Source organism: Streptomyces sp. NPDC015139, assembly GCF_043079785.1.
Lineage (GTDB): Bacteria > Actinomycetota > Actinomycetes > Streptomycetales > Streptomycetaceae > Streptomyces > Streptomyces albidocamelliae.
This window is the reverse complement of record NZ_JBIBUW010000005.1, coordinates 452,521-509,097: the sequence shown is the minus strand read 5'-3', so window position 1 is coordinate 509,097 and position 56,577 is coordinate 452,521. Positions and strand designations below refer to the sequence as shown.

General features: G+C 73.0%; 51 protein-coding genes, 1 pseudogene and 1 riboswitch (2 of these 53 cut by a window edge). Of the genes and pseudogenes, 32 read left to right on the top strand and 20 right to left on the bottom strand.

The genetic code is table 11. The features are described 5' to 3' along the window. The 10 genes from ACF08B_RS17245 to cobI form a co-directional block, all read left to right on the top strand. Positions 1-465, top strand: the 3' portion of a protein-coding gene (locus ACF08B_RS17245) for a lysozyme (protein ID WP_392318087.1). Its footprint begins 438 nt before the window's first position; 465 of the gene's 903 nt are visible here — the last part of the coding sequence; the start codon falls outside the window, past its left edge; it ends in the stop codon at positions 463-465. Between the two features lie 156 nt (positions 466-621). Continuing rightward, positions 622-1,884 (top strand): anion permease, encoded by a 1,263-nt coding sequence (locus tag ACF08B_RS17240; protein ID WP_392318086.1) that lies wholly within the window; start codon positions 622-624, stop codon positions 1,882-1,884. Between the two features lie 34 nt (positions 1,885-1,918). Beyond that, positions 1,919-2,146 carry a hypothetical protein gene (locus ACF08B_RS17235; protein ID WP_073892368.1) on the top strand — a complete coding sequence of 76 codons (228 nt, stop codon included), beginning with the start codon at positions 1,919-1,921 and terminating at the stop codon, positions 2,144-2,146. A gap of 144 nt (positions 2,147-2,290) precedes the next feature. Then, positions 2,291-2,432, top strand: a riboswitch (cobalamin riboswitch). Positions 2,433-2,533: 101 nt separating this feature from the next. Further along, positions 2,534-3,478: a cobalamin biosynthesis protein gene (locus ACF08B_RS17230; RefSeq protein WP_392318085.1), complete on the top strand. Its 945-nt coding sequence runs from the start codon at positions 2,534-2,536 to the stop codon at positions 3,476-3,478. Further along, entirely contained in the window at positions 3,475-4,983 is a 1,509-nt protein-coding gene (locus ACF08B_RS17225; protein ID WP_392318084.1) for a cobyric acid synthase, read from the top strand. The genes ACF08B_RS17230 and ACF08B_RS17225 overlap by 4 nt, the downstream gene beginning before the upstream one ends. Then, a complete protein-coding gene (gene cobN / locus ACF08B_RS17220) occupies positions 4,980-8,630 on the top strand; it encodes a cobaltochelatase subunit CobN (protein ID WP_392318083.1) in 3,651 nt (1,216 codons plus the stop codon). Before ACF08B_RS17225 ends, cobN begins: the two co-directional genes overlap by 4 nt. Then, positions 8,627-10,630 (top strand): putative cobaltochelatase, encoded by a 2,004-nt coding sequence (locus tag ACF08B_RS17215; protein WP_392318082.1) that lies wholly within the window; start codon positions 8,627-8,629, stop codon positions 10,628-10,630. The genes cobN and ACF08B_RS17215 overlap by 4 nt, the downstream gene beginning before the upstream one ends. Further along, entirely contained in the window at positions 10,630-11,229 is a 600-nt protein-coding gene (gene cobO / locus ACF08B_RS17210) for a cob(I)yrinic acid a,c-diamide adenosyltransferase (RefSeq protein ID WP_392318081.1), read from the top strand. Before ACF08B_RS17215 ends, cobO begins: the two co-directional genes overlap by 1 nt. Beyond that, positions 11,226-12,584, top strand: coding sequence for a cobyrinate a,c-diamide synthase (locus ACF08B_RS17205; RefSeq protein ID WP_392318145.1), 1,359 nt, complete (start codon positions 11,226-11,228; stop codon positions 12,582-12,584). Before cobO ends, ACF08B_RS17205 begins: the two co-directional genes overlap by 4 nt. Further along, on the top strand, positions 12,581-13,312 hold the full coding sequence (gene cobI, locus ACF08B_RS17200; protein ID WP_392318080.1) for a precorrin-2 C(20)-methyltransferase: 732 nt from the start codon (positions 12,581-12,583) through the stop codon (positions 13,310-13,312). The genes ACF08B_RS17205 and cobI overlap by 4 nt, the downstream gene beginning before the upstream one ends. Before the next feature lie 14 nt (positions 13,313-13,326). On the opposite strand, the gene ACF08B_RS17195 is transcribed toward cobI, so the two are convergent. Beyond that, positions 13,327-14,061 (bottom strand): ZIP family metal transporter, encoded by a 735-nt coding sequence (locus tag ACF08B_RS17195; protein ID WP_392318079.1) that lies wholly within the window; start codon positions 14,059-14,061, stop codon positions 13,327-13,329. A 143-nt stretch (positions 14,062-14,204) separates the two neighbouring features. Between ACF08B_RS17195 and cobM the strand changes: the two genes are divergently transcribed. From cobM to cobC, 6 genes are read left to right on the top strand one after another with little or no spacing between them, the layout of a single operon-like run. Further along, positions 14,205-15,023 (top strand): precorrin-4 C(11)-methyltransferase, encoded by an 819-nt coding sequence (cobM, locus tag ACF08B_RS17190; RefSeq protein ID WP_392318078.1) that lies wholly within the window; start codon positions 14,205-14,207, stop codon positions 15,021-15,023. Further along, entirely contained in the window at positions 15,020-16,273 is a 1,254-nt protein-coding gene (cbiE, locus tag ACF08B_RS17185; RefSeq protein WP_392318077.1) for a precorrin-6y C5,15-methyltransferase (decarboxylating) subunit CbiE, read from the top strand. The genes cobM and cbiE overlap by 4 nt, the downstream gene beginning before the upstream one ends. Continuing rightward, positions 16,270-17,961, top strand: coding sequence for a precorrin-3B C(17)-methyltransferase (gene cobJ / locus ACF08B_RS17180; protein WP_392318076.1), 1,692 nt, complete (start codon positions 16,270-16,272; stop codon positions 17,959-17,961). The genes cbiE and cobJ overlap by 4 nt, the downstream gene beginning before the upstream one ends. Continuing rightward, positions 17,958-18,545: a precorrin-8X methylmutase gene (locus tag ACF08B_RS17175; protein WP_392318075.1), complete on the top strand. Its 588-nt coding sequence runs from the start codon at positions 17,958-17,960 to the stop codon at positions 18,543-18,545. Before cobJ ends, ACF08B_RS17175 begins: the two co-directional genes overlap by 4 nt. Next, the gene (locus ACF08B_RS17170; RefSeq protein WP_392318074.1) at positions 18,542-19,474 is read left to right on the top strand and encodes a sirohydrochlorin chelatase; all 933 of its coding nucleotides are present in this window, start codon (positions 18,542-18,544) and stop codon (positions 19,472-19,474) included. The genes ACF08B_RS17175 and ACF08B_RS17170 overlap by 4 nt, the downstream gene beginning before the upstream one ends. Then, the gene (cobC, locus tag ACF08B_RS17165) at positions 19,464-20,534 is read left to right on the top strand and encodes an Rv2231c family pyridoxal phosphate-dependent protein CobC (RefSeq protein ID WP_392318073.1); all 1,071 of its coding nucleotides are present in this window, start codon (positions 19,464-19,466) and stop codon (positions 20,532-20,534) included. The genes ACF08B_RS17170 and cobC overlap by 11 nt, the downstream gene beginning before the upstream one ends. A gap of 74 nt (positions 20,535-20,608) precedes the next feature. Here cobC and ACF08B_RS17160 read toward each other — a convergent pair whose 3' ends face one another. The 5 genes from ACF08B_RS17160 to ACF08B_RS17140 all read right to left on the bottom strand — a co-directional run bounded on the left by ACF08B_RS17160 (position 20,609) and on the right by ACF08B_RS17140 (position 25,287). After that, complete coding sequence (locus ACF08B_RS17160) at positions 20,609-21,517, bottom strand: SCO1860 family LAETG-anchored protein (RefSeq protein WP_392318072.1); 909 nt, start codon at positions 21,515-21,517, stop codon at positions 20,609-20,611. Between the two features lie 190 nt (positions 21,518-21,707). Continuing rightward, positions 21,708-22,799, bottom strand: coding sequence for an amidohydrolase family protein (locus ACF08B_RS17155; protein WP_392318071.1), 1,092 nt, complete (start codon positions 22,797-22,799; stop codon positions 21,708-21,710). Positions 22,800-22,817: 18 nt separating this feature from the next. Continuing rightward, positions 22,818-23,612, bottom strand: coding sequence for an amino acid ABC transporter ATP-binding protein (locus ACF08B_RS17150; RefSeq protein ID WP_392318070.1), 795 nt, complete (start codon positions 23,610-23,612; stop codon positions 22,818-22,820). Further along, positions 23,609-24,442, bottom strand: a complete 834-nt coding sequence (locus tag ACF08B_RS17145) for an amino acid ABC transporter permease (protein ID WP_392318069.1) — start codon at positions 24,440-24,442, stop codon at positions 23,609-23,611. The genes ACF08B_RS17150 and ACF08B_RS17145 overlap by 4 nt, the downstream gene beginning before the upstream one ends. Continuing rightward, positions 24,439-25,287 (bottom strand): transporter substrate-binding domain-containing protein, encoded by an 849-nt coding sequence (locus ACF08B_RS17140; protein ID WP_392318068.1) that lies wholly within the window; start codon positions 25,285-25,287, stop codon positions 24,439-24,441. Before ACF08B_RS17140 ends, ACF08B_RS17145 begins: the two co-directional genes overlap by 4 nt. Before the next feature lie 196 nt (positions 25,288-25,483). On the opposite strand from ACF08B_RS17140, the pseudogene ACF08B_RS17135 reads away from it, so the two are divergent. The 5 genes and pseudogenes from ACF08B_RS17135 (at position 25,484) to thpD (ending at position 30,451) form a co-directional block, all read left to right on the top strand. Further along, positions 25,484-26,574, top strand: a pseudogene (locus tag ACF08B_RS17135) (pyridoxal-phosphate-dependent aminotransferase family protein). Positions 26,575-27,329: 755 nt separating this feature from the next. Next, entirely contained in the window at positions 27,330-27,848 is a 519-nt protein-coding gene (ectA, locus tag ACF08B_RS17130; protein ID WP_392318067.1) for a diaminobutyrate acetyltransferase, read from the top strand. Positions 27,849-27,861: 13 nt separating this feature from the next. After that, positions 27,862-29,133: a diaminobutyrate--2-oxoglutarate transaminase gene (ectB, locus tag ACF08B_RS17125; protein WP_392318066.1), complete on the top strand. Its 1,272-nt coding sequence runs from the start codon at positions 27,862-27,864 to the stop codon at positions 29,131-29,133. 20 nt (positions 29,134-29,153) lie between these two features. After that, positions 29,154-29,558: an ectoine synthase gene (locus tag ACF08B_RS17120; protein WP_073892423.1), complete on the top strand. Its 405-nt coding sequence runs from the start codon at positions 29,154-29,156 to the stop codon at positions 29,556-29,558. A gap of 5 nt (positions 29,559-29,563) precedes the next feature. After that, positions 29,564-30,451: an ectoine hydroxylase gene (gene thpD / locus ACF08B_RS17115; protein WP_392318065.1), complete on the top strand. Its 888-nt coding sequence runs from the start codon at positions 29,564-29,566 to the stop codon at positions 30,449-30,451. Between the two features lie 91 nt (positions 30,452-30,542). Here the strand turns inward: thpD and ACF08B_RS17110 are convergent, their stop codons facing one another. Both ACF08B_RS17110 and ACF08B_RS17105 read right to left on the bottom strand, forming a co-directional pair. Continuing rightward, positions 30,543-31,604, bottom strand: a complete 1,062-nt coding sequence (locus ACF08B_RS17110) for an aminotransferase class V-fold PLP-dependent enzyme (protein ID WP_392318064.1) — start codon at positions 31,602-31,604, stop codon at positions 30,543-30,545. A gap of 95 nt (positions 31,605-31,699) precedes the next feature. Next, entirely contained in the window at positions 31,700-32,422 is a 723-nt protein-coding gene (locus tag ACF08B_RS17105) for a DsbA family oxidoreductase (RefSeq protein ID WP_392318063.1), read from the bottom strand. Between the two features lie 153 nt (positions 32,423-32,575). Between ACF08B_RS17105 and ACF08B_RS17100 the strand changes: the two genes are divergently transcribed. Next, positions 32,576-33,538, top strand: a complete 963-nt coding sequence (locus tag ACF08B_RS17100) for an SDR family NAD(P)-dependent oxidoreductase (protein ID WP_392318062.1) — start codon at positions 32,576-32,578, stop codon at positions 33,536-33,538. Positions 33,539-33,554: 16 nt separating this feature from the next. Here ACF08B_RS17100 and ACF08B_RS17095 read toward each other — a convergent pair whose 3' ends face one another. Together ACF08B_RS17095 and ACF08B_RS17090 are read right to left on the bottom strand one after the other, a co-directional pair. After that, entirely contained in the window at positions 33,555-34,163 is a 609-nt protein-coding gene (locus tag ACF08B_RS17095; RefSeq protein WP_093478694.1) for a DUF1349 domain-containing protein, read from the bottom strand. A gap of 50 nt (positions 34,164-34,213) precedes the next feature. Beyond that, positions 34,214-35,743, bottom strand: coding sequence for an aldehyde dehydrogenase (NADP(+)) (locus ACF08B_RS17090; RefSeq protein WP_392318061.1), 1,530 nt, complete (start codon positions 35,741-35,743; stop codon positions 34,214-34,216). Positions 35,744-35,899: 156 nt separating this feature from the next. Between ACF08B_RS17090 and ACF08B_RS17085 the strand changes: the two genes are divergently transcribed. The 3 genes from ACF08B_RS17085 to ACF08B_RS17075 all read left to right on the top strand — a co-directional run bounded on the left by ACF08B_RS17085 (position 35,900) and on the right by ACF08B_RS17075 (position 38,757). Continuing rightward, positions 35,900-36,673 (top strand): IclR family transcriptional regulator, encoded by a 774-nt coding sequence (locus tag ACF08B_RS17085; RefSeq protein ID WP_392318060.1) that lies wholly within the window; start codon positions 35,900-35,902, stop codon positions 36,671-36,673. A 65-nt stretch (positions 36,674-36,738) separates the two neighbouring features. After that, entirely contained in the window at positions 36,739-37,209 is a 471-nt protein-coding gene (locus ACF08B_RS17080) for a GNAT family N-acetyltransferase (RefSeq protein WP_392318059.1), read from the top strand. Positions 37,210-37,302: 93 nt separating this feature from the next. After that, positions 37,303-38,757, top strand: a complete 1,455-nt coding sequence (locus ACF08B_RS17075) for a peptidoglycan D,D-transpeptidase FtsI family protein (protein WP_392318058.1) — start codon at positions 37,303-37,305, stop codon at positions 38,755-38,757. A 69-nt stretch (positions 38,758-38,826) separates the two neighbouring features. On the opposite strand, the gene ACF08B_RS17070 is transcribed toward ACF08B_RS17075, so the two are convergent. From ACF08B_RS17070 to ACF08B_RS17035, 8 genes are all read right to left on the bottom strand, one after another. Further along, positions 38,827-40,278 carry an NCS2 family permease gene (locus tag ACF08B_RS17070; protein WP_392318057.1) on the bottom strand — a complete coding sequence of 484 codons (1,452 nt, stop codon included), beginning with the start codon at positions 40,276-40,278 and terminating at the stop codon, positions 38,827-38,829. Positions 40,279-40,468: 190 nt separating this feature from the next. Next, positions 40,469-41,266 carry an HAD family acid phosphatase gene (locus tag ACF08B_RS17065; protein WP_392318056.1) on the bottom strand — a complete coding sequence of 266 codons (798 nt, stop codon included), beginning with the start codon at positions 41,264-41,266 and terminating at the stop codon, positions 40,469-40,471. A 247-nt stretch (positions 41,267-41,513) separates the two neighbouring features. Further along, a complete protein-coding gene (araD, locus tag ACF08B_RS17060) occupies positions 41,514-43,247 on the bottom strand; it encodes an L-arabinonate dehydratase (RefSeq protein WP_392318055.1) in 1,734 nt (577 codons plus the stop codon). Beyond that, positions 43,244-44,155: a dihydrodipicolinate synthase family protein gene (locus ACF08B_RS17055; protein ID WP_392318054.1), complete on the bottom strand. Its 912-nt coding sequence runs from the start codon at positions 44,153-44,155 to the stop codon at positions 43,244-43,246. Before ACF08B_RS17055 ends, araD begins: the two co-directional genes overlap by 4 nt. Next, positions 44,152-44,829, bottom strand: a complete 678-nt coding sequence (locus ACF08B_RS17050; RefSeq protein ID WP_392318053.1) for a GntR family transcriptional regulator — start codon at positions 44,827-44,829, stop codon at positions 44,152-44,154. Before ACF08B_RS17050 ends, ACF08B_RS17055 begins: the two co-directional genes overlap by 4 nt. A 131-nt stretch (positions 44,830-44,960) precedes the next feature. Then, positions 44,961-45,722 (bottom strand): MBL fold metallo-hydrolase, encoded by a 762-nt coding sequence (locus tag ACF08B_RS17045; protein ID WP_392318052.1) that lies wholly within the window; start codon positions 45,720-45,722, stop codon positions 44,961-44,963. 273 nt (positions 45,723-45,995) lie between these two features. Next, positions 45,996-46,589 carry a TIGR03086 family metal-binding protein gene (locus ACF08B_RS17040; protein ID WP_392318051.1) on the bottom strand — a complete coding sequence of 198 codons (594 nt, stop codon included), beginning with the start codon at positions 46,587-46,589 and terminating at the stop codon, positions 45,996-45,998. 3 nt (positions 46,590-46,592) lie between these two features. Beyond that, on the bottom strand, positions 46,593-47,039 hold the full coding sequence (locus ACF08B_RS17035) for a DUF6010 family protein (protein ID WP_392318050.1): 447 nt from the start codon (positions 47,037-47,039) through the stop codon (positions 46,593-46,595). Positions 47,040-47,194: 155 nt separating this feature from the next. Between ACF08B_RS17035 and ACF08B_RS17030 the strand changes: the two genes are divergently transcribed. Beyond that, positions 47,195-48,427 (top strand): MFS transporter, encoded by a 1,233-nt coding sequence (locus ACF08B_RS17030; RefSeq protein ID WP_392318049.1) that lies wholly within the window; start codon positions 47,195-47,197, stop codon positions 48,425-48,427. On the opposite strand, the gene ACF08B_RS17025 is transcribed toward ACF08B_RS17030, so the two are convergent. Both ACF08B_RS17025 and ACF08B_RS17020 read right to left on the bottom strand, forming a co-directional pair. Next, the gene (locus tag ACF08B_RS17025) at positions 48,364-49,527 is read right to left on the bottom strand and encodes a hypothetical protein (protein ID WP_392318048.1); all 1,164 of its coding nucleotides are present in this window, start codon (positions 49,525-49,527) and stop codon (positions 48,364-48,366) included. The two genes, ACF08B_RS17030 and ACF08B_RS17025, sit on opposite strands and share 64 nt — an antisense overlap. Then, entirely contained in the window at positions 49,524-50,465 is a 942-nt protein-coding gene (locus tag ACF08B_RS17020; RefSeq protein WP_392318144.1) for a 5-dehydro-4-deoxyglucarate dehydratase, read from the bottom strand. Before ACF08B_RS17020 ends, ACF08B_RS17025 begins: the two co-directional genes overlap by 4 nt. 223 nt (positions 50,466-50,688) lie before the next feature. Between ACF08B_RS17020 and ACF08B_RS17015 the strand changes: the two genes are divergently transcribed. The 6 genes from ACF08B_RS17015 to ACF08B_RS16990 form a co-directional block, all read left to right on the top strand. Further along, positions 50,689-51,498: an NAD-dependent epimerase/dehydratase family protein gene (locus ACF08B_RS17015; protein ID WP_392318047.1), complete on the top strand. Its 810-nt coding sequence runs from the start codon at positions 50,689-50,691 to the stop codon at positions 51,496-51,498. Between the two features lie 295 nt (positions 51,499-51,793). Next, positions 51,794-52,564 (top strand): DeoR/GlpR family DNA-binding transcription regulator, encoded by a 771-nt coding sequence (locus ACF08B_RS17010; RefSeq protein WP_392318046.1) that lies wholly within the window; start codon positions 51,794-51,796, stop codon positions 52,562-52,564. Between the two features lie 86 nt (positions 52,565-52,650). Further along, positions 52,651-54,021, top strand: coding sequence for an ABC transporter substrate-binding protein (locus tag ACF08B_RS17005; RefSeq protein WP_392318045.1), 1,371 nt, complete (start codon positions 52,651-52,653; stop codon positions 54,019-54,021). Continuing rightward, positions 54,018-54,956 carry a carbohydrate ABC transporter permease gene (locus ACF08B_RS17000; protein ID WP_392318044.1) on the top strand — a complete coding sequence of 313 codons (939 nt, stop codon included), beginning with the start codon at positions 54,018-54,020 and terminating at the stop codon, positions 54,954-54,956. Before ACF08B_RS17005 ends, ACF08B_RS17000 begins: the two co-directional genes overlap by 4 nt. After that, on the top strand, positions 54,953-55,777 hold the full coding sequence (locus tag ACF08B_RS16995) for a carbohydrate ABC transporter permease (RefSeq protein WP_392318043.1): 825 nt from the start codon (positions 54,953-54,955) through the stop codon (positions 55,775-55,777). Before ACF08B_RS17000 ends, ACF08B_RS16995 begins: the two co-directional genes overlap by 4 nt. Continuing rightward, a protein-coding gene (locus ACF08B_RS16990; RefSeq protein ID WP_392171232.1) for a zinc-dependent alcohol dehydrogenase family protein crosses the window boundary here: on the top strand, positions 55,774-56,577 show its 5' portion. The gene runs 186 nt beyond the window's last position; the window shows 804 of its 990 coding nt (coding positions 1-804); it begins with the start codon at positions 55,774-55,776; the stop codon falls past the right edge of the window. The genes ACF08B_RS16995 and ACF08B_RS16990 overlap by 4 nt, the downstream gene beginning before the upstream one ends.

Below are 56,577 nucleotides of genomic sequence, written 5' to 3'. Positions count from 1 at the left end.
CGGGGCGCCTACCACTTCGCGCGGCCGGACCGGTCCTCCGGCGCCCGGCAGGCGGCCTACTTCGTGCGGCACGGCGGCGACTGGCGGGCGGACGGCTGGACGCTGCCGCCCGCGCTGGACATCGAGTACAACCCGTACGGGGGCACGGACAAGTGCTACGGGCTGGGCGAGCGGCGGATGGTCCGCTGGATCCGGTCGTTCAGCGACGAGATCCGGCGGGAGACCGGCCGCCGCCCGGTGATCTACACGACGACCCAGTGGTGGCGGCTCTGCACCGGGAACAGCCGCGCCTTCTCCTCCCACGCCCTGTGGATCGCCCGGCACGGCGGCTCGCGCCCGGGGAAGCTGCCCGGCGGCTGGCGGCGCTGGACGTTCTGGCAGTACGGGATCAAGGGCGGGCTGCCGGGTGACCAGAATCTCTTCCACGGCCCGGCGAGCCGGCTGCGGAGCTTCGCCCGGGGCTGAGACCCAAGGGGCGCCTGAGCCGACGCGGTCGGACGGGGACAAGCGGAACCCCGAACACTCGTTACAGTCACCATGGCGCCCGACCCAGTTCATCTTCCGTTCACCCAGGTTGCCTACGGTCGACCAGCCAATGACCTCGAACGATTGCCTGGGTAAATGGAAAGCTTCTCGCTGATCCTCGCGATAGTGGTTGTCACCGCTCTCGCGTTCGATTTCACGAACGGTTTCCACGACACCGCGAACGCGATGGCCACCACCATCTCGACAGGCGCTCTGAAGCCCAAGATCGCGGTGACCATGTCCGCCGCCCTCAACCTTGTGGGCGCATTCCTCTCCGTGGAGGTCGCGAACACGATCTCCAAGGGTCTCGTCGACGAGACCGGCATCCGTCCCGAGGTCATCTTCGCCGCCCTGGTCGGCGCGATCCTCTGGAATCTGCTGACCTGGCTGGTGGGCCTGCCGTCCAGTTCCTCACACGCCCTGATGGGCGGCCTGATCGGCGCCACCGTCGCCTCGGCCGGCTTCGGCGCGGTGCACGGCGAGGTCCTGGTGACCAAGGTGCTGCTGCCCGCGGTCGCCGCGCCGATCGTGGCGGGCCTCGCGGCCATGCTGGCCACCCGCTTCTCGTACGGCATCGGCGGCAAGGCCGAGGCCGAGGCCACGCGCAAGGGCTACCGCGCCGGCCAGATCGCCTCCGCCGGCCTGGTCTCCCTCGCCCACGGCACCAACGACGCCCAGAAGACGATGGGCATCATCACCCTCGCGCTGATCGCGGGCGGTGCCATCTCCCCCGGCTCCAACCCTCCCACCTGGGTCATCCTCTCCGCGGGTCTGGCCATCGCGCTCGGCACCTACATCGGCGGCTGGCGCATCATCCGCACCATGGGCAAGGGCCTGACCGACCTGGAGCCGCGCCAGGGCTTCGCCGCCCAGACCAGCGCCGCGACCGCCATCCTGGCCTCCTCCCACCTCGGCTTCTCCCTCTCCACCACCCACGTCGTCTCCGGCTCGGTGATGGGTGCGGGGCTCGGCCGCAAGGGCGGTGTGGTCCGCTGGTCCACCGCGACCCGTATGTTCGTCGCCTGGGCGCTGACCCTGCCGGCCGCCGCGCTGGTCGGCGCGGGCGCCGAGTCCGTCACGGACCTGGGTGACTGGGGCACCGCCGTCGTCGCGGTCTTCCTGGTCTCCGCCAGCGCCGCGATCTGGAAGCTCTCCCGCCGCGAGGTCGTCGACCACACCAACGTCGTCTCCGAGACCGAGGAGCCGGCCGGCGTGGTGACCACCGCCATCGCCGCCGTGATCCCGCCCCCGGCGGGCACGGTCGCCGAGGACCCGGCCGTCGCCTTCCCGCACCAGTCCACCGGCCCGGTCCGGGTCGCCGACACCGCCCCGGCCACCCCGCCGGCCGCCACCGTCTGACCCCGGCACCCCGGTTACTGAAGGAAGCATCCCCATGAAGATCGACTGGGCGGCCCTCGGCTCCGTCTTCGGCGTCAGCCTCGTGGTCACGGTGGGCCTGGTGGCCCTGTTCACCCTCGGCATCAAGGGTCTGGCCCGGCGCGAACAGGCCGCGGCCCAGGGCGACTCCGCCGCCCTCGCCGTCACCGGCGCGTACGTCTGCTTCGCCGCCTGCGCGGCCGCGGTGGCGTACGGCATGTACCTCATCGTCGCCAAGGCCTGACCCGGCGTCCGCCGCACGGCGGACGCGAACGAGCACCGCAGAGGCTCCCCTCCCCACCCGGGAGGGGAGCCTTCGGCATGCTCGCCCGCCCCACGATGTGGGGATCGGCACACTCTCCCCACGCAGGTCAAAGGCAAGTTGACGGCCCTTCCGGGCGCGTGGTGGACTGCCCAGGCCATGTACGGCGGCAAGAGAGGAAGCCGGTGCGAATCCGGCGCGGTCCCGCCACTGTGACCGGGGAAGAACCCCCGGGAGCCAGGAACTCTCACCGCCGGATCAGTCGAACCAGGGCGCGGACACCCTGAGTGAGGACACGTATCGCCATGCTCGGCTGCCGATCGAGGACCAGTACCAGGCCTGCCCCTGTGCCCACGGCCGGCTGAGCCGATGGGTGCCGATCGCTCCTACGCGTACGGCGCCGCCGCCGGCCTTCTCGGTGACCTGCTCCTCGGCGATCCCCGCCGCGGGCATCCCGTCGCCGCGTTCGGACGGGCGGCCGGGGCCGTGGAGAGCGCGTTGTGGCACGACCACCGCGGCTGGGGAACGCTGCACACCACCGTGTGCGCCGGTGGCGCCGTGGCCCTGGGCGCGCTGGCCGCGCACGCCGTACGCCCCTCCTTCGTCGCCTCCGCCGCGCTGACCGCCGCCGCCACCTGGTCGGTCGTCGGCGGGACTTCGCTCGCCCGGGAGGCCCGCGTCATCGGGCATGCCCTGGAGACCGGGGACGTCGACGCGGCCCGCGCACGGCTGCCCCATCTGTGCGGCCGGGACCCGCAGGCCCTGGACGCCGACGGGATCGCCCGGGCCGTGGTCGAGTCGGTCGCCGAGAACACGTCCGACGCCGTGGTGGGCGCCCTGGTGTGGGGAGCCGTCGCCGGAGTGCCGGGACTGCTCGGCTTCCGGGCGGTCAACACCCTGGACGCGATGGTGGGTCACAAGTCGCCCCGGTACCGGCGCTACGGCTGGGCCTCCGCCCGCCTGGACGACCTCGCCGGCTGGCCGGGGGCCCGGCTGACCGCCGTACTCGCCGCCGCGGCCGGCCCCGATCCGCGCGGTGCCCTGCGCGCCTGGAAGGCCGACGCGCACCGGCATCCGAGCCCCAACGCCGGGCCCGTGGAGGCCTCGTTCGCGGGCGCCCTCGGAGTGCGCCTGGGCGGGACGCTCTCCTACGGCGGGCGGGTCGAGCACCGCCCGGTGCTCAACGGCCGGTCCGGGCGCGCCGTCCGGGCCACCGACATCGACCGGGCCGTACGGCTCTCCCGCCGCGTCGGCCTGCTCGCGCTCGGCGTCACCGTCGCCGCGCGCCGACTCGTGAAGGGACGTGGGAAGTGAACGGGGGTCTCCTCGTCGCCGGCACCACCTCCGACGCCGGCAAGAGCGTCGTGACGGCCGGGATCTGCCGGTGGCTGGTGCGCCAGGGGGTGAAGGTCGCGCCGTTCAAGGCGCAGAACATGTCCCTCAACTCCTTCGTGACCCGTGAGGGTGCGGAGATCGGGCGGGCACAGGCCATGCAGGCGCAGGCGTGCCGGATCGAGCCGACCGCGCAGATGAACCCGGTGCTGCTGAAGCCGGGCGGCGAGCAGAGCAGCCAGGTGGTGCTGCTGGGCAAGCCGGTGGGCGAGATGAGCGCGCGCGGCTACCACGGCGGGCGCCAGCAGCGGCTGCTGGGCACGGTGCTGGACTGCCTGGCCGAGTTGCGGGGCACGTATGACGCGGTGATCTGTGAGGGGGCGGGCAGCCCGGCCGAGATCAACCTGCGCCGGACCGACATCGTCAACATGGGCGTCGCACGGGGCGCCCGGCTGCCCGTGCTGGTGGTGGGGGACATCGACCGCGGGGGCGTCTTCGCCTCCTTCTTCGGCACCGTCGCCCTGCTCTCCCCCGAGGACCAGCAGTTGGTCGCCGGGTTCCTGGTGAACAAGTTCCGGGGCGACGTCAGCCTGCTGGAGCCGGGGTTGGACATGCTGCACGGCCTCACCGGGCGGCGGACCTACGGCGTCCTGCCGTTCCGGCACGGCCTCGGCATCGACGAGGAGGACGGGCTGCGCGTCTCGCTGCGCGGCACGGTCCGGGAGTCCACCGTCGCTCCCCCGGTCGGCGAGGACGTGCTGCGGGTCGCCGTGTGCGCGATCCCGCTGATGTCCAACTTCACCGACGTGGACGCGCTCGCCGCCGAACCGGGTGTCGTGGTGCGGTTCGTGGACCGCCCGGAGGAGCTGGCGGACGCCGACCTCGTGGTGGTCCCGGGCACGCGCGGGACCGTACGGGCGCTCCAGTGGCTGCGGGAGCGCGGGCTCGCGCGGGCGCTCGCCAGGAGGGCCGCCGAGGGGCGTCCGGTCCTCGGCATCTGCGGTGGCTTCCAGATCCTCGGCGAGCACATCGAGGACGAGGTCGAGTCGCGCGCCGGGGACGTCCCCGGGCTCGGACTGCTGCCGGTGCGGGTGCGGTTCGCCCGCGAGAAGACGCTGACCCGGCCGGTCGGCGAGGCCCTCGGCGAACCGGTCGAGGGATACGAGATCCACCACGGGGTGGCCACCGTCGGCGGGGGCGAGCCCTTCCTGGACGGCTGCCGGGTCGGCCAGACGTGGGGCACGCACTGGCACGGTTCGCTGGAGTCGGACGGTTTCCGGCGGGCCTTCCTGCGGGAGGTGGCGGCCGCCGCGGGCCGCCGCTTCACACCGGCGCCGGACGTTTCCTTCGCCGCGCTGCGCGAGGAGCAGCTCGACCGGCTCGGCGACCTGATCGAACAGCACGCGGACACGGACGCGCTCCTTCGGCTCATCGAGTCGGGCGCGCCGCAAGGACTGCCTTTCATTCCACCGGGAGCGCCCGCATGAGCACAGTGTTGTTGTTGTCGACCGCCGACACGGACCTGCTGGCCGCCCGCGCCTGCGGCGCCGGGTACCGGATCGGCAACCCCACCCGGGTCGACGTCGCCGCCGAACTGCCGGGCCTGGTCGAGGGCGCGGACATCGCCGTCGTCCGGCTGCTGGGCGGCAAGCGCGCGTGGGAGGACGGGCTGGCCGCGCTGAAGGCCGCGGGCGTGCCGACCGTGCTGCTGGGCGGCGAGGCCGTGCCGGACGCCGAGCTGATGGCGGAGTCGTCCGTGCCGGCCGGTGTGGTGGCGGAGGCGCTGAAGTACCTGGTCGAGGGCGGCCCGGCGAACCTGCTGGAGCTGTCCCGGTTCCTGTCGGACACGGTGCTGCTGACCGGTGAGGGCTTCGAGGGCCCGCACAGCATGCCGGAGTACGGCGTGCACGGGGCGTACGAACTGCGCGCGGACCGTCCGACGGTGGGCGTGCTCTTCTACCGGGCGCACGAGCTGAGCGGCAACACCGGCTTCGTGGACACCCTGTGCGAGGCGATCGAGGCGAAGGGCGGCAACGCGCTGCCCGCGTACTGCGGTTCGCTGCGCGGCGCGGACGACGGGCTGTACGAGCTGCTGGGCCGGGCGGACGCGCTGGTGGCGACCGTGCTCGCGGCCGGCGGCACGCACGCCTCGCAGGCGTCGGCGGGCGGTGACGAGGAGGCCTGGGACATCGGGGCCCTCGCCGACCTGAACGTGCCCGTCCTCCAGGGGCTCTGCCTCACCTCCTCGCGGGCCGCCTGGGCGGAGTCGGACGCCGCCCTGTCCCCCATGGACGCGGCGATGCAGGTGGCGATCCCGGAGTTCGACGGCCGGCTGGTCACCGTGCCGTTCTCCTTCAAGGAGCAGGGCCCCGACGACGTCCCGGTGTACGTCGCCGACCCGGAGCGGGCCGCGCGGGTGGCCGGGATCGCCCTGCGGCACGCACGGCTGAAGCACAAGCCGAACGCGGAGAAGAGGATCGCCCTGGTCTTCACCGCGTACCCGACCAAGCACTCGCGCGTCGGCAACGCGGTCGGCCTGGACACGCCCGCGTCGGCGGTGCGCGTCCTGGACGCCCTCAGGGAGGCGGGGTACGGCCTCACCGAGTACCCGGACAACGGTGACGAGCTGATCCACCGGCTGATCGAGGCCGGCGGCCACGACGTGGAGTGGCTGACGGAGGACCAGCTGGCCGCGGCGCCCGCCCGGGTTCCGCTGGCCGACTACCGGGCGTGGTTCGAGAAGCTGGACCCGGAGCTGCGGGACGCCATGACCGAGGCGTGGGGCGAGCCGCCGGGCGGCCTGTACGTGGACGGCGACGACATCGTGCTCGCCTCCCTGCGGTTCGGGAACGTCGTCGTGATGATCCAGCCGCCGCGCGGCTTCGGCGAGAACCCGATCGCGATCTACCACGACCCCGACATGCCGCCCTCGCACCACTACATGGCGGCCTACCGCTGGCTGGACAACAGCTTCGGCGCCGACGCGGTCGTGCACATGGGCAAGCACGGCACGATGGAGTGGCTGCCGGGCAAGGGCCTCGGCCTGAGCGCCGGCTGCGCACCGGACGCGGTCCTCGGCGAGCTGCCGGTGATCTACCCGTTCATCGTCAACGACCCCGGTGAGGGCACCCAGGCCAAGCGGCGCGGGCACGCCACGGTGGTCGACCACCTCGTCCCGCCGATGGCGCGCGCCGACACGTACGGCGACCTGGCCAAGCTGGAGCAGCTGCTGGACGAGTACGCGCTCGTCTCCGACCTGGACCCGGCGAAGGCCCCGGCCGTCCGCGCGCAGATCTGGACCCTGGTCAAGGCCGCCGAGCTGCACCACGACCTGCACGTGGCCGAGCAGCCGGACGACGAGGCGTTCGACGAGTTCGTCATGCACATCGACGGCTACCTGTGCGAGATCAAGGACGTGCAGATCCGTGACGGTCTGCACATCCTGGGCGGCGGTCCGGTCGGCGAGCCGCGCGTGAACCTGGTCCTCGCGGTGCTGCGCGCCTCGCAGGTGTGGGGCGGGCAGGCGAACGCGCTGCCGGGGCTGCGGGCCTCGCTGGCCGCGTACTTCGGGCTGGTGGAGAAGGACCTGCTGGCCGAGCCGGGCGCCCCGGTGAAGGTGCCGGTGGAGCTGACCGACCTGGTGGAGGGACCGGCCCGGACCGCGTCCGACGCGATCGACCTGCTGGAGCAGCTGTGCCGGCGGATCGCGGAGCGGATGGAGGCGGGTGCCTGGGACGGCACGGAGGTGCCCGGCGTCCTGCGGGACGTGCTGGGCACCGAACTCCCGGAGGCGGCGGCCGTGCTGGAGTTCGCCTGTGCCGAGGTCGTCCCGCGCCTCGCCCGCACCACCGACGAGATCGGGCACATCCTGCGGGCCCTGGACGGCGGTTACGTCCCGGCCGGCCCCTCGGGCTCGCCGACCCGCGGTCTGGTCAACGTGCTGCCGACCGGCCGGAACTTCTACTCGGTCGATCCCAAGGCGATCCCCTCGCGGCTGAGCTGGGAGGTCGGGCAGTCGCTCGCCGACTCGCTCGTCGCCCGCTACCTCCAGGACACCGGCGCGTACCCGAAGTCGGTGGGGCTCACGGTGTGGGGCACCTCCGCGATGCGCACCCAGGGCGACGACATCGCCGAGATCCTGGCGCTGCTGGGCTGCCGCCCGGTGTGGGACGACGCCTCCCGCCGGGTGACCGGTTTCGAGGTGGTCCCGCTCGCGGAACTGGGCCGGCCGCGCATCGACGTCACGGTCCGTATCTCCGGCTTCTTCCGGGACGCGTTCCCGCACGTGGTCGGGCTGCTCGACGACGCGGTGCGGGCGGTGGCGGAGCTGGCGGAGCCGGCCGACCGGAACTTCGTGAAGGCGCACGCCGACGAGGACACCGCCGAGCACGGCGACCGGCGCCGCGCCACGGCCCGGATCTTCGGCTCGAAGCCGGGCGCGTACGGCGCGGGCCTGCTGCCGCTGATCGACGCCCGCAACTGGCGCTCCGACGCCGACCTCGCCGAGGTGTACGCGGTGTGGGGCGGCTACGCCTACGGGCGCGGGCTCGACGGGCGGGCGGCGCGCGGCGACATGGAGACCGCGTTCAGGCGGATCGCGGTCGCGGCGAAGAACGTCGACACCCGCGAGCACGACCTGGTCGACGCCGACGACTACTTCCAGTACCACGGCGGCATGGTGGCCATGGTCCGGCACCTGACCGGCGCCAACCCCGAGGCGTACGTGGGCGACTCGGCCGTACCCGACCAGGTGCGCACGCGCACGCTCGGCGAGGAGACCCACCGGGTGTTCCGGGCCCGCGTGGTGAACCCGCGCTGGATGGCGGCCATGCGCCGGCACGGCTACAAGGGCGCCTTCGAGATGGCGGCGACCGTGGACTACCTGTTCGGGTACGACGCCACGGCCGGCGTGGTCGACGACTGGATGTACGAGAAGCTCAGCGCGGAGTACGTCTTCGACCCGGAGAACCGGGACTTCATGAAGAAGTCCAACCCGTGGGCGCTGCGCGGGATCACCGAGCGGCTGCTGGAGGCGGCGGACCGCGGGCTGTGGGCGGAGCCGGACGCGGACACGCTGGAGCGGCTGCGCGCCACCTATCTGGAGCTGGAAGGCGACTTGGAGGACGACCAGTGACCACCCCGTTCCCGTTCACGGCCGTTGTCGGCCAGGACGATCTGCGGCTCGCGCTGCTGCTGAACGCCGTCTCGCCGGCGGTCGGCGGTGTGCTGGTGCGCGGCGAGAAGGGCACCGCCAAGTCGACCGCCGTGCGCGCGCTCTCGGCGCTGCTGCCCGAGGTCGACGTGGTGTCCGGCTGCCGCTTCTCCTGCGACCCGGCGGCACCGGACCCGTCGTGCCCCGACGGTCCGCACGAGCCGGGCGGCGGCGCCCGACGGCCCGCCCGGATGGTCGAGCTGCCCGTCGGCGCCTCCGAGGACCGGCTGGTCGGCGCGCTCGACATCGAGCGGGCGCTCGCGGAGGGCGTGAAGGCGTTCGAGCCGGGCCTGCTGGCCGACGCCCACCGCGGGATCCTGTACGTGGACGAGGTCAACCTGCTCCACGACCACCTGGTCGACCTGCTGCTGGACGCGGCGGCGATGGGTGCGTCGTACGTGGAGCGCGAGGGTGTCTCCGTACGGCACGCGGCCCGTTTCCTGCTCGTCGGCACCATGAACCCCGAAGAGGGCGAACTGCGGCCGCAGTTGCTGGACCGGTTCGGGCTGACCGTGGAGGTGGCGGCCTCGCGGGAGCCCGAGCAGCGGGTCGAGGTGGTGCGCCGCAGGCTGGCGTACGACGACGATCCGGCCGCCTTCGCGGCCCGGTGGGCCGAGGAGGAGGCCGCCGTACGGCAGCGGATCGTGGCGGCGCGACGGCTGCTGCCGCAGGTGCGGCTCGGCGACGGCGCGCTGCGGCAGATCGCGGCGACCTGCGCGGCCTTCGAGGTGGACGGCATGCGCGCCGACATCGTGATGGCGCGTACGGCGACCGCGCTGGCCGCGTGGGCCGGACGGACCGATGTGCTCGCCGAGGACGTGCGGCAGGCCGCGCTGCTCGCGCTGCCGCACCGGCGCCGGCGCAACCCCTTCGACGCGCCGGGCCTGGACGAGGACAGGCTGGACGAGACGCTGGAGCAGTTCTCCGGGGACGACGGCGGCACCGACGACGACCCCGATCCGGACGGCCCCGGTGGCGGCGGTGGGCGGCCGGCGCCCGACGGCGGGCCGCAGGACGACGCCGGCGGCGCCGCGCGGCCCGAGGCCGGTGAGGGCGGGCAGCCGCAGGCGTCCGGCTCGCAGGAGCAGTCGGCCGCACGGGCCTCCGAGCCGTTCCGGGCCAAGGTGCTGAGCGTGCCCGGCATCGGCGAGGGCGCCGCCGGGCGGCGGTCCCGGGCGCGGACCGAGCAGGGGCGGACGACCGGGGCCCGGCGGCCCCGCGGCGCGCTGACCAAGCTGCACCTCGCGGCGACCGTGCAGGCCGCTGCCCCGCACCAGCGGGCGCGCGGCCGGTCCGGGCCGGGTCTGGTGATCCGCCGGGACGATCTGCGGCAGGCGACCCGGGAGGGGCGCGAGGGGAACCTCGTGCTGTTCGTGGTGGACGCCTCCGGGTCGATGGCGGCGCGGCAGCGGATGGGCGCCGTGAAGGGCGCCGTGCTCTCGCTGCTGCTGGACGCCTACCAGCGGCGGGACAAGGTGGGTCTGGTGACCTTCCGGGGTGCGGACGCCGTGGTCGCGCTGCCGCCGACCTCGTCCGTCGACGCGGCCGCCGCCCGGCTGGAGTCGCTGCCGACGGGCGGCCGTACGCCGCTCGCGGCCGGGCTGCTCAGGGCGCACGAGGTGCTGCGGGTGGAGCGGCTGCGGGATCCGGCGCGGCGCGCGCTGGTCGTGGTGGTGACCGACGGGCGGGCCACCGGCGGCCCGGAGCCGGTCGCCCACGCGGAGCGGGCGGCGCGGCTGTTCGCGGCCGAGCAGGTCGCCTCGGTGGTCGTGGACTGCGAGTCGGGGCCGGTGCGGCTCGGTCTCGCGGGGCGGCTCGCGGGTGAGCTGGGCGGTGCGGCCGTCACGCTGGACGGGCTGCGGGCCGATTCGATCGCCGGTCTGGTCAGGGATGTGCAGGGGACGTCGAGGAGGGCCGCGTAGTGCCGCAGGGACAGCCGAGTGTCGTACCGGACGACGGCCTGACGACACGTCAGCGCCGGAACCGTCCGCTGGTCGTCGTGCACACCGGGGTCGGCAAGGGCAAGTCCACCGCCGCGTTCGGGCTCGCGCTGCGCGCCTGGAACCAGGGCTGGCCCATCGGGGTGTTCCAGTTCGTGAAGTCGGCCAAGTGGAAGGTCGGCGAGGAGAACGCGCTGCGGGTGCTCGGCGCCTCCGGCGAGGGCGGGACCGTCGACTGGCACAAGATGGGCGAGGGCTGGTCCTGGGTCCAGCGGGACGCGCAGATGGACAACGAGGAGAAGGCCCGGGAGGGCTGGGAGCAGGTCAAGCGGGACCTGGCCGCCGAGACGTACCGGCTGTACGTGCTGGACGAGTTCGCCTACCCGATGCACTGGGGCTGGGTGGACACGGACGAGGTGGTGGAGGTGCTGCGGAACCGCCCCGGCACCCAGCACGTGGTGATCACCGGCCGGAACGCGCCGGAGAGGCTGGTGGACCTCGCCGACCTTGTCACCGACATGTCCAAGATCAAGCACCCCATGGACGCGGGGCAGAAGGGCCAGAAGGGCATCGAGTGGTGACGACGTCGGTGCCCCGGCTGGTCATCGCCGCGCCCTCGTCGGGCAGCGGCAAGACCACCGTCGCCACGGGGCTGATGGCCGCGTTCGCCGCGCGGGGGCTCGCCGTGTCCCCGCACAAGGTCGGGCCGGACTACATCGACCCCGGGTACCACGCCCTGGCGACCGGGCGGGTGGGGCGCAACCTGGACGCGTACCTGTGCGGGCCGGAGCTGGTCGCTCCGCTGTTCCTGCACGGCGCCCGGGGCTGCGACCTCGCAGTCGTCGAGGGAGTGATGGGGCTGTACGACGGGGCCGCGGGCGAGGGGGAACTCGCGTCCACGGCCCATGTCGCCAAGCTGCTGCGGGCGCCGGTGGTGCTCGTCGTGGACGCGTCGTCGCAGTCGCGGTCGGTGGCGGCGCTGGTGCACGGGTTCGCGTCCTGGGATCCGCGGGTGCGGGTCGGGGGCGTGATCCTGAACAAGGTCGCCTCGGACCGGCACGAGTCGCTGCTGCGGGAGGCACTGGACGAGTCGGGAGTACCGGTGCTCGGCGTGCTGCGGCGGGCGGCCCCGGTGGAGACCCCCTCGCGCCACCTGGGTCTGGTGCCGGTCGCCGAGCGGCGCGCGGCCGCGGTGGAGGCCGTCGCGGCGATGGCCGCGACGGTGTCCGAGGGCTGCGACCTGGCGGCCCTGGAGGCGCTGGCACGCGCCGCCGGCCCGCTGCCGGCGGACTCCGCCCCCTGGACGCCCGGCGTCCGGCCCGCAGGAGGGCCGGGGCCCGTGGTCGCCGTCGCCGGCGGTCCCGCGTTCACCTTCTCCTACGCCGAGCACACCGAGCTGCTCGCCGCCGCCGGTGCCGAGGTGGTCACCTTCGATCCGCTGCGGGACGAGCGGCTGCCCGAGGACACCGCCGGGCTGGTCGTCGGCGGCGGGTTCCCCGAGGTGTACGCCGCGGAGCTGTCCGCCAACGAGCCGCTGCGCGAGGCCGTCGCCGAACTCGCGCTGAGCGGCGCCCCGGTGGCCGCGGAGTGCGCCGGACTGCTGTACCTGTGCCGGGAGTTGGACGGGCGCCCCATGTGCGGGGTGCTCGACGCCTCCGCGCGGATGAGCGAGCGGCTGACTCTCGGCTACCGGGACGCGGTGGCCGTAGGGGACGGTGTGCTGGCACCCGCCGGGACGCGGATGCGGGGGCACGAGTTCCACCGCACGGTCGTCGAGCCGGGCGCCGGGGCCGCTCCCGCCTGGGGCGTGCGCGCTCCCGTCCGGCGGGTCGAAGGTTTCGTACAGCAGGGCGTGCACGCGAGTTATCTGCACACGCACTGGGCGTCCGAGCCCGGTGTCGCCCGTCGGTTCGTGGAGAGGTGCCGGACGTCATGAGCAGCACGCTGGTCGGAGTCGGGGTCGGTCCCGGTGATCCGGAGCTGGTGACCGTCAAGGGAGTCAACGCGCTGCGTGCGGCCGAGGTCGTCGTCGTACCGGTGATGGACACCGGTGAGCGGGGGCGGGCGGAGGCGACCGTGGCGCACTACGTGCCCGCGGACCGGATCGTCCGGGTGGTGTTCGCGCTGAACGAGCGGTCCGACCGGGCGCGCCGCGAGGCGGCCTGGGACGCGGCCGGCGGACGGGTCGCGGAACTGCTGCGGCGGCACGGCTCCGTGGCCTTCGCGACCATCGGCGACCCCAACGTGTACTCGACGTTCACGTATCTCGCGCAGACCATCGCCGAGCTGGTGCCCGGGGTCGTCGTGGAGACCGTGCCCGGGATCACGGCCATGCAGGATCTCGCCGCGCGGTCCGGTGCCGTGCTGACGGAGGGCACCGAGCCGCTGACCCTCGTCCCCGTCACCGCCGGGTCGGCGGTGCTGAAGGAGGCGCTGGCCGGGCCGGGCACCGTCGTCGCCTACAAGTTCGGCCGGCAGGCCGCGGAGGTCGCCGAGGCGCTGCGGGAGACCGGGCGGCTCGGGGACGCGGTGTGGGGGTCGGCGCTGGGTCTGCCGGAGGAGTCGGTGCGGCCGGCCGCCGAGCTGGACGGGACGCCGCTGCCGTACCTGTCGACGCTGATCGCGCCCCCGTGCCGGGACGGCGGGCGGGGCGGGAAGCTGTGACAGCGCGCCCGTGGTCAGGCGCCGGAGAGGCCGACCACCAGCCAGATGAACGCGACCCCCGCGACCGTGAACAGCAGTGTGGAGCGGGCGGGGTGCTCGTGGTGGGCCTCGGGCAGGATCTCGGCGGCGGCGAGATAGAGCAGGACGCCGCCGAAGAGGCCCAGATAGCCGCCGAGCACCGGTTCGGGGATATGGAAGAAGGCGGTCGACAGCGCGCCCACGAGAGGGGCGCACGCGTCGGCCACCAGCATGCCGATGGCGCGTCGGCGCGCGTTGCCGTACAGGCTCGTGAGGGTGAAGGTGTTGAAGCCGTCGGCGAAGTCGTGCGCGATCACGGCGAGCGCCACGGCCGTGCCCATGCCGCCGCCCACCTGGAAGGCCGCGCCGATCGCCACGCCGTCCATGGCGCTGTGACCCACCATCGCGGCGGCCGCCGTGAGGCCCACCTCGGGCGCGCGGTGGTTGTGTCCCTCGGCGCCGCCGTGCGCGGCCTGCCGGGCGGCGAGGGTGCGCTCCACCAGGTGGGCCAGCAGGAATCCGGCCACGAACAGCAACAGGGCGGCGGGTACGCCGAACACCTCGCGGTCCGCCGCCCGCAGCGCCTCCGGCAGCAGGTCCAGGCCGACCACGCCCAGCATCAGTCCGCCGGCGAGTCCGAGGACGAGATGCCTGCGGTCGGTCACGCGCTGTGCCGTCCAGCCGCCGGCCAGCGTCATCAGGAACGCGCCGAGCGCGACGAAGACCGCCATAGGCCCTTGCTATCCGATGGAGGGGCCTTCGCGCACATCCGGCGTCGGCCGCACTCCCCCAGACCCTGACATTTCACCGATTCCGACTTGCGTTTCGCGCTTGCGTCTCCCGCTTGCGTCTCCCGTACGAGAGGACCCTTCCCATGGCCGATGCCCCCACCGGCAAGGTGACGTTCGTCGGTGCCGGCCCCGGCGCCGCCGACCTGCTGACGTTCCGTGCCGCGCGCGCGATCGCCGAGGCGGACGTGGTGATCTGGGCGGCCAGCCTGGTCCAGGCGGAGGTGCTCGAACACGCGCGTGCCGACGCGGAGGTCCTGGACTCGGCCACGATGTCCCTGGAGGACGTCGTCGCCGTCTACGAGCGGGCCCTGGCCGAGGGCCTGCGGGTCGCCCGCATCCACTCCGGCGACCCGGCGCTGTGGGGCGGCACCCAGGAGCAGCTGGACCGGTGCGCGGAGCTCGGGATCGCCACGGAGGTCGTACCGGGTGTGTCGTCGTTCTCCGCGGTGGCCGCGCTGGCGCGGCGCGAGCTGACGATCCCCGAGGTCGCGCAGTCCGTCGTGCTCACCCGGCTGGGCGGCGGCAAGACGCCGATGCCGCCCGGCGAGGAGGTCCGCGAGTTCGCCCGGCACGGCACCACCATGGCGGTGTTCCTGTCGGCGGCGCGCAGCGGGCAGCTGGTGCGCGAGCTGCTGGAGGGCGGCTACCCGACCGACACCCCGGTCGTCGTCGCCTACCAGGCGACCTGGCCGGAGGAGCTGGTCGTGAAGTGCACGATCAGCACGCTGGAGGAGACGGTCAAGGAGCACAAGCTCTGGAAGCACACGCTCTTCCTGGTCGGCCCGGCGCTGGACGCGCACGGCACCCGCTCGCACCTGTACCACCCGGGGCACTTCCACGGGTACCGCAAGGCCGACCCGCAGGCCCGGCGCGCGCTGCGCGAGCGGGGGGCGAACAGTTGATCACGGTCGTCGGTACGGGGACCGGGGCGCCGGTGCCGGACGGCGTGCTCGACCGGGCGGCGCTGGTGGTCGGCGGGCGCCGGCACCTGGACGCCGCGGCGCTGCCGGAGGGCGCCGAGCGGGTCGTGCTCGGGCCGCTGGCACCCGCCCTGGACACGATCGCCGGGTACGTCGGCAAGGAGCTGCCGGTGGTCGTGCTGGCCTCCGGGGACCCGGGGTTCTTCGGGATCGTCCGGGCGCTGGCCGAGCGGTTCGGGGCCGGTGCGCTGGACGTGCGGCCGGGCGTGTCCTCGGTGGCCGCCGCGTTCGCCCGGATCGGGCTGCCCTGGGACGACGCGGTCGTGGTCAGCGCGCACGGCCGGGATCTGCGCACGGCGGTGAACGTCTGCCGGGCGCGTCCCAAGGTCGCGGTCCTCACCGGGCCGGGAGCCGGCCCCGCGGAGCTGGGTGCCGCCCTCGCCGGTCCGGGAACGGATCCCGACGCGCGCGTCCTGGTCGTGGCGGTGGCGCTCGGTGACCCAGAGCGGGAGCGGGTGGAGCGGGTGACGCCCGCCGAGGCGGCGGCCCGGGACTGGGGCACGTCGGTCAGCGTGGTGCTCTGCCTGGACGAGCGCCGGGTGCTGGGGCCGGTCCGCACGGTCGCCGGCGTTCCGGCGGGACCGGACCGGTGGGCGCTGGACGAGGACGCGTTCGCGCACCGGGACTCGATGATCACCAAGTTCGAGGTGCGGGCGCTGGCCCTGGCCCGGCTGGGGCCGCGCCCGGGCGACCTGGTGTGGGACGTGGGCGCGGGGTCGGGCTCGGTGGCGGTGGAGTGCGCGCGGTTCGGCGCGGCCGTCGTCGCCGTCGAGAAGACCCCGGACGGGGTGGAGCGCGTCCGCGCCAACGCGCGGGCGCACGGTGTCGACGTGCGGGTGGTGCACGGTGTGGCGCCGGACGCGCTGTCCGGCCTGGCCGACGATCCCGACGCGGTGTTCGTCGGCGGCGGGGGGCGTGAGCTGCCGGCCGTCGTCGGCGCGTGCGCACGGCGGGCCCGGCGGACCGTGGTCGTCGCCGTGGCCGCGCTGGACCGGGTGCCGGCGGCGCGGGAGGCGCTGACGGCCGCCGGGTTCCGCTGCGACGGGGTGCTCCTGCAGTCGTCGCGGCTGGCGCCGCTGCCCGGGGACGTGACCCGGCTCGCGGCCACCAATCCAGTGTTCCTGCTCTGGGGCGACAGGCCCCGGGCAACCAGTGAAGGAGTAGCCCAGTGATCGGCCTCATTTCCGCCACCGCGGCGGGGGCGGCGGCGCGGGACCGGCTGGCCGCGGCCTGGCCGGACCGCACCCGGGTGTACGAGGGACCCGTCGGCGAGGCCGTACGGGCCGCGTTCGCGGAGTGCGAGCAGCTGGTCTGCTTCCTGGCGACGGGGGCCGCGGTACGGCTGCTCGCGCCGCTGCTCGGCGACAAGAGCGCCGACCCGGGCGTGGTGTGCGTGGACGAGGGCGGCCGGTTCGCGGTGTCCCTGGTCGGCGGGCACGGCGGCGGCGCCAACGAACTCGCCCGCGAGGTGGGCGGGTTGCTGGGCGCCGAGCCCGTGGTGACGACCGCGACGGACGCCGTCGGCCTGGCGGCCCTGGACACGCTCGGGCTGCCGTACGAGGGCGCGGTCGCCGCGGTCTCCCGTGCCCTGCTGGACGGCGAGCCGGTGGCGCTGGAGGCCGAGGTGGCGTGGCCGCTGCCGCCGCTGCCGTTCTCGGCCGAGGGGGCGTACACCGTGCGGCTCACCGACCGGGCGGTCGAGCCGGGTGGGCGTGAGGTGCTGCTGCGGCCGCCGTCCCTGGTGGTCGGGGTCGGCGCGTCCAGGGGCGCCCCGGCCGAGGAGGTCCTCGGGCTGATCGGGGAGGCGCTGCGCGCGGCGGGTCTGTCCGCCGGGTCGGTGGCGGAACTGGCCACCGTGGACGCCAAGGCGGAGGAGCCCGGCCTCGTGGCGGCCGCCGAACGGCTCGGGGTGCCGCTGGTGACGTACTCCGCCGGGGATCTTGCGGCCGTCGAGGTGCCCAACCCGTCCGACGCGCCCCTCGCCGCCGTCGGCACCCCGTCGGTCGCGGAGGCCGCCGCCCTGGCCGGTGGCGGCGAACTCCTCGTGCCCAAGCGGAAGTCCGGGCGCGCCGACGGGCGGCCGGCGATGGCGACCTGTGCCGTCGTACGGCGGCCGGGGCGCGGGCGGCTCGCCGTCGTCGGGCTCGGGCCGGGCGCCCGGGACCTGCTCACCCCGCGCGCGGCGGCCGAACTGCGGCGGGCGTCGGTGCTGGTCGGGCTCGACCAGTACGTGGACCAGATCCGCGATCTGCTGCGACCGGGCACCCGGGTGCTGGAGTCGGGGCTCGGCGCCGAGGAGGAGCGGGCGCGTACGGCCGTCGCGGAGGCCCGGCGCGGGCACGCGGTGGCGCTGATCGGCAGCGGTGACGCGGGCGTGTACGCCATGGCCTCCCCGGCGCTCGCCGAGGCGTCCGACGACATCGACGTGGTCGGGGTGCCCGGGGTGACGGCCGCGCTGGCCGCCGGGGCGGTCCTGGGCGCGCCGCTGGGCCACGACCACGTGTCCATCAGCCTGTCCGACCTGCACACCCCGTGGGAGGTCATCGAGCGCCGGGTGCGCGCGGCGGCCGAGGCGGACCTCGTGGTGACCTTCTACAACCCGCGCTCGCGGGGCCGCGACTGGCAGCTGCCGAAGGCGCTCGGCATCCTCGCCGGGCACCGGAATCCGGCCACACCGGTCGGCGTCGTCCGCAACGCCTCCCGGCCGGACGAGTCCAGCCGGGTCACCACGCTGGCCGGACTGGATCCGGCGACGGTCGACATGATGACGGTCGTGACCGTGGGCAACACGGCGACCCGTACCGTCGCGGGGCGCATGGTGACCCCGCGCGGCTACCGCTGGCAGGAGGGTGCCCGGTGAACCGAGTGGTCCACCCCATCGAGCAGGAGTCCTATCGGCGACTGCGCGCCCGCCTGGACACCTCGCACTTCGCGCCGCTGACCCGGGCGGTGGTGGAGCGGGTCGTCCACTCCGCCGCCGACCTGGAGTACGCGAGCGACCTCGTCATGGCGGAGGAGGACCTGGTGGCGGCGCACGCGGCGCTGCACGCCGGGGCGCCCGTCGTCGTGGACGTAGAGATGGTCGCGGCCGGCATCACCCGGCGGGAGTCCGTCTGCCGGCTGGGGGACGCCACGGCCGGCCCCGGGCTGACCCGTTCGGCGCACGGGATCCGGCTCGCCTACGAGCAGGTCGGGCCCGGCGCCCTCTGGGTGATCGGCAACGCGCCGACCGCCCTGGAGGAGCTGCTGACCCTGGACGCCTCCCCCGCGCTCGTCATCGGCCTGCCGGTCGGCTTCGTCGGCGCGGTCGAGTCCAAGGAGGCGCTGCGCGCGAGCGGACTGCCCGCCGTGAGCAACGTGTCCGAGAAGGGCGGCTCGGCCGTCGCCTCCGCCGCGCTCAACGCCCTGCTGTACCACCCCCTTTCGTCTGAGGAGACCTCGTGACCACCCCGCCCGCCCTGCTGATCGCCGGCCACGGCACCCGTGACGACGCCGGAGCCGAGGCGTTCCGCGACTTCGTACGGGAGCTGGGCCGCCGCCGCCCCGACCTGCCCGTCGCCGGCGGCTTCATCGAGCTGTCCCCGCCGCCGCTGGGCGAGGCCGTCGCCGAGCTGGTCGGCAAGGGCGTACGCCGGTTCGCGGCCGTGCCGCTGATGCTGGTGTCCGCCGGGCACGCCAAGGGGGACATCCCCGCGGCGCTGGCCCGTGAGAAGGAGCGGCACACGGGCATCTCGTACACCTACGGCCGCCCGCTCGGCCCGCATCCGGCGCTGCTGAACGTGCTGGAGCGGCGGCTGGACGAGGCGCTCGGCGGTGCGGCGCGCACCCCCGAGGACCGGGCCGACGTGACGGTGCTGCTCGTGGGGCGCGGCTCGACGGACCCGGACGCCAACGCCGAGGTGCACAAGGCGGCGCGGCTGCTGTGGGAGGGCCGTGGGTACGCCGGTGTGGAGACGGCCTTCGTGTCGCTGGCGGCACCGGACGTGCCGAGCGGCCTCGACCGGTGCGCCAGGCTCGGGGCGCGGCGCATCGTCGTCCTGCCGTACTTCCTGTTCACCGGCATCCTGCCGGACCGGGTACGGCAGCAGACCGAGGGCTGGGCGGCCGCGCACCCGGACGTCGAGGTGCGGTCGGCCGACGTGATCGGGCCGGAGCCGGAGCTGCTGGACCTGGTGATCGAGCGCTACGAGGAGGCCGTCAAGGGCGACCTGCGGATGAACTGCGACTCGTGCGTGTACCGCATCGCGCTGCCGGGCTTCGAGGACAAGGTGGGGCTGCCGCAGCAGCCGCACTTCCACCCCGACGACGACGGTCACCACCACGGGCACGGGCACCACCATCACGGCGGGCACTCGCACAGCCATGCGCACTGAGGACGCCGGACACGACCTGCGCCACCACGGGGACGCCGAGGTGCGGGACGAGGGGGCGGGGCTGGTCGATCTCGCCGTCAACGTCCGTGCCGACACGCCTCCGGTGTGGCTGCGGGAGGAGATCGCCAGGTCCCTGCCGTCGCTCGCGGCCTACCCGGACGGGCGGGCCGCGCGAGCGGCGGTGGCGGCCCGGCACGGGCTGCCGGTGGAGCGGGTGCTGCTGACGTCCGGGGCGGCGGAGGCGTTCGTGCTGCTGGCGCGGGGGCTGAAGGTGCGCCGACCGGTGGTGGTGCACCCGCAGTTCACGGAGCCGGAGGCGGCGCTGCGGGACGCGGGGCACACCGTGGACCGGGTGCTGTTGCGGGCGGAGGACGGTTTCCGGCTGGATCCGGCGGCCGTGCCCGAGGACGCGGACCTGGTCGTGATCGGGAATCCGACGAACCCGACCTCCGTGCTGCACCCGGCCGGCGCGATCGCCCGGCTGGCCCGGCCCGGGCGGGTGCTGGTGGTCGACGAGGCCTTCATGGACGCGGTGCCGGGCGAGCGCGAGGCGCTGGCCGGGCGGACCGACGTGCCCGGTCTCGTCGTGCTGCGCAGCCTGACCAAGACCTGGGGGCTGGCGGGGCTGCGGATCGGCTACGTGCTGGCCGACCCGGAGACCGTCGACGCGCTGGAGCGGGCCCAGCCGCTGTGGCCGGTGTCGACGCCGGCGCTGGCCGCCGCCGAGGCGTGCGTGGCGCCGCGGGCGCTCGCGGAGGCCGGGCACGCGGCGCATCGCGTCGCCGTGGACCGGGCGCATCTGGTGGCGGGGCTGGCCGCCCTCGCCGACCGGGGTGTGCGGGTGGTGGAACCGGCACACGGGCCGTTCGTGCTGGTCCGCATGGACCAGGCGGCCGCGGTACGACGGCGGTTGCGCGACCTCGGCTACGCGGTCCGGCGCGGGGACACGTTCCCGGGGCTCGGGCAGGAGTGGGTGCGGGTCGCCGTGCGGGACCGTGCGACGGCGAACGGCTTCGTGGACGCACTGTCGGCCGCGCTGACCGCACTCGGCCGACAGTGATCCGGGACGCGGACGGGTGAACGGGGCCCGGCCCGCCGGGCGGGTTCCCCCGCCCCGGCGGAGCCGGTCCGCCGTCAGCCCCTGCGGCGCCGTGCCACGGTCACCGCTCCCCCGCCGACCAGCAGCAGCGCCAGCGCGCCGCCCGCGATGTACGGGGTCGCCGAACTGCCGCCCGTCTCCGCGAGGTCGGCCTTGGCGGGCGCGCCCTGCGGGCGCACGTCGGCGGCCGGGTCGTGGCTCGGCGCCGGGTGCTCGGTGGGCGCCGCCATCGGGGACTCGCAGGTCGCCTTGGCGAGGGTGACGGTGCCTTCGACGTCGGCCACGTTGAGCTTCAACGGGTTGACGGACACCTTGAGTTGCAGGGCGGTCGCGGCGGCCGTACGGGTCGAGGTGCGCCGCTCGGCGAGGTCGAGCCTGACCTCGCCGACGCCGGGCACCTTCACCACGGTCGGGCCGCCGGCGGTCAGCGTGACGCGCTTGCCGAGGACGGTGACGGCGCCCAGGACGTTCGCGGTGGCCACGGGTGCCTTGCCGACCTCGCAGGTCGCCTTGGCGGTGACGTCGTCGGTCTCGATCACCGACAGCAGCGGCAGACCGGGCACGTGCAGTTTGGCGTGGACGAGCCGGACGGAGCCCTCGGCGCGCTTCGCGGTCACCGTGGCCTTCGCCGAGGCGACGTCCGCGGCGAGCACCGTGAACGGCTTCCCGCCGTTCACGCCGTCGAGCCGGGCGGACAGCGCCGTTCTGTCGGCGCTCTGCGGTGCCTGGACCTCGTTGAGCGAGACCGCGAGCGGGACGTTCACGGTCTTGTTGAGCAGGGACACGTCGAGCCCGGTGCGCAGGACGACGGCGGAGGCGCGACCGTGACCGCCGGTCGCGTGCGCGGCGCCCGCGCCCAGGACCGCGGGCGCCGCGGTGAGCGCGGTGACGGTGGCGACCGCGGCGAGCCGGCGGGCGGGCATGCGGAAGTTTTTGCTGTTCAAGGCGGTGGGACCCCCAGACGGAACATGCTTGGGACCCGTCAACCTTGTACGCACTGTGGGTGAACGGTCAGCTATCCTGAGTCACTTCACTCGATCGAGGTGTTTCAGCACATCTCTTCGAATCACCGGGCACAGGCGTTCCCCCGGCCCCCGCCGGACCCCGCCGCCCCACCGTCCGCCGGAGCGCCCGCTATTCGACGATCCGGCCGTCGAGCACCACGCGCCGCGGCGCCGCCAGCACCCGTACGTCGGCCCGCGGGTCGCCCTCGTACACCACCAGGTCGGCCGGTGCGCCCTCCTCCAGCCCGGGCCGGCCGAGCCAGGCGCGGGCGCCCCAGCTCGTCGCGGACAGGGCCTGCACCGGCGGGATGCCGGCGGTGACCAGTTCCGCCACCTCCGCCGCGACCAGCCCGTGGGCCAGGGAGCCGCCGGCGTCCGTGCCGACGTAGACCGGGATACCGGCGTCGTAGGCGCCGCGCACGGTGTCGTAGCGGCGTTCGTGCAGCCGCCGCATGTGGGCGGACCAGCGCGGGTAGCGGGACTCGCCGCCGGCCGCGAGGTGCGGGAAGGTGGCGATGTTGACGAGGGTCGGCACGATCGCGACACCCCGCTCGGCGAACAGCGGGATCAGGTCCTCGGTCAGGCCCGTGGCGTGCTCGATGCAGTCGATGCCGGCCTCGACCAGGTCGCGCAGGGAGCTCTCGGCGAAGCAGTGCGCGGTGACCCGGGCGCCCAGGCGGTGGGCCTCGGCGATGGCGGCCTCCACCGCCCCGCGGGGCCAGCAGGCGGCCAGGTCGCCGAGGTCGCGGTCGATCCAGTCGCCGACCAGCTTGACCCAGCCGTCGCCGCGCCCGGCCTCCTGGGCGACGTACGCCACCAGGTCCTCCGGCTCGATCTCCCAGGCGTAGTTGCGGAGGTAGCGGCGGGTGCGGGCGATGTGCCGGCCGGCCCGGATGATCTTCGGCAGGTCGGGGCGGTCGTCGACCCAGCGGGTGTCGGAGGGCGAGCCCGCGTCCCGGATCAGCAGGGTGCCCGCCCCGCGGTCGGTCAGGGCCTGCTTCTCGGCGGTGTCCGCGTCGACCGGGCCGTCCGCGCCGAGGCCGACGTGGCAGTGCGCGTCGACCAGTCCGGGCAGCGCCCAGCCGGTCACGGTGGTGATGTCGCGGGCGCCGGCGGGACGGTCGTAGGAGACCCGCCCGCCGACCACCCACAGCTCGTCACGGACGTCCTCGGGTCCCGCCAGGACCCGGCCCTTCACGTGCAGCACCGCGCCATCGCTCATGCACCGCACCCTAACGACCTAGGGCGTGTCCTCGCCCACCTGGTCGGAGGTCTCCTCCTCGACCTCGGCCATCGCCGGGTCGAGCAGCCGGGACAGGAAGTGCCGGGTGCGCTCGTGCTGCGGGTCGCCGATGACCCGCTCGGGGCTGCCGTCCTCGACGACCACCCCGCCGTCCATGAAGACGACCCGGTCGGCGACCTCGCGCGCGAAGGTCATCTCGTGCGTGACGACCATCATCGTCATGCCCTCCTCCGCGAGCCTGCGCATCACGGCGAGGACGTCCCCGACCAGTTCGGGGTCGAGCGCGGAGGTCGGCTCGTCGAACAGCATCACCTGCGGGCCCATGGCGAGGGCCCGGGCGATCGCCACGCGCTGCTGCTGGCCGCCGGAGAGGGAGGCCGGGTAGGCGTCCGCCTTCTCGGACAGGCCGACCCGGGCCAGGTTCTCGGCGGCGACCTTCGCGGCCGTCGCCCTGTCCCGCCCGAGGACCCGGCGCTGGGGCAGCGCGAGGTTCTCGGTGACGTTCAGGTGCGGGAACAGGTTGAACTGCTGGAAGACCATGCCGATGCGGCGGCGTACGGCGTCGATGTCGACGTCCGGGTCGGTGACCTCGGTGCCGCCGACGAAGACCCGTCCCTCGGAGGGCTCCTCCAGCAGGTTCACGCAGCGCAGCAGCGTCGACTTGCCGGAACCGGACGGGCCGATGACACAGACGACCTCGCCCTGGCCGATCTCCAGGTCGATGCCGCGCAGCACCTCGTTGGCGCCGAAGGACTTGTGCAGTCCGCGTACCTCGATCTCCGGGCGGCTCACCGGATCGCCTCCTGGGCCTTGGATTCCATACGGCGGACGACGAAGCTGAGCGGGATGGTGACCAGCAGGTAGCACAGGCCCGCGACCAGGATCGGCGTGGAGTTGGCGGTCGTGCTGGCGAGGTCGCGGCCGAACTTGGACAGCTCCCGCTCCTCCAGCGTGACCCCGAGGAACAGCACCAGCGAGGAGTCCTTGAAGAGCAGGACGAGTTCGTTGGTGAGCGGCGGCAGGATGATCCGGAACGCCTGCGGGACGATGATCGAGACCATGGCCTTCGCCGGCGAGAAACCGAGCGAACGGGCCGCCTCCATCTGTCCCTTGGGCACGGCCTGGATGCCGGCCCGGATGGTCTCCGCCATGTAGGCGGCCGAGACCAGGCCGAGCGCGATGGCGACCTTGCCGTACGTCCCGCCGGGGATCTCCGTGCCGGGGAAGGCGAGGGGTACGGCCACGCCGACGAAGATGAAGATCAGCAGGGCGGGCAGGCCGCGGAAGATCTCGATGTAGACGCCCGCCAGCCAGCGGTACGGGCCCACCGAGGACAGCCGCATCAGGGCGACGACCATGCCGAGGACGAGCCCGACGACGAAGCCGGACAGCGTGTAGAGCACGGTGTTCTTCAGCGCCAGCGTGATGACGTCCGGGAACATCTGCTTGGCGATGTCGGCCTGGGCGAACTGGTTCTGCAGCCGGCCCCAGTCCGCCGAGACCGCGAAGGCGATCACGGCGGCGACGAAGACGGCGTACTGCACCCCGCGGGACACGGCGCGCTTCTGGCGCCGGGTCAGTCCCTTCCTCTTCGGCTGGAGGGTCGTGTCCGTGTCGGTCATGAGGCCGCGGGAGAGGCGACGGAGGAGTCGTACGGGCCGATCCACTGCTCGTACAGCTTCTTGTAGGTGCCGTCGGCCTTGGCGTTCTTGATCGCCTTGTTGATGGCGTCGCGCAGCGCGGTGTTGCCCTTCTTCACGGTGAAGCCGTACTGCTCACCGGTCTTCAGGTTGTCGACGACCTTGAACTTGTCCGCGTTCGCCTTGTCCTTGAGCCAGCCCTGGACGACCGGGTAGTCGATGACGACGGCCTGGACCTGGCCGGTGCGCAGACCGTTGAGGACCGCGTCGGAGGACTCGAAGGAGATCGGGTCGTAGCCCTTGCCCTTGACGTAGTCCTCGCCGGTGGTCTGCGCCTGGGCGCCCAGCTTCTTGCCCTTGGCCTTGACGTCGGCGAGCGAGTTGACGCCGCTGCTCTTGTCGACCAGGACGGCCTGGGTGGCCTCGAAGTACGGGTCGGAGAAGTCGACGTTCTTCTTGCGCTCGGCGGTGATGGTCATGCCGGCGGCGGCCAGGTCGCACTGCCCGGAGTTGAGGAAGGCGCCGGTCTTGAAGTTCTCGAACGGCGTGTCGAGGATCTGCTGCTTGACGCCCAGGTCCTTGGCGACGAGGTCGATGAGGGACACGTCGAAGCCCTGCACCTTGCCGTCGACCTCCGACTGGAACGGCGGGTACGGCAGGTGGGTGCAGGTGGTCAGCTGGCCGCCCTTGGCCAGGTGGACGCCCTTGACGGTGGTCTTGCCGCTCCCCGAGTCGCTGGAGGAGCAGCCGGCCACGACGAGCACGAGTGCGGCGGTCGCGGTGGTGGCGGCCAGAAGGCGGGTCCGGCGCCCGAGGAGCGTATTCATGGGGGGATCTCCTATGGGGGAACTGTGGGTTCCGATTATAAGGAGATGTTTGGGTCACTCAAACCAAACCGATGGCATCCAAGCCGTCCGGCCTGAGAAGTCGCCGGTCGGCGGGCGCGGATGTGGTGAGGGTTACGCTCGTGTGCGTCGGCCTCCGGCCGGCCCGTGAACCCTCGTGAGCGAAGAGAGCACCGCCGTGACCCACCCGTTCCTCGATCTGCCCCCGCTGAGTGCCGAGCGCTTCGCCGCCATCGAGGACGGGGTGGCCCGGCTGCTGGACACCCGGCAGGACGTGCTGATCACGCAGGGCGAGGCGCTGCTGCCGCTGGAGGGCGCGATCCGCGCGGCGGCCGGTCCCGGCACGGTGGCCCTGAACGTGATCACGGGCCCCTACGGGCAGACCTTCGGCAACTGGCTCCGGGACTCCGGCGCGACCGTGCACGACATCTCCGTGCCCTTCCACACGGCGGTGACGGCCGGGCAGATCCAGCAGGCGTTCGCCGAGCACCCGGAGATCGACTTCGTGTCGCTGGTGCACGCCGAGGCGGCCACCGGCAACACCAACCCGGTCGCGGAGATCGGCGAGGTGGTACGGCGGCACGGCGCGCTGTTCTACCTGGACGCGGTCGCCTCCGTGGGCGCCGAGCCGGTGCTGCCGGACGCGTGGGGCGTGGACCTGTGCGTGATCGGGGCGCAGAAGGCGATGGGCGGTCCGGCGGGCGTGTCGGCGATCTCGGTGAGCGAGCGGGCGTGGGCCCGGATGGCGGCGAACCCGCACGCGCCGCGCCGCTCCTACCTGTCGCTGCTCGACTGGAAGGACCGCTGGATCGACGCCGGCCGCAAGGTGCGCACGCTCCCGCCCAGCTGGAGATGCTGGCCCTGGAGGCGTGCCTGGAGCGCATCGGGTCGGCGGGGCTGGACACGGTGATGGCCCGGCACCGGGGCGCCGCGCTGGCCACGCGGGCGGGTGCGGTCGCCCTCGGCGGAGGTCTGGAGCCGTACGTGTACGAGGTCGCGGACGCGGCGCCGGTCGCCACGACGCTCCGGGTGCCGTCGGACCTGGTGGCCTCGGAGCTGGTGGCGCGGGCTCTGGAGAGCGACCCGGCGCTGCCCCTGGCCGCGGGCGGCGGCGCCCTGGCCAAGGAGATGATCCGGGTCAACCACTACGGCCCCGACGCCACCCTGGACACGGTCCGCCGATCCCTGACCGCGCTGGGCGCCGCGCTGACCGAGGCGGGGGCACCGGTGGACACCGAGTCGGCCACCCGAGCGGTGAACGCGGCCTGAGCGCGCCTCCCCGAGAGGAACCGGCCGCCGAGCCCCGGACGGTCCCGTCGGCGGACGGGGCCCGGGCGCGACACCGGGCGAGTCGGGAACTCCGGTGGATACCGAATCGCCCACCCGAGCGGCAAACGCAGCCTGCCCCTCCGAGCACACCTCCCCGGGAGCAGCCGCCCACCGAGCCCCGACGGCCCACCGGCGAGCGGGGGCCCGGGCGCCGCACCGGGCCTGAGCCCTCCGAGCACACCTCCCCGGAGCAGCCCGCCGCCGGCGGGCCCACCGCGGGCAAAGGCGCAGACACGGCCGGCCGAGGCGCGGTCGCAAGGCCTCCGGTCGCCCACTGGCGCGATACGGCACCGCCAGGGTGCGTCGGCCCGGGAGGGCGGGAAGGCAGAGGCGGCGAGGGGCGGAAGCCGTTCGCCGGGCGGAGCCGGGGAGTACGCCCGGTACGGCGGGCGCGCCCGCGGATTCTGCGTGAACGAATCGGCGAAACCATCGGCTCGTGAATTCAATTTAATTTCACAAACTCCGCCGATTCTTCGGACGATAGCTTCCCGTCTTCTTCTGCCCGCTTTCCGCGGAGCTAAACGGGGAAGTTTTCCGGCGCGTTTCGGACGGTTTCCGTGTTGTGACACACTCCACAACGAGACACCTTTGTCCCGATTTTCCGTGGGGTAATACGGGCATTCCCCCCGACCCCCTGCGCGGCACAGCGGAACCGCCCGTGCAATTTCTAATTCGCCTCGCTAAATTCGTGCCGCATGACTGCCGCACCCGCAGACCTTCTCATCGACCGACCGGCGATGACCGACGGAGCCACGCTCTGGCGTCTCGCCAAGGACTCGAAAACCCTCGACCTGAACTCTTCGTACAGCTATCTGCTGTGGTGCCGGGACTTCGCCGGCACCTCGGCGGTGGCGCGTGGTGCGGACGGAGAGCCGGTCGGCTTCATCACCGGCTATGTGCGACCGGACCGTCCCCGGACGCTGCTCGTCTGGCAGGTGGCCGTCGACTCCGCCCACCGGGGTCACGGCATCGCCGCGGCCCTGCTCGACGGGCTGACCGCACGGCTCACCGCCGAGCACGGCATCACGGAGGTGGAGACCACGATCACCCCCGGCAACACCGCCTCCGAGCGCCTGTTCACCTCGTTCGCCGCCCGGCACGGCGCACAGGTCGACCGCGAGGTGCTGTTCGGCGCCGACCTGTTCCCGGACGGCCCGCACGACCCCGAAGTCCTGTACCGCATAGGCCCGCTGACCGACTCCACCCCCCACTGAGGAGCGAATCACCGTGACCATCACCCAGCCCGACCTCAGCGTGTTCGAGACCCTCGAGTCCGAGGTCCGCAGCTACTGCCGCGGCTGGCCCGCCGTCTTCGACCGTGCCCAGGGCAGCCGCATGTACGACGAGGACGGCCACGCGTACCTCGACTTCTTCGCCGGCGCCGGCTCACTCAACTACGGCCACAACAACCCGGTACTGAAACGGGCGCTGATCGACTATCTGTCCCGGGACGGGGTCACCCACGGCCTGGACATGTCGACCACGGCCAAACGGTCGTTCCTGCAGACCTTCCAGGACCTGGTGCTGCGCCCGCGCGACCTGCCGTACAAGGTCATGTTCCCGGGCCCGACGGGCACCAACGCCGTCGAGTCGGCGCTGAAGCTGGCCCGGAAGGTGAAGGGCCGCGAGGCGATCGTGTCGTTCACGAACGCCTTCCACGGGATGTCCCTCGGCTCCCTCGCCGTCACCGGCAACGCCTTCAAGCGCGCCGGCGCCGGCATCCCCCTGGTGCACGGCACCCCGATGCCGTTCGACAACTACTTCGACGGCAAGGTCCCGGACTTCCTGTGGTTCGAGCGGCTGTTGGAGGACCAGGGCTCCGGCCTGAACAAGCCCGCCGCCGTGATCGTGGAGACCGTGCAGGGCGAGGGCGGCATCAACGTCGCCCGGCCCGAGTGGCTGCGCGCGCTGAAGGAGCTGTGCGAGCGGCAGGACATGCTGCTGATCGTCGACGACATCCAGATGGGCTGCGGCCGCACGGGCGCCTTCTTCTCCTTCGAGGAGTCGGGGATCACCCCCGACATCGTCACCGTGTCCAAGTCGATCAGCGGCTACGGCCTGCCCATGTCGCTGTGCCTGTTCCGGCCCGAGCTGGACGTCTGGGAGCCCGGCGAGCACAACGGCACCTTCCGCGGCAACAACCCGGCGTTCGTCACGGCCACCGCGGCCCTGGAGACGTACTGGACCGACGGCTCCGCCATGGAGAAGCAGACCCGCACCCGCGGCGAGCAGGTCGAACAGGCGCTGATCTCCATCACCGAGGAGAACCTCGCCGATGTGAAGGAGTACCGCGGACGGGGACTCGTGTGGGGTCTCGAATTCCGTGACAAGGACAGGGCTTCGCGGGTCGCCCGCCGCGCCTTCGAGCTCGGGCTCCTCATCGAGACGTCCGGCCCGGAGGGCGAGGTCGTCAAACTGCTGCCCGCCCTCACCATCACCCCCGACGAGCTGGACGAGGGGCTGAGCATCCTCGCCCGTTCCGTCCGCGAAACCGTCTAGCAAGGAGGAAGTACAGCACCGTGATCGTCCGATCGTTCAAGGACATCGAAGGCACCGACCGGCACGTCAAGGCGAAGTCCGGCACGTGGGAGAGCAAGCGCATCGTCCTCGCCAAGGAGCGGGTCGGCTTCTCCGTGCACGAGACCATCCTGTACGCCGGTACCGAGACGTCGATGTGGTACGCCAACCACATCGAGGCCGTCGTGTGCACCAAGGGTGAGGCCGAACTCACCGACCACGAGGCCGGGAAGACGTACACGATCACGCCCGGCACCATGTACCTCCTCGACGGGCACGAGCGGCACACGCTGCGCGTCAAGGAGGACTTCCACTGCATCTGCGTGTTCAACCCGCCGGTCACCGGGCGGGAGGACCACGACGAGAACGGCGTCTACCCGCTGCTCACCGAGCCCGAGGAGGTGTGACACCCATGACCACTGTCACCGACCTGTACCCCACCCGCGGCACCAGCGAGGTGACCGTCCCCCGGCAGGACCCGGTCGTCTGGGGCTCCCCGGACACGCCGGGCCCGATCCCGACCGCCGATCTCCAGGCGTACGAGCGGGACGGTTTCCTCGCCGTCGACCAGCTGATCACCCCGGACGAGGTCGAGGTGTACGGGCGTGAGCTGGATCGCCTGGTCACCGACCCGGCGATCCGCGCCGACGAGCGTTCGATCGTCGAGCCGAAGTCCAAGGAGATCCGCTCGGTCTTCGAGGTGCACAGGATCAGCGAGGTCTTCGCGAACCTGGTGCGCGATCCCCGGGTGGTCGGACGGGCCCGGCAGATCCTCGGCTCGGACGTGTACGTCCACCAGTCCCGGATCAACGTCAAGCCGGGATTCGGCGCGAGCGGCTTCTACTGGCACTCGGACTTCGAGACCTGGCACGCCGAGGACGGCCTGCCGAACATGCGCACGGTGTCCGTCTCGATCGCGCTGACCGAGAACTTCGCCACCAACGGCGGGCTCATGATCATGCCGGGCTCGCACCGGACGTTCCTGGGCTGCGCCGGCGCCACGCCCGAGGACAACTACAAGAAGTCGCTGCAGATGCAGGACGCGGGCACGCCGTCCGACGAGGCGCTGACCGAGCTGGCGAGCGAGCACGGCATCCGCCTGTTCACCGGCAAGGCCGGCTCGGCGACCTGGTTCGACTGCAACTGCATGCACGGCTCCGGCGACAACATCACGCCGTTCCCGCGCAGCAACGTCTTCATCGTGTTCAACAGCGTGGAGAACACGGCGGTGGAGCCGTTCTCGGCTCCGGTGCGCAGGCCGGACTTCATCGGCGCGCGCGACTTCACCCCGGTCGGGTAGACCCCGGTGAAGTGACCCCCCGAGCACCGGGCCGGGGCCTCCTCGTGTGGGACGGGAGGCCCCGGCCCGGTCATGTCCGGGTCCGGCCGGATCAGCCGGACAGGGCGTCCAGCAGGCAGTCCACGTCCGTGGCCGTGTTGTAGAGGTGGAAGGACGCGCGCAGGTTGCCCGCGCGGTCCGAGATCTCGATGCCCGCCTCGCTCAACTCGGGCTGCCGAGCACCGAGTCCGGGCACCGAGACGATCGCCGAGCCGGGGGCGGGCACGGGCTTGTGCCCGAGGTCCGCGAGCCCGGTCCGGAAGCGGTCGGCGAGGGCCACGTCGTGGGCGTGGATCGCGGACACCCCGAGTTCCTCGACGAGGTCCAGGGAGCGGCGCAGGCCCGCGAGGGTGAACAGGGCGTGGGTGAGGTCGAACCGCCTTGCGGAGCGGGCGAGTTCGTCGACCGGGCCGTAGCAGCTCTCCCAGGGCCTCTCGCCCGCCGTCCAGCCCGCGAGCACCGGCCGCAGCCCGCCGAAGTCCTCGGGAACGGTGAGGAAGGCCGTTCCGTGCGGGCCCATCAGCCACTTGAAGGAGACGGAGGCGGTGAAGTCGTACGCCCCCGCGTCCATCGGCAGCCAGCCCGCCGCCTGGGAGAAGTCGACGTAGGTGCGTGCGCCGTGCTCGCGGGCGGCCGCGCGCAGGGCGGGCAGGTCGGCGAGGCGGCCGTCGGCGGACTGGGCGGCGCTGACCGCGACGAGCGCGGTGCCCGGCCGGACGGACTCGGCGATCCGCTCCAGCGGGACCGTGCGGACCAGGAGGTCGCCCCGGACGTGGAACGGGTTGAGCACGGAGGTGAAGTCGTCGTCGGCGGTGAGGACTTCCCCGCCCGCGGGCAGCGAGGCCGCGATCACCCCGGTGTGCGCGGCGACGGAGGCGCCCAGCGCGACCCGGCCGGCCGGTACACCGGCCAGCCGGGCGTACGCGGCCCGGCAGGCCTCGACGTCCTCGTACAACGGGGTCAGCGGCCGGCCCTCGGCCCGCAGCAGCGCCGCCTCGTGGAGGGCGGCCACGGTACGGGCGGGCAGCAGGCTGTTGCTGGCGGTGTTGAGGTAGGTGCTCTTCGGGGCGAACTCGGCGCGGACGAGGCTCTCGAACGTCTCCGTGGTCTCCATGGGACCACTCTGCGGTCCCACGAAGTCCCCGTCCATTGCGAAATTTTGCGTGGATCCGCTTAGGGATCCTTATACATACCCTCCGACCTGCGGTTTCAGCCGTGCTGCGGGACCGCGCAGCCGTCCGGGCCGCACGCCTGGGCGTCGTCGCCCTCGTCGATCAGCCGCAGCGGGGAGCGCTCGCCCCAGGCCTGGCTCAGCGCCTGGGTGAAGACCTCGGCCGGCTGCGCGCCGGAGACGCCGTAGGTGCGGTCGAGGACGAAGAAGGGCACGCCGTTGGCGCCGAGCTGGGCGGCCTCGCGCTCGTCGGCGCGGACGGCGTCGGCGTACGCGTCGGGGTCGGCGAGCACCGCGCGGACGCGGTCGGCCTCCAGTCCGGCCTCGACGGCCAGCTCCACCAGGCGCTCGTCGCCCTCGGTGAAGACGGACCGCTCCTCGGCGAAGTTGGCCCGGTAGAAGGCCTGGATCAGCCGGTCCTGCCTGCCGTGCTCCTTGGCGAGGTGCAGCAGGCGGTGCATGTCGAAGGTGTTGCCGTGGTCGCGGTCCCGGGTGCGGTAGTCCAGGCCCTCGGCGGCGGCCTGCGCGCCCAGGTTGTCCTCGCCGGCCTGGGCCTGCGCCTCGCTCATGCCGTACTTCCCGGTCAGCATGGTGATCACCGGCTGGACGTCGCCCTTGGGCCGGCCCGGGTCCAGCTCGAAGGAGCGGTGCACCACCTCGACCTCGTCGCGGTGCGGGAAGGCGGCCAGCGCCTTCTCGAAGCGGGCCTTGCCCACGTAGCACCACGGGCAGGCGATGTCGCTCCAGATCTCGACGCGCATTCTTCGGCTCTCTCAGGTCGTACGGGCATGGAGGCTCTCTCCGCCCGGTGCATGAACCTTCAAACAGCGCGCTGCATTCCCCGGCCCGCCTCACCCGTCCGGCCCGGGGCTCCGCTTGACTTCGAGAGCACTCCAATTCGTAGCGTTCCGGGCATGAGCACTGCACAGCACAAGATCGGTTCCGGTTTCGGCGCCACCAGCACCGCCGACGACGTCCTGCGGGGCGTCGACCTGACCGGGAAGCTCGCCCTCGTCACCGGCGGCTACTCGGGCATCGGCCTGGAGACCACCCGCGCGCTGGTGAAGGCCGGCGCGCACGTGGCCGTGCCCGCCCGCCGCCCGGCCACCGCCGAGCAGGCGCTGGCCGGACTGTCCGGCGTCGAGCTCGACGAGCTGGACCTCGGCGACCTGGACAGCGTGCGCGGCTTCGCCGAGCGGTTCCTCGCCTCCGGGCGGACCCTCGACATCGTGATCGACAGCGCCGGGATCATGGCGTGCCCGGAGACCCGGGTGGGGCCCGGCTGGGAGGCCCAGTTCGCCACCAACCACCTCGGTCACTTCGCCCTCGTCAACCGGCTGTGGCCGGCGATCGCACCGGGCGGCGCCCGCGTCGTCTCCGTGTCCTCGCGCGGCCACCACTTCTCCGGCATCCGCTGGGACGACGTCCACTGGCGGCGGGGTTACGACAAGTGGGAGGCCTACGGCCAGGCCAAGACCGCCAACGTCCTGTTCGCCGTCCATCTCGACCGGCTCGGCCGGGACTCCGGTGTGCGCGCCTTCGCCCTGCACCCCGGCGGCATCATCACCCCGCTGCAGCGGCACCTGCCCAAGGCGGAGATGGTCGAGCGCGGCTGGATCGACGAGGACGGCAACCCGCTCAACCCCGAGGGCTTCAAGACCCCGCCGCAGGGCGCGGCCACCCAGGTGTGGGCGGCGACCTCCCCGCAGCTGGACGGCCTCGGCGGCGTCTACCTGGAGGACTGCGACATCGCGGAGCCCGCCACCGAGGGCGAGGAGCGCACCGGCGTCAAGGCCTGGGCGACCGACCCGGAGCAGGCGGCACGGCTGTGGGCGCTGTCGGCCGAACTGACGGGCGTCGACGCGTTCGCCGCCTAGCGGACGGCAGGGGCCTTCAGCTGCCGTCTCTCAGGTCGCTCGGCCAGGCGGGACGGAACTCGACGTGGTCGTAGGTGACCACGCAGCCCTCCCCCAGCGGGGACTGGGTCATGAAGCCGACCAGCGCGGCGCCCGTCTCCTTCTCGTCGCCCAGGGTGAAGAGCCGGACGAAGGTCCAGCGCCGGCCGTCGCGGGAGGCGTGGAAGGCGAACGACCGGCCGGTCCGGCTGACCCGCAACCACGCCGAGCTGCCGTCCACGGTGAAGGAGTTGGCGTCGTCGGAGTGTCCCCGGGTGACCACCGTGCAGACGGTGGGCACGTCCGGGGAGTACTCCAGGCACAGCTTGGCCCAGGCCCGTTCACCGACGTGGACGTAGAGGACCCCGGCGTCGAACGCGGCGCGGAATCCCACGGTGACGCGGGCGATCAGCTGGAAGTCGCCCTCCGGCGCGCCCAGCAGCCGGGGCGCGTCGGAGGCCGGGTCGAGGGCTTCGCCGGTGGGCGTGACGAACCGGTCCTGCCGGGGGCCCGCCCATCCGGACAGCACACCGTCCTCGTGGAACCAGTGCCCGTCGGGCCCGTACGTGCGAAGCGGGAAGGGCAGTTCGGGAAGTTCCACGTCCATCGTCCGATTGTCGCAGCAGCACGTTCGCGCCGGGCCGGGCCCCCGCGGGCCTACCGCTCCAGCACCCCGTCGAACCGCCGGGGCAGTCCGAGGGGGTTGTCGTCGCGCAGTTCCCTCGGCAGCAGGGCCTGCGGCGCGTTCTGGTAGACCACCGGCCGCAGCCACCGCTCGACGGCCGTACCCCCCACGGAGGTGGACCCGGAGGTCGTCGCGGGGTACGGACCGCCGTGGTGCTGGGCCGGGGCCACCGCCACGCCGGTGGGCCACGCGTTCACGACCACGCGCCCGGCCAGCGGGGTCAGCTCGGCGAGGATCTCCGGGCCCCGCCCCTGGCCGGCGGCCTCCTCGGAGGAGAGCTGGACGGTCGCGGTGAGGTTGCCCGGCAGCCGGGACAGCAGGGTCGCGGCCTGGGTCTCGTCGGAGTAGCGCACGACCACGGTGACCGGCCCGAAGCACTCCTCCAGCAGCAGGTCGTGGTCGCCGCCCTCGGTCAGCCGGTCCGCCGGCACCGTCAGGAACCCGGCGCTGACCGTGTGCTCGCCGCCCGCGCCCGGGAGCACGGGGGACTCCACGCCCGCCAGGGCGGCGCGCTCGCTCACCCCGGCGACGAAGTTGTCCCGCATCCGGTGGTCGAGCAGCACCCCGGCGGCGGTGTCGCCGACCGCGTCGGTGAGGGACTTCACCAGCCGGTCGCCGCCAGCGCCGGACGGCACCAGGACCAGACCGGGCTTGACGCAGAACTGGCCGACGCCGAGGGTCATCGACCCGGCGAGCCCGCCGCCGATCTCCTCGGCGCGCTCGGCCACCGCCGCCTCGGTCACCAGGACCGGGTTCAGCGAGCCGAGCTCACCGTGGAACGGGATGGGCACGGGACGCGCGGCGGCCGCGTCGAACAGGGCCCGGCCGCCCCGGACGGACCCGGTGAAGCCGGCGGCGGTGACCAGCGGGTGCTCGATCAGCCGGACACCCGCCTCGAAGCCGTGCACGAGTCCGACGACGCCCTCGGGGATGCCGTGCTCGGCGGCGGCCCGGCGCAGCACGCCGGCGACCAGCTCGGACAGGGCCGGGTGGTCGGGGTGGGCCTTCACGACGACGGGGCAGCCGGCGGCCAGGGCGCTGGCGGTGTCGCCGCCCGCGACGGAGAAGGCGAAGGGGAAGTTGGAGGCGGAGTAGACCGCGACGACGCCGAGCGGGACCTTGTAGCGGCGCAGGTCCGGGACGGGCGGGGTCGCGGTGTCGTCGGGGTGGTCGATGATGACGTCGAGGAAGGCGCCCTCGTCGACGATGTCGGAGAAGGCCCGCAGCTGGTGGGCGGTGCGGGCGAGTTCTCCGGTGAGCCGGACCGGGCCGAGGGCGGTCTCGGCGTCGGCGGTCCCGATCAGGACGTCCTTGGCCGCCTCCAGGCCCGCGGCCGCCGTGCGCAGGAACGCGGAGCGGACCGCGCGGTCGGCGAGGGCGGCGCGGGCGTCGTGGGCCGCGCGGACCGCCGCGTCCACCTCCTGGGCCGTGGCCTCCACCCCGACCTGTTCACGCTGCTTCCCGGTACGCGGGTCGACACTCCAGACTGGTGCTGCTGTCACCGCGGGTCCCTCCCAGTAAGGCCGCAATTCCTCGGTCACCCATCAGCCGCGTTCGATATACTGAACACTGTCTCTGATGATGAATTTCCTGCTCGGAGACTATATATCTGGGTCCTCACATATCCAGGTCCTCGTCGAACGAAGGGGTCAAGGGCGATGACGGCAGGCGACGCAGGCGGCGGGGCGCAGGTCAAGTCCGCGGTACGGACCGTGGAACTGCTGGAGTACTTCGCCGGCCGGCCCGGCATGCACTCCCTCGCGGCCGTGCAGGAGGCGGTGGGGTACCCCAAGTCCAGCCTGTACATGCTGCTGCGCACCCTGGTGGAGCTCGGCTGGGTGGAGACGGACGCGACGGGCACGCGGTACGGCATCGGGGTGCGGGCGCTGCTCGTGGGCACCTCGTACATCGACGGCGACGAGGTGGTGGCCGCCGCCCGGCCGACCCTGGACCGGCTCTCCGACGACACCACGGAGACCATCCACCTGGCCCGCCTCGACGGCGTCAACGTGGTCTACCTGGCCACCCGCCAGTCCCAGCACTACCTGCGCCCCTTCACCCGCGTCGGGCGCCGGCTGCCGGCCCACTCCACGTCCCTCGGCAAGGCGATCCTCGCCACGTACACCGACGAGCAGGTGCGCAAGCTGCTGCCGGAGACGCTGCCCGCGCTCACCGAGCACACCCTCACCGACCGCGAGGAGCTCATCGAGGAGCTGCGCCAGGTCCGGGAGCAGGGCTTCGCGGTCGACCGCGAGGAGAACACCCTGGGCCTGCGCTGCTTCGGCGTGGCGATCCCCTACCGCACCCCCGCCCGCGACGCCATCAGCTGCTCGGTCCCGGTGGCCCGGCTGACCTCCGCCCACGAGCAGCTGATCAAGGACGCGCTGTTCGACGCCCGCGACCGGCTCGCGCTGGCGACGCGCAGGCTCTGAGGGGACGCCGGCCGGGCCCGCGGGGTCGTAGGTCCGGGCCGGGTCACGTCGTAGGCTCGGGAGCCATGGAGATCGCGCTGCGGGCCGTGGAGGACGCCGATCTGACGGTGTTCTTCCGGCAGATGACCGACCCGGAGGCCGCCCGGATGGCCGCGTTCGGCACACCCGATCCGGGTGACCGGGACGCCTTCGACGTCCGCTGGAAGCGGCTGCTGGCCTCCTCCGACGTGGTGCGCACGGTCCTGGCCGACGGACGGGTGGCGGGCAGCACGGCGGTCTACGGCGAGCCGGGCGAGCGCGAGGTGACGTACTGGATCGACCGCGCGTACTGGGGGCGGGGCGTGGCCACGGCCGCCCTGCGCGCCCTGGTCACCGAGGTGCCCGAGCGGCCCCTGTACGCGCGGGCGGCGGCCGACAACGCGGCCTCGCTGCGGGTGCTGCAGAAGTGCGGGTTCCGTGAGACGGCCCGCGCCCGGGGGTACGCGAACGGGCGCGGCCGGGAGATCGACGAGGTCGTCCTGGTCCTGGCGGACTGATCATCGCCGTACGGGGCCGGGTGTCTGAAGCCTCGATGAGAATGCGGTGAAATCGGGAACGCCCGACCCGGTCCCACTCGTCTTCCGAGCGGGATGAACAAGACGATCAGGCGGGCGTCCGTCTTCACACTGCTGCTCGTGCTCGCTCTGCTGGGCAGGGCGACATGGGTGCAGTTCTACGACGGCAAGGCCCTCGCGGACGACAACGACAACCGGCGGAACGCGATCGAGACCTACTCGCGGCCGCTCGGGAACATCATCGTGGCCGGCGACGCGATCACCGGTTCCACCCGGACGAAGGGCAGCGACCTCGCGTACAAGCGGACGTACAAGAACGGCAGTCTCTACGCGGCCGTGACGGGCTACGCCTCGCAGGCCTACGCCCCCACCCAGCTGGAGGGCATCTACACCGACCTGCTCAACGGCACCGATCCGCAGCTGAAGACCGTGATGGACACGGTCACCGGCCGGCGTGCCGAGCCGGGCGACGTGCTGACGACGATCGACCCGGCCGTGCAGAAGGCGGCGTACAGGGCGCTCGGCGGCAACAAGGGCGCGGCGGTCGCGATCGACCCGAAGACCGGCAAGATCCTCGCCTCGGTCTCGACGCCGTCGTACGACCCCGCCTCGCTCACCGACGCGAACACGGCCGGGAAGGCCTGGAAGTCCCTCAACGCGGACAAGGACAAGCCGCTCACCAACCGCGCGCTGCGTCAGCCGCTGCCGCCGGGCTCGACCTTCAAGCTGGTCGTGGCGGCGGCCGCGCTGGAGGACGGGCTGTACAAGGACGTGGACGTGCCCACCGACAGCCCCGACCCGTACACCCTGCCGGGCACGGTGCGCGAACTGCCGAACGAGAGCAAGTCGGCGCCGTGCAAGAACGCTCCGATCCGTCAGGCGCTGCGGTACTCGTGCAACAACGTCTTCGGTCACATGGCGGTCCAGCTCGGCCAGGACAAGGTGAGGGCCATGGCGGAGAAGTTCGGCTTCAACGACCAGGAGCAGGACGTCCCGGTACGGGCCCACCCGAGCGTCTACCCCTCGGACATGGACGAGGCGCAGACGGCGCTGTCCGGTATCGGCCAGTTCGACGTCACCGCGACCCCGTTGCAGATGGCGATGGTGTCCGCGGCGATCGCCAACGGCGGCAAGCTGGTCTCCCCGCACATGGTCTCGAAGATCACCGACAGCGGCGGCGAGGTGCTGAAGGACTACGACGACAACGCGGACAGCGAGGAGATCGTCAGCTCCTCGACGGCCGAGCAGCTCCAGTCGGCCATGGAGACGGTCGTCAAGGAGGGCACGGGCACGAACGCGCTGATCGACGGGGTGACCGTCGGCGGCAAGACCGGTACCGCCCAGCACGGTGAGAACAACAGCAAGACGCCGTACGCCTGGTTCACCTCGTACGGCAAGTCGGACGGCAACGGCAAGGAGGTCGCCGTGGCGGTCATGGTGGAGCAGTCGGACGCGGCGCGCTCCGAGGTCTCCGGCAACGGTCTCGCGGCGCCGGTCGCCAAGGCGATGATGCAGGCGGCGCTGAAGTAGCGCCCCGTGGCGGGTGGGCGCGATCGGCCACGGCGGACCGTGGCCGATCGCGCGGCTCGCTCACGTCCCTCACTTCACCCCGAGGATCTGCTCCACCGGGTCGATCGCGAAGTACACGAGGAACAGGGCCGAGACGCCCCACAGCAGCCAGTTGACCTCCCGTGCCTTCCCCAGCACCGCCTTGATGACGACGTAGGACAGGAAGCCCGCGCCGATGCCGTCGGTGATGGAGTACGTGAACGGCATCGCGGCGATGGTCAGGAACGCCGGGATGGCGATCTCGTAGCGGTCCCAGTCGATGTGCTTGACGTGGGTCATCATCAGGAAGCCCACCGCGATCAGCGCGGGTGCCGCCGCCTGGAGCGGGACGATGGTGAGCAGCGGGGTGAGGAAGAGGGCGAGTCCGAACAGGCCGCCGGTGACCAGGTTGGCGAAGCCGGTGCGGGCGCCCTCGCCGACGCCGGCCGCGGACTCGATGTAGGCGGTGTTGGAGGAGGCCGAGCCGACACCGCCGGCGACGGCGGCCGCGCCGTCGATGAACAGCACACGGCCGATGCCAGGCACCTGGCCCCGGTCGTCGAGGAGTCCGGCCTCGGCGCTGATGCCGACGATCGTGCCCATGGCGTCGAAGAAGTCGGACAGGATGAGGGTGAAGACCAGCAGGACGGCGGTGAGGACGCCGGCCTTGGCGAAGCCGCCGAACAGACTGAAGTGACCGACGAGTCCGAAGTCGGGGGCGGCGACGATCGTGTCCGGGACCTTCGGGGTGGTAAGGCCCCAGCTCTTGATGTCGGCGGCGGCGTCGATGACGATCGCGACGACGGTCATCGTCACGATGCTGATGAGGATCGCACCCTTCACCCTGCGGGCCAGCAGGGCGATGGTGAGCAGGACGCCGAGGCAGAAGACGAGGACGGGCCAGCCGGTGAGGCGTCCGACGGCGCCGAGCTGTACGGGCACGGTGGTGTGCGCGGCGTCCGGGATGCGGCTGACGAAGCCGGCGTCGACGAAGCCGATGAACGCGATGAACAGGCCGATGCCGACGCCGATGGCCTGCTTCAGCTGCTGCGGGATCGCGTTCATGATGGCCTTGCGCAGGCCGGTGAGGACCAGCAGGCAGATGACCAGGCCTTCGAGGACGACCAGGCCCATCGCGTCGGACCAGCTCATCAGCGGGGCGAGTTGGAAGGCGACGACGGCGTTGAGGCCGAGGCCCGCGGCGATCGCGAGCGGGAGGTTGCCGCCGACGCCCATCACGACGGTCATCACACAGGCCACCAGCGCGGTGGCGGTGACGAGTTGGCCGGTGTCGAGGGAGTGGCCGAACTTGTCCTTGGCGCTGCCCAGGATGATCGGATTCAGGACAAGGATGTAGGCCATGGTGAAGAACGTGGCGAAGCCGCCGCGTATCTCCCGGCCGAACGTGGATCCCCGCTCGGAGATCCGGAAGTACCGGTCGACGCCGTTGCGGGCGGGTGGCGCGGTGCTGGGACGCTGATCCACCTTCTGCGACTCGGACATGGTCCAACTCCTCGGTGCCTGGTGAGCGGTGTGCGGGTGCTGGCTGGATTGTTCCCGCGCCACATCTGTTTCAGGTTGTCGCCGTGTTACGGAATGGACAGCGGGCGGCCCCCGTCACCGGCACGGTGGGCCGGTGACGGGGGCCGGGCACGAGCGTCCGCTCAGGACCTGCGGCAGGCCGCCGGGGCGGTCAGGAGACGAAGTACGTCGGGTTGGGCAGCTTGTACCTGCGGTCGGCGTGGCCGCCGTCCAGGTCCGAGTACTGGTCGCCGAAGTTGGCGATGATCTCGTAGCCGAGGTCGTCCTCGATGTGCTTGCGGGTGCCGCCCTTGTACTGCACGGTCGTGCAGTTCCAGGTGCCCGGGGTGGCGCAGTCCTTCAGGTAGGCCGGCGGGTTGGCCTTGTCCTTGAGGAACATGTGGGCGGCGTCGAGGTTCACGTCGGCGCCGACCTTCTTCAGGTTCTCCACCGCGCCGGCCCGCTGGGCCTCGCTGAGGCCGGAGTTGTAGAAGACCTCGACGCCCTTGGACTCGGCGTACCGCACGAGCTCGGGGCTGCCGAAGACGGCCGGGCGGTCGGCCTTGTTCACGTAGTCGTTCCACGTGGTGGAGTTGTACGTGTAGTTGTAGCGCTTCTCGTAGTCGAGGCTGAGCAGCAGCGTGTCGTCGATGTCGAACACGACGGCCGGCTTCTCGCCGTGGCGGTGCGCCTTGCGGGCCGCCTTGTCGATGTAGCGCTTGGCGTCGGCGTCGATGCCCGCCAGGTCCTTGGCGTACGGGCTGTCCGGGGACGCCTGGTAGACGCCGTTGCTGTCGGCGGTGGTGCCGTAGTAGGTGTCGATGTCCTTGACCAGGAGCCCGATGTTGTAGGGCTCGTGAGTCGAGTTGGCCGTGGACTGACCGGCGGTGGCCGCGCCCGCGCCGTACAGGGCGGCACCGGCGACGACGCAGGCGGCGCCGGCGGCGGCCGCTCTGAGGGACTTCCGCATGGATTCTCCGGATCTGGTGAAAGTACGTGATGTACCAGGTCAGAGATTGTCTACGCGCATCACAACCACATCGCGAGCCCTGTTACCCGATCGATACGCACCCCCGCCGCCGACCGCACCACCACCGACCTGGAGCATTACATCCCCCTTGCCCCCACATGGCGTTCACTTGACCGACCGCGCCCGGTTCCACAAGTGCCGGTCGCCATCGTGCCGTTCGACGGCGGGACGCGAGCGCGGCGGGGGCTCAGCCGGCGTACGGGTCCGGTGTGCTGCCCGGGCGGGTGAGGAACTCGAAGTCGCAGCCCGTGTCGGCCTGGGTGATCTGGTCGTCGAAGAGGGCGCCGTAGCCGCGCTCGTACCGGGCGGGCGGCGGGGACCACTCGGCCCGGCGCCGGCGCAACTCCTCGTCCGTCACGTGCAGACGCAGGCTGCGGGCGGCGACGTCCAGGGTGATCAGGTCCCCGGTGCGAACCAGCGCCAGCGGTCCGCCGACGTACGACTCGGGTGCCACGTGCAGGACGCAGGTGCCGTAACTCGTGCCGCTCATCCGGGCGTCGGAGATCCGGACCATGTCCCGCACGCCCTGCCCGAGCAGATGGCCGGGGATCGGGAGCATGCCGTACTCGGGCATGCCGGGGCCGCCCCTGGGGCCGGCGTTGCGCAGCACCAGGACGCTGTCGGCGGTGATGCCGAGCGCCGGGTCGTCGATGGTGCGCTGCATGGTCCGGTAGTCGTCGAAGACGACGGCCGGGCCGGTGTGCCGGAGCAGGTGCGGGGACGCGGCGATGTGCTTGACGACCGCGCCGTCCGGGCAGAGGTTGCCGCGCAGGACGGCGACCCCGCCCTCGCTCGCGACCGGATCGTCCCGGGTCCTGATGACGTCGTCGTCGTGCACGACGGCGCCCGCGATCTGCTCGCGCAGGGTGTCGCAGGTGACCGTCGGCCGGTCCAGGTGGAGCAGGTCGGGGATCCGGGACAGGAATCCGGGGACGCCGCCGGCGAAGTGGAAGTCCTCCATGAGGTACGTCCGCCCGCCGGGCCGGACGTTGGCGAGGACGGGCACCGTGCGGGCGATGCGGTCGAAGTCGTCGAGGGTGAGCCGCACCCCGGCGCGGCCCGCCATGGCGATCAGATGGATCACGGCGTTGGTGGAGCCGCCGAGGCCGAGGACGGTGGTGACGGCGTCCTCGAACGCCTCGCGGGTGAGGATGTGGCTCGGCTTCCGGTCCCGGTGGACCAGTTCGACGGCGGTCATCCCCGCCCTGGCCGCCATCCGGTCGTGCCCGGAGTCCACGGCCGGAATGCTGGACGCACCCGGCACGGTCACCCCGAGCGCCTCGGCGGCGGCGGTCAGCGTGGACGCCGTGCCCATGGTCATGCAGTGGCCGGGCGAACGGGCCAGTCCGCTCTCCAGCTCGGTCATCTCGCAGTCGCCGATGAGGCCGGCGCGCCGCTCGTCCCAGTACTTCCACATGTCGGTGCCCGAGCCGAGGACCTCGCCGCGCCAGTGCCCCGGAAGCATGGGTCCGGCCGGTACGAACACGACGGGCAGGTCGGCGGAGGCGGCGCCCATGAGGAGCGCCGGGGTCGACTTGTCGCAGCCGCCCATGAGCACCGCGCCGTCGACGGGATAGGAGCGCAGCAGTTCCTCGGTCTCCATCGCGAGCAGGTTGCGGTAGAGCATGGGGGTCGGCTTCTGGAAGGTCTCGCTGAGGGTGGAGACCGGGAACTCCAGCGGGAAGCCGCCCGCCTGCCACACCCCGCGCTTGACGGCCTGCGCGCGGTCGCGCAGGTGGACGTGGCAGGGGTTGATGTCGGACCAGGTGTTCAGGACGGCGATGACCGGCTTGCCGAGGTGTTCCTCGGGGAGGTAGCCGAGCTGGCGGGTGCGCGCCCGGTGGCTGAAGGAGCGCAGTCCGTCGGTGCCGTACCACTGGTGGCTGCGCAGTTCCGCGGGGTCGCGGCGCGGTGTGCTCATGTCGGCCATCCGGCGACGACGGCGGCGACCTCGGCACGCTCGTCCTCGGGCAGCGGACTGCTCGGCGGGCGGACGTCCCGGCGGCACAGGCCGAGCGCGGCGAGGGCCTCCTTGACGACGGTGACGTTGTCGGCGGAACGGTGGGCGGCGCGCAGTTCCTCGAAGCGGCGGATCCGCTCCCAGACCTTCATGGCGGCCGGGTAGTCGCCGGTCCGGAGGGCTTCCAGCATGTTCCGTGAGACGGCCGGGGCGACGTTGACCAGTCCGGAGGTGAAGCCGGTGGCGCCCGCGGAGAAGTAGGACGGGGCGTACGGTTCGGCCAGACCGGCGACCCAGACGAAGCGGTCGAGGCCGGCGTCCCGGGCGAAGGCCGCGAAGCGTGCCGCGTCGGGGACGGCGTACTTCACACCGATGACATTGGGGCAGTGGCCGGCGAGTTCGGCGAGGCGCGCGCCGGGCAGCCCGGCGTCGCGGACGTACGGCACCACGCCCAGCCCGGGTACGGCCTCGGCGACGGCGCGGTGGTAGTCGACCCAGCCGGCGGCCGACACGTAGGGGTGCACCGGCTGGTGGACCATGACCATCCGGGCGCCGAGGTCGCGGGCGTGCCGGGCGGATTCCGTCGCCGTGGGGAGGTCGTGCCCGACCCCGACGAGGACGACGGCGCGGTCCTGCGCCTCCTCGAGGGTCGTCTCGGTGACCAGGCGGCGCTCCTCGGGGGTGAGCGCGTAGAACTCGCCGGTGTTGCCGTTGGGGGTGAGGGTGGTGACCCCGCCGTCGAGCAGGCGGCGCAGCAGCGCCCGGTGGGTGCCGGTGTCGACGGAGCCGTCCGCGGCGAAGGGGGTCACCGGGATGGCCACCACGTCGGCCAGGGCCGCCCGTTGCGTCTGGAAGGTGTGGGTGCTCATCGTCGGCCCTCCTCCGGCCGGGGCCCGGCGTCCGGGGGGAAGGCCCGCTCCACGAACGAGGCGATGTGCGCGTGCAGGGCGCTCGCGGCACCGTCCGCGTCGCCGCCGAGGGCGAGCCGCAGGATCTCGCGGTGCTCCGCGGCCTCCCGCTCCCAGGACGGGTCGGCCGCCCAGGCGGCGGCGGAGACGAGCGCGGCCTGGTCGCGGACCTCGTCCAGCATCCGGCCGAGCAGCGGGTTGCCGCACGGCAGGTAGAGGGCGCGGTGGAACTCCCGGTTGGCCAGGGAGCGTTCGGCGGTGTCGCCGGCCTCGTCGGCGCGGGTCAGCGCGTCGCGGGCGGCGTCGAGGGTGGTTCCCCGCCGGACGGTCCGGCGAAGGGCCTCGGGTTCCAGCAGCAGCCGTACGTCGTACACCTCGCGCGCCATGTCCGCGTCCACCGTGCGCACGGCGACGCCCTTGTACTGGTTCATCACGACGAGACCGGTCCCGGCGAGGGTCTTCAGCGCCTCCCGAACGGGGGTCTTGGACACCCCGAACCGCGCGGCCAGTTCCGACTCGACCAGCGCCCGGCCGGGCGTCAGTTCTCCCGTGAGGATGCGGTGTCTGATCGCGTCCAGCACGTACTGCGTGCGGGAGGGGATCGGTGGGGGCACAGAGGCCGTGCGGGAGGTCATGCGGTCCTCTCGGATCTCACCTGCGCGTCTCATATATGACGTACGAAGTACGACGCGTTGAAGGTAGGAGGGGGCCCGGCATTCGTCAATGCCTCTGACAAAAGGAAGCCGGCCCCGTACCGGGAGGACGCTCAGAGGGTGTGGAGGTCGCCCTCGACGGCCATGCGCGTCGGCCGTCCGAAGACGGCGCCGGCGCGGGCTGTCGCCGACTCGCGGGTCAGCGTGGGGCCGACATGGGTGACGAGCAGTTCGCGCACCCGGGCGTCGTGGGCGACCCGGCCGGCGTCCTCCGGCGTCAGGTGCACCGGGTGCGGGCGTCCGCCCTCGCGATGCGCGTCGACGTCCGCCTCGCAGAGGAACAGGTCGGCCCGGGCGGCGATTTCGGCGAGGGCGGGACAGGGTCCGGTGTCCCCCGAGTACGCCAGCACGCTGCCCTGGGACTCGGCGCGCAGCCCGTACGCCTCCGTGTCGTGGACGACGGCCCGCGCGGTCAGGCGGAGGTTCCAGTGCCGGACGTCGCAGCCGTCGTACAGGGCCCGGAAGTCGAAGACGCCCTTCAGGAAGTCGACGTCGGCGCGGCCGAAGAAGCCCGCGAGGCGCCGCGCGCAGTCCCGCGGGGCGTACAGCGGGATCGGCGCGGGCGGGGTCACGCCGCCGAACGCGAACGCGTAGGCGGCGGACAGCAGGTCGGCGCTGTGATCGGCGTGCAGGTGAGAGATCCAGATCGCGGTGAGCCGCGCCGGGTCGGTGTGCCGCTGCAGCGCGGCGAACGTCCCGGGCCCGGCGTCCACCCACACCTCGGCGCCCCCGCCGGACACCAGGTACCCGGAGCAGGGCCGGTCCGGCCCCGGGTGGGGCGAGGCGGTACCGAGGACGGTGAGGGTGAGCGGCATGGGAGGGAGCGTACGACGCCGACCGCCCGGAGCCCGGCCACTCCGGCAAACGGAACACCGGTTGCCGGATCGGGCGGATCCCGGCGGTGGTGTGCCGCAGGGGGGACGCGGCCCGGCCGGTCGGGGCGCGCGGAGGGTGAACACCAGGACCGCTCGTCCCCGGCCGGCGCGCCCCGGACCGTCGTGCGGTGCGGTGTCGTCATGGGGTCGGTGAACCGGCGCCGGGTGGCCCACCGCACCGGTCCGGGTACTCATGCCGAGCCGAGCGGACACTCAGCCGCGCGCCCCCGGCCGCCAATCCGGGTCCCGCCCGCTCAGGCCTACCGCCCGGTCCAGCAGCGGTGCGTCCGCCGGGACCGGGACGACCGGGCCGAAGATGCCGCCGCCGCGGCTCGGGTCGTCGGCCGCGGCCTGCAGGAAGACGTGGGCGGACGCGAGGGCGTCCGGGTCGGGGGCGTAGGGCACGCCGACGGCACGGGCCAGGTCCCAGCCGTGGATCACCAGTTCGTCCGCGACGACGGCGCCCGCCACCGCACCCGGCAGGTCCACCCCGCCGGCCCGGGTGTCACCGGTCCAGGCGGCCGGGTCGCGCCAGGCGTCGGCCAGCTCGTCCAGCGCCTTGGGCAGTTCCGCGCGCCAGCCGGGGCCGATGTCCGGCAGGGTGGCGTTCGGGCTGGTGTCGGTCGTCGCCCCGAAGTCCTTGCGGGCGGCGTCGCGGAAGGCCACGGAGAGATGCAGCAGATGGCCGAGCAGGTTGCGTACCGCGAGGTCCGGGCAGGGGGTGGCGTCCGCCAGCCGGTCGTCGGACACGGACTCGGCGAGCCCCGCGAGGATCCTGGTCTGCGGGCCGAGGTCCACCATGGTCATGGCTCACTCCTTCGAAGGTGCGGTACCCGTACCCAGTGCTGACCGGGCGGCGGCCGGGAACTCATCGGTGCCGCGCCCCCAAGTCCACGGCGCGCGTCCGCCGCGGAGGCACCACAGGGCGATCACCGGGTCGCACAGCGCGCAGCCGAACGAGGAGTCGTGGGCGAAGGGGACGATCGGATGCCCCTTGAGGTGGTGCACGACGTCCCATGCGGTGTGCAGCAGCCAGCCGACGCCGACGAAGGTCCAGGAGTCCAGTCCCCGGTAGGCGACCCAGGTGGCGACCGCCGTGAACGCGAACTCCCAGCCGCCGAGGCCGCCCCCGCCGAGGTAGGCGGCGCCCGCACCGGCCACCATGACGGCGTTGAGGCGGCGCCGGTGCGGCTCGGGGACCAGGGACATGAGGACGACGTAGAGCAGGCCGATGACGACCGGAGCGAGGTAGCGCATGCGCTCGACGGTAGGGTTCCGCCCGCGTGCGCCCCAGGGGCGTCCGTGCCAGGTTCCGACGGATTGTCGCCGCCGCGGCGCGCCCCGGATCCGGTCCCGGAACAGGGCACCTCACCGATCCGCTGGTGCCCGCCTCAGGCCCACGATGACCTGGCATGACGACTTCCTGGACCGTGCGTCGCGTCCTGCGGGACCGCAACGCCGGGCTGTACCTCGCGAGTGTGGTGGTGTCCGCCTTCGGCACCACCTCCCTGTCGCTGGCGGTCGGCGTGTGGGTCAAGGACCTGACCGGGTCCGACAGCCTGCCCGCCCTGTGCATGCTCGCCGCGTGGGCGCCCACCCTCGTCGGCCCGGCGCTGGGCACGATCGCCGACCGCGTGCGCCGCAGGCCCCTGCTCGTCGCCCTGAACCTGGGGCTCGCCGCCGTCCTCACGACGCTCTTCGCCGTCCGCTCGCCCGACGGGCTGTGGCTGCTGTTCACCGTCCTGCTCCTGTACGGCACCGTCGGGGCCGTCGCCGAGGCCGCGGAGTCGGCCCTGGTCACCGCGGCCGTCCCGGGCCGGCTCCTGGGCGACTTCAACGGGCTGCGGATGACCGCGGCGGAGGGCACGAAGCTCGTCGCCCCGCCGACCGGCGCGGCGCTGTACGCGGCCTTCGGCGGCCCGGCCGTGGCCTGTCTGGACGCGGTCACCTTCGTGCTGGCCGCCGGTCTGTGCGTGCTGCTGCGGGTGCGCGAGGAACGGCCCGTCCGGTCCGGCGCCGGCTGGTCGCGGGAGACCGCCGAGGGCGTCCGGCACCTGTGGGGCGACCCCGAGCTGCGCGCGCTGGTCCCGGCGGGCGGTACGACGATGCTGCTGGCCGCGCTGAGCAGCACGACGACGTACGCCGTCGTGGACGGCCTCGGTCACTCCCCCGCCTGGACGGGCGTGCTGTCCGCCGTCCAGGGCGCCGGTTCGGTGGCGGCCGGGCTCGTCTCGGGGGCCGCGCTGCGGCGGCTCGGCGGGCGCCGGTTCGCGGCGGCCGGAACGGCGCTGACGGCGTTCTCGGTCGCCGCGCGGGCGGTGCCCTGCGACGCCGTCGCGCTCGCCTCCGCCGCGGGGATCGGCCTGGGCCTGCCCTGTGTGCTCGTCGCGGTGTTCACCGCCGTCCAGCGGCGGACGCCCGGCCCGCTGCTGGGCCGCGCGACCGCCTGCGCGAACACCCTCGTGTTCACGCCCAACGCCGTCGGGCTGGGCGCGGGTGCCGGGCTGGTCGAACTGGCCTCCCCCGTGCTGCTGTTGCCGCTGTACGGCATCGGGCTGCTTGCGACGGCCGCGGTGCTCGCTCAGCGCGCGGACAGCGCCTCCCGCACCGCCGCCAGGTCGCCGTCCGACGCCAACCCGGCGTGATACAGCCGTAGTTCCGTCGCGCCCTCGGCACGCGCGCGTGCCGCGTCCGCCGCGAGCGTGCCGGGACCGCCGCCCATGCCGGCGACGACCGTGAGGTTGGCGGCCAGCACCGTCCGTTCCCCCGCGTGCTCGGCGAAGGGCGCCAGCAGGGCCGTACCGCCCGTGCAGGGCACCACCACGCCGTCGGCCACGCAGAGCACGCGGGCGGGGTCGACACCCACGTTGGCACCGCAGTGGTAGGAGACCGGGTCGGCGTGCAGCAGGACCTGGAAGCCCTCGGGCGCGGCGGCGCGTACGGCGGTGACGGCCTCCTCCTGGAGGCCGGCGGCCGTTTCCTCACGCCACGCGCGCGTGGCGGCCGCGGTGTCCTCGCCGAGCAGCTTGCCCACCGTGGGCCAGCCCCCGTCGTCCGCCGTGCCCCGCCACAGCGGTTCCAGCGCGGTGCGCACGGCCGCCGCCAGCCCGTCCGCGTCGAGGCCGTGCGCGTCGTACCCGTCCCGGCATGAAGGACAGAAGCACAGGGACATCAGGTACTGCCCGGCGTCACCGAGGGCGATCCCGGCGGTCTTGTCGTGCGCGTGCAGGTGCTGGAGCCCGTACCAGCCGAGGGACTCCAGTTCGGTGCCGTGCGCGCCGGGGCGTACCGCGGCCTCGACGGCGAGGTCGACCAGGTAGGCGCGGGTGGCGGGCTGGGCGATGCAGGGCGCCCAGGGGTAGCGGTCGCCGTAGGCGTTGACGACGGAGGTGTCCGGATGCTCGGCACCGAGGCGGGAGTTGTGGGCGAGGACGACCCAGGTGTGCACCTCCACACCGGCGCCCGCGAGCGCGTCGGCGGCCTCCCCGTAGGCGTTGCCGGGCGCCCAGCGGCCTGCGGGGTAGGGGCGCAGGCCACGGCCCGCCCAGCGGTCGCCCGGCGGGTAGAGGACGGCCGCGTACTCCGCGGTGACGACGCGGTGGCGGGGGTGGCGGGGGGTCAGGGCGCGCGTGGAGTGGTAGGCGGACGCGAGGGTCGCCTGCTCGACGCCGAGTCCGGCGATGCGTGCCGCGGCCCCGGGGTCCCCGTTGACGTCCCACGGGTAGACGAACGCCGACGCCCTCATGCGGCCTCCCCCAGCAGCGCGTGCCCGCGCTCGATCAGCCGAGCGAGCTGTTCGACGTGGTCCTCGGCCGGTTCGTGCAGTGGTGGGCGGACCTCGCCGACGTCCAGGCCGCGCAGCCGTACGCCGGCCTTGACGAGGGAGACGGCGTAGCCGCGGCCCTGGGCGCGCAGTTCGACGAAGGGCCGGTAGAAGCCGTCCAGGAGGCGCCGGACGGTTTCCGTGTCGTCCGCTTCGAGCGCCCGGTGGAAGGCGAGTGCGATCTCGGGGGCGAAGCAGAACACCGCCGAGGAGTACAGGGTGATGCCCAGGGCCCGGTAGGCGAGCTGGGTCTGCTCGGCGGTGGGCAGGCCGTTGAAGTACAGGAACTCCCCGGGCGCCTCGGTGCGGACGGCGCTGACGATGCGCTGCACGAGGTCGAGGTCGCCGAGGCCGTCCTTGAGGCCGATGACGCCGTCGGTGCGGGCGAGTTCCACGGCCGTCGACGGGGTGAGGACGGCGTTGTCCCGCTGGTAGACGATCACCGGCAGCGCGGTGGCGGCGGCGATCTCGCGGTAGTGCCGCAGCAGCCCCTCCTGTCCGGCGAGCACGAGGTACGGCGGCATGGCGAGGAGGCCGTCGGCCCCCGCGCCCTCGGCGAGACGGGCGTAGCGGACGGCGAGCGCGGTGCCGTATCCGGCGCCCGCGACGACCGGGACCCGCCCCTCGGCGGCCTCCACGGCCGCCCGGACGCAGGCCTCGAACTCCTCCGGCAGCAGCGCGTGGAACTCCCCGGTGCCGCAGCAGGCGAACACGGCGGCGGCACCTGCCGCGACGCCGCTGCGCACATGGGTGCGGTAGACGTCGAGGTCGAGGGCGCCGTCGGGGCCGTAGGCGGTGACGGGGAAGAAAAGCGGCCCGCTCGGCTCGCGGAGCCGGGCGGCGAGCGGGGCAGGCGTCACGAGCGCTCCCTGTCGGTGCATGCTTCTGATCGTCGTCTATATTTCTGAACGATCTCACGCTACGGGCCGTCCGCGGAGCGGGTCAAGCGCGCGAACGGGCGCATCGACGGCGGATTTCCCCCGTTCACGGCACACTTGACGAGGCAAGTCGGCGCTCCCTAGCGTGTCCACGCATGTGAATGCCGTCCATGAACGCGGCCGTTGACGTCGAAGGAGACCGAGGATGCCCGCACCCCGCACCGTCCTGCTCACCGGCGCCGCCGGCGGGCTCGGCACCCTGATGCGGTCCCTGCTGCCGGAGCACGGCCACACACTGCGCCTGTTCGACGTACGCCCCGTCGACGACGCGCCGGACGCGATCACCGCGGACCTCGCCGACAAGGAGGCCCTGCGCGAGGCCGTGCGGGGCGTGGACGCCGTCCTCCACCTCGCCGGGATCTCCCTGGAGGCCCCCTTCGAGGCCGTGCTCCGGTCGAACATCGAGGGGACCTACAACCTGTACGAGGCGGCCCGCCTCGAAGGCGTGCCCCGGATCGTCTTCGCCTCCTCCAACCACGCCGTCGGCTTCACCCCCGCCCCGCGTGCGGGCGATCCGCTGATCCCGGTCGACACGCCGCGCCGCCCGGACACCTTCTACGGCCTCTCCAAGTCCTTCGGCGAGGACCTGGCACAGCTCTACTGGGACAGGCACGGCCTGGAGACCGTCTCCGTCCGCATCGGTTCCTGCTTCCCGGAGCCGACCAGCGTGCGCATGCTCTCGGTGTGGATGAGCCCGGCCGACGGCGCCCGTCTCTTCCATACGGCCCTGACCGCCGAGGACGTCGGCCACACGGTGGTCTACGGCTCCTCCGCCAACACCCGCCTGTGGTGGGACCTCACCTCGGCACGGGCGCTGGGCTACGAACCACGGGACGACTCCGAACCGTGGGCCGCGAAGCTGATCGCCGAGCAGGGCGAGCTGGACCCGGCGGACCCCGCCCAGAGCCGCCTCGGCGGGCACTTCGTGACCGACCCGCCGATCTGGCCGTACTGAGCCGCCGGCGGCTCCGGACAGCCGTGACGCCGGCGGGCCCGGCAGCCGGAAACGACGGCCCACGCGCGCGGGCGGGCACCGAACGGGCCCGCCCGCGCCGCGTTCGGGCATCCGCGCCGCCCGCTCCCACCCCGCGGCACCCGCCGCCGCAGGTCCGCGACGGGCACGGCACGCGGCGAACGGGCACACCCGGGCAGTATCAGGCCCGCAACAGACCTGGTCAGCGCCGCGCACCCGCTGTAGAACTTCCCCCATGGGCCCGAACGGGCAGTTCCACAGGGAAGCGGGTGACGGCATGAGCACGAGAACGGCGGAAGAACGCCAGCGCGAGATCGTGCGGGCCGCGCGCGCCACCGGCTCGGTGGACGTCACCGCGCTCGCCGCCGAGCTGGGCGTGGCCAAGGAGACCGTCCGGCGCGATCTGCGCGCGCTGGAGGACCACGGCCTGGTCCGCCGCACCCATGGCGGGGCCTGCCCGGTGGAGAGCGCCGGCTTCGAGACGACGCTCGCCTTCCGGGCCACCAGCCACGTGCCCGAGAAGCGCCGGATCGCGGGTGCCGCGGCCGAGCTGCTCGGGGACGCCGAGACCGTCTTCGTCGACGAGGGCTTCACCCCGCAGCTCATCGCCGAGGCCCTCCCCCGGGACCGGCCACTGACCGTGGTCACCGCGTCCCTGCCGGTCGCGGGCGCCCTCGCGGAGGCCGAGCACGTCTCCGTCCTGCTGCTGGGCGGCCGGGTCCGTCCCGGCACCCTGGCCACCGTCGACCACTGGACCACGAAGATGCTGGCCGGTTTCGTCGTCGACCTCGCCTACATCGGCGCCAACGGCATCTCCCGCGAGCACGGCCTGACCACCCCCGACCCCGCCGTCAGCGAGGTCAAGGCGCAGGCGATCCGGGGCGCCCGGCGGACCGTGTTCGCCGGGGTCCACACCAAGTTCGGAGCGGTCAGCTTCTGCCGGTTCGCCGAGGTCGGCGCCCTGGAGGCGATCGTGACGAGCACCCTGCTCCCGGCCGCCGAGGCCCACCGCTACTCCCTGCTGGGCCCGCAGGTCATCCGGGTCTGACCGCCCCACCCACCTCCACCCACCTCCCCCGGGGGCGCGCCACCCTCCGAGCGCCCCCTATGTCCCCATACCTCCAGGAGCGATCCATGCGCACCCCCAGCCGACGGAGGCCGCGAGCCACGCTCGCCATGGCCGCCGCAGGGACGCTGCTCGCCCCGCTGATCTCCGGCTGCTGGGCCGGTGCGGGCGGGACCGGTTCCGGCGGCGACTCCATCAATGTCCTGATGGTCAACAACCCCCAGATGACCGAGCTGCAGAAGCTGACCGCCGCGCACTTCACCAAGGAGACCGGCATCAAGGTCAACTTCACGGTGCTGCCCGAGAACGACGTCCGCGACAAGATCAGTCAGGACTTCGCCAACCAGGCGGGTCAGTACGACGTGGCCACGCTCTCCAACTACGAGATACCGATCTACGCCCGCAACGGCTGGCTGCACGCGATGAACGGGTACGTCGCGGCGGACCCCGCGTACGACGAGCGGGACGTCCTGAAGCCCATGCGCCAGTCCCTCACCGGCGACGACGGCAAGCTCTACGGGCAGCCCTTCTACGGCGAGTCGTCCTTCCTGATGTACCGCAAGGACGTGTTCGCGGCGAAGGGCCTGACCATGCCCGCCCACCCCACCTGGCGGCAGGTCGCCGCGCTCGCCGCCGCGGCGGACGGCGCCCGGCCCGGCATGAAGGGCATCTGCCTGCGCGGACTGCCCGGCTGGGGCGAGCTGATGGCACCGCTGACGACGGTCGTGAACACCTTCGGCGGCACCTGGTTCGACAAGGACTGGACGGCGCGCCTCGACTCCCCGGCCTTCGAGAAGGCGACGAAGTTCTACGTCGGCCTCGTCCGCGAGCACGGCGAGTCCGGCGCCGCCCAGTCCGGATTCGCCGAGTGCCTGAACAACATGACGCAGGGCAAGGTCGCCATGTGGTACGACGCCACCTCCGCCGCCGGGCTGCTGGAGGCCGACGGCTCCCCGGTCAGGGGCAAGCTCGGCTACGCGCCCGCCCCGGTGCAGGAGACCCGGTCCTCCGGCTGGCTCTACACCTGGGCCTGGGGCATCCAGCACGCCTCCCGCAACCCCGACAAGGCCTGGAAGTTCGTCTCCTGGGCCTCGGGCAAGGGCTACGAGCAACTGGTCGGCGACACCGCCGGCTGGTCGAACGTCCCGGCCGGCAAACGCGCGTCGACGTACGAGAACGCCGCCTACCGCAAGGAGGCGGCCGCCTTCCAGGAGATGACCAGGGAGGCCATCGAGGGCGCCCGCCCGAACGACCCCGGCGTACAGCCGCGCCCCGCGCCCGGCATCCAGTTCGTCGGCATCCCCGAGTTCACCGACCTCGGCACCAAGGTCTCCCAGGAGATCAGCGCGGCCATCGCCGGACGCCAGTCCGTCGGCACGGCCCTGAAGAAGTCTCAAGCGCTCGCCGAGCGGATCTCCGAGGAGTACGAGGGACGATGACAGCGACGACGACGGCCCCGCTCACGGCCACTCCCGCACGGACGGTACGCCGGCCCCCGGCCCGGCTGCGCGCCTGGGCCACCCGGGCCCCGCTGCTGCCCGCCCTGGTCTTCATGATCGTGGTGACCCAGCTGCCGTTCGTGGCCACGCTGGTGATCTCCTTCTTCGACTGGAACGCCCTCTACCCGAAGGCCCGCCACTTCACCGGCCTCGACAACTACCGCCAGGTGCTGACCGACACGGACCTGCGCCACTCGGTGTGGACGACCGTGCTGCTCACGGCGGCCGTGGTGCTGGCCAGCCTGGTCCTGGGGCTGGCGCTGGCCCTGCTGCTGGACCGCAGGTTCCGCGGCCGCGGCATCGTCCGCACCCTGCTCATCGCCCCCTTCCTGGTGGTACCGGTGGCCGCCGCCCTGCTCTGGAAGCACGTGCTCTACAACCCCGAGTACGGCCTGCTCAACGGGTTGCTGCACATGGTGGGCGGCCCGCAGCCGGACTGGATCTCGAAGACCCCGCTGCTCGCGGTCGAGGCCTCCCTGGTGTGGCAGTGGACGCCGTTCATGATGCTGATCCTGCTGGCCGGCCTGCAGAGCCGCGACCAGCAGCAGATCGAGGCCGCCCGCGTCGACGGTGCGAGCGACTGGCAGATCTTCCGCCATCTCACCCTGCCCCACCTGCGGCGCTACCTCGAACTCGGCGCCCTCCTCGGGTCGATCTACATCGTGCAGAACTTCGACGCCGTCTTCACCCTCACCTCCGGCGGCCTCGGCACCGCCAACCTGCCCTACACCGTCTACCAGAGCTTCTACCAGGCCCACGAGAACGGGCTCGCCTCCGCCGCGGGCGTCCTGGTGGTCATCGGCTCGATCGTCATCGCGACCTTCGCCCTGCGCGTCGTGTCGTCCCTGTTCCGCGAGGAGGTGTCCCGCGCATGAGTGCCCTGCGCCGAGGCGGCCTGGGCCTCATGGCCTGGCTGACCGGGATCGTGTTCTTCCTGCCCGTCGCGTGGATGGCGCTGACGTCCTTCCACTCGGAAGCCGACGCGGCGGCCAATCCGCCCTCCTTCGCCGCCTCGCTGACCCTCGACGGCTACCGCGAGTTCTTCGGCAGCGGAGGCGGGGCGAGACCCTGGCCCGCCCTGATCAACTCCCTGGTGGCGTCCGCGGCCTCCACGCTCCTCGTCCTCCTGCTGGCCCTCCCGGCGGCCTACGCCCTGTCCATCCGCCCGGTGCGGAAATGGACCGACGTCCTGTTCTTCTTCCTCTCCACGAAGATGCTGCCGGCCGTCGCGGGACTGCTGCCGATCTACCTCTTCGCGAAGAACGCCGGAATGCTCGACAACATCTGGCTCCTGGTCGTCCTGTACACCTCCATGAACCTGCCGATCGCGGTGTGGATGATGCAGTCCTTCCTCGCCGAGGTGCCGGTCGCCGTCATCGAGGCCGCCCGCGTCGACGGCGCCCGACTGCCCGTGATCCTCGCGCGCGTGGTCGCCCCGATCGCCCTGCCCGGCATCGCCGCCACCGCCCTGATCTGCTTCATCTTCAGCTGGAACGAACTGCTCTTCGCCCGGGTCCTGACGGGCGTGGTCGCCGAGACCGCCCCCGTCTTCCTGACCGGCTTCATCACCAGCCAGGGCCTGTTCCTGGCGAAGGTGTGCGCCGCGTCGCTCGTCATCTCCCTGCCGGTGCTCGCCGCGGGGTTCGCCGCCCAGGACAAACTGGTCCAGGGCCTGTCGTTGGGAGCCGTGAAATGAAGGCCGCCGTCATCGAGTCCGTGGGCCGCGCCGTCGTCACCGAGGTCCCGGACCCGACGCCAGGGCCCCGCGAGGTCGTCGTCGAGGTCGCCGCGTGCGGCCTGTGCGGCACCGACCTGCACATCCTCCAGGGCGAGTTCGCCCCCAAGCTGCCGATCGTGCCGGGGCACGAGTTCGCCGGCGAGGTGGTCGGGGTCGGCACCCGGGTCACGGAGGTCGCCGTCGGCGACCGGGTGGCGGTCGACCCGTCGCTGTACTGCCACGAGTGCCGGTACTGCCGTACCGGCCACAACAACCTGTGCGAACGGTGGGCCGCGATCGGCGTGACGACGGCGGGCGGCGCGGCCCGGTACGCCCTAGCCCCGGTGGCCAACTGCGTCAAGCTGCCCGAGCACGTGCGCACCGAGGACGCGGCCCTGGTGGAACCCCTCTCCTGCGCGGTCCGCGGCTACGACGTGCTCCGGTCGCGCCTCGGCGCGCACGTCCTGATCTACGGCTCCGGGACCATGGGGCTGATGATGCTGGAGCTGGCCAAGCGGACCGGCGCGGCGAGCGTCGACGTGGTCGACGTGAACCCCGCCCGCCTGGAGACGGCCCGCCGGCTCGGCGTCTCGGGCGCGGCGGCCGGCGCGGACGAACTCGACCGGCCGCACGGCTGGGACGTGGTGGTCGACGCGACCGGCAACGCGGCGGCCATCCAGGACGGCCTGGACCGGGTCGCGAAGGCCGGGACGTTCCTGCAGTTCGGTGTGGCCGACTACGCGACCCGGGTCACCATCGACCCGTACCGCGTCTACAAC

Bases quoted from the DNA above. Each gene is read 5' to 3' on its own strand.
- ACF08B_RS17000 (WP_392318044.1), top strand. From the start codon at position 54,018: ATGACAGCGACGACGACGGCCCCGCTCACGGCCACTCCCGCACGGACG.
- cobN (WP_392318083.1), top strand. From the start codon at position 4,980: ATGAGCACAGTGTTGTTGTTGTCGACCGCCGACACGGACCTGCTGGCC.
- ACF08B_RS17080 (WP_392318059.1), top strand. From the start codon at position 36,739: ATGGAGATCGCGCTGCGGGCCGTGGAGGACGCCGATCTGACGGTGTTC.
- ACF08B_RS17025 (WP_392318048.1), bottom strand. From the start codon at position 49,527: ATGAGGGCGTCGGCGTTCGTCTACCCGTGGGACGTCAACGGGGACCCC.
- ACF08B_RS17240 (WP_392318086.1), top strand. From the start codon at position 622: ATGGAAAGCTTCTCGCTGATCCTCGCGATAGTGGTTGTCACCGCTCTC.
- ACF08B_RS17145 (WP_392318069.1), bottom strand. From the start codon at position 24,442: ATGACCGACACGGACACGACCCTCCAGCCGAAGAGGAAGGGACTGACC.
- ACF08B_RS17155 (WP_392318071.1), bottom strand. From the start codon at position 22,799: ATGAGCGATGGCGCGGTGCTGCACGTGAAGGGCCGGGTCCTGGCGGGA.
- araD (WP_392318055.1), bottom strand. From the start codon at position 43,247: ATGAGCACACCGCGCCGCGACCCCGCGGAACTGCGCAGCCACCAGTGG.
- cobI (WP_392318080.1), top strand. From the start codon at position 12,581: ATGAGCAGCACGCTGGTCGGAGTCGGGGTCGGTCCCGGTGATCCGGAG.
- cobC (WP_392318073.1), top strand. From the start codon at position 19,464: ATGCGCACTGAGGACGCCGGACACGACCTGCGCCACCACGGGGACGCC.
- ACF08B_RS17030 (WP_392318049.1), top strand. From the start codon at position 47,195: ATGACGACTTCCTGGACCGTGCGTCGCGTCCTGCGGGACCGCAACGCC.
- ACF08B_RS17095 (WP_093478694.1), bottom strand. From the start codon at position 34,163: ATGGACGTGGAACTTCCCGAACTGCCCTTCCCGCTTCGCACGTACGGG.
- ACF08B_RS17050 (WP_392318053.1), bottom strand. From the start codon at position 44,829: ATGACCTCCCGCACGGCCTCTGTGCCCCCACCGATCCCCTCCCGCACG.
- ACF08B_RS17110 (WP_392318064.1), bottom strand. From the start codon at position 31,604: ATGGAGACCACGGAGACGTTCGAGAGCCTCGTCCGCGCCGAGTTCGCC.
- ACF08B_RS17070 (WP_392318057.1), bottom strand. From the start codon at position 40,278: ATGTCCGAGTCGCAGAAGGTGGATCAGCGTCCCAGCACCGCGCCACCC.
- ACF08B_RS17075 (WP_392318058.1), top strand. From the start codon at position 37,303: ATGAACAAGACGATCAGGCGGGCGTCCGTCTTCACACTGCTGCTCGTG.
- ACF08B_RS17010 (WP_392318046.1), top strand. From the start codon at position 51,794: ATGAGCACGAGAACGGCGGAAGAACGCCAGCGCGAGATCGTGCGGGCC.
- ACF08B_RS17105 (WP_392318063.1), bottom strand. From the start codon at position 32,422: ATGCGCGTCGAGATCTGGAGCGACATCGCCTGCCCGTGGTGCTACGTG.
- cobM (WP_392318078.1), top strand. From the start codon at position 14,205: ATGGCCGATGCCCCCACCGGCAAGGTGACGTTCGTCGGTGCCGGCCCC.
- ectA (WP_392318067.1), top strand. From the start codon at position 27,330: ATGACTGCCGCACCCGCAGACCTTCTCATCGACCGACCGGCGATGACC.
- ACF08B_RS17100 (WP_392318062.1), top strand. From the start codon at position 32,576: ATGAGCACTGCACAGCACAAGATCGGTTCCGGTTTCGGCGCCACCAGC.
- ACF08B_RS17045 (WP_392318052.1), bottom strand. From the start codon at position 45,722: ATGCCGCTCACCCTCACCGTCCTCGGTACCGCCTCGCCCCACCCGGGG.
- ACF08B_RS17230 (WP_392318085.1), top strand. From the start codon at position 2,534: ATGGGTGCCGATCGCTCCTACGCGTACGGCGCCGCCGCCGGCCTTCTC.
- ACF08B_RS17005 (WP_392318045.1), top strand. From the start codon at position 52,651: ATGCGCACCCCCAGCCGACGGAGGCCGCGAGCCACGCTCGCCATGGCC.
- ACF08B_RS16995 (WP_392318043.1), top strand. From the start codon at position 54,953: ATGAGTGCCCTGCGCCGAGGCGGCCTGGGCCTCATGGCCTGGCTGACC.
- ACF08B_RS17035 (WP_392318050.1), bottom strand. From the start codon at position 47,039: ATGCGCTACCTCGCTCCGGTCGTCATCGGCCTGCTCTACGTCGTCCTC.
- ACF08B_RS17040 (WP_392318051.1), bottom strand. From the start codon at position 46,589: ATGACCATGGTGGACCTCGGCCCGCAGACCAGGATCCTCGCGGGGCTC.
- ACF08B_RS17235 (WP_073892368.1), top strand. From the start codon at position 1,919: ATGAAGATCGACTGGGCGGCCCTCGGCTCCGTCTTCGGCGTCAGCCTC.
- ACF08B_RS17085 (WP_392318060.1), top strand. From the start codon at position 35,900: ATGACGGCAGGCGACGCAGGCGGCGGGGCGCAGGTCAAGTCCGCGGTA.
- ACF08B_RS17055 (WP_392318054.1), bottom strand. From the start codon at position 44,155: ATGAGCACCCACACCTTCCAGACGCAACGGGCGGCCCTGGCCGACGTG.
- ACF08B_RS17015 (WP_392318047.1), top strand. From the start codon at position 50,689: ATGCCCGCACCCCGCACCGTCCTGCTCACCGGCGCCGCCGGCGGGCTC.
- ACF08B_RS17140 (WP_392318068.1), bottom strand. From the start codon at position 25,287: ATGAATACGCTCCTCGGGCGCCGGACCCGCCTTCTGGCCGCCACCACC.
- ACF08B_RS17065 (WP_392318056.1), bottom strand. From the start codon at position 41,266: ATGCGGAAGTCCCTCAGAGCGGCCGCCGCCGGCGCCGCCTGCGTCGTC.
- ACF08B_RS17195 (WP_392318079.1), bottom strand. From the start codon at position 14,061: ATGGCGGTCTTCGTCGCGCTCGGCGCGTTCCTGATGACGCTGGCCGGC.
- thpD (WP_392318065.1), top strand. From the start codon at position 29,564: ATGACCACTGTCACCGACCTGTACCCCACCCGCGGCACCAGCGAGGTG.